Here is a 57,671-nt window from a genome sequence, read left to right on the forward strand (position 1 = left end):
CGATCCTGCAACCCCTGCAACCGGAACGCAGCGATCCTGCAACCCCTGCAACCGGAGCGCAGCGATCCTGCAACCCCTGCAACCAGAGCGCAGCGCCCCTGCAACCCCTGCAACTTGTAACTTGCAACCTTTATTACCTTGCATTATGATCTTACGTTTCCTCTTGCTCGCAATTTTGTTGGGAACGGCTACTTGGGCCGACGCGCAGTCTGCGCCAGTAAAGGCGTCGCGGAGCAGTGAGGAAATGACGATAATAGCGAGGGCTAGCAGTCTGCGAAAGGACGATCCTGCGGAGGCGATCCGGTTACTAAATAGCGTAATCCAGGAACAGCCGAAGGCGGACGAACTGAAGAAAGTGTTCTTGTTGTTGGGAGATATCTATGCAGATATTGGCCAGGGCGCCTTGGCGCTGGGGCGGTACGATCGGGCGATGGAAGTGATGTCCTCCCAGGACGCAACGGGGCGAGCGGGCGTGTTTTTGAAGCGGGGAACGGTCCAGTTGGCCCTGGCGGATTATGCTGGAGCACGCGTCAGTTTTGATCAATGCCTGAAGCTAGCCCCTAAAAGCAGTACACTGAGCAATGCTTGTCGGGAGGGATTGGCTGATCTGGAGGCGCGGTCCGACAATTTTGTTGAGAGCCAGAGTTATTACCAACAGGTCCAGACGGCTGCTCCGGACAGCATTACCCAAGTAAGGGTGAATGCTAAAAGAGCCGATGTTTACCTGCAGCAGAACGATCTTTCCAATGCGGCGAATAGTTTGGATCAGGCGCTGACGCAGGTGCCGAGGAACCGACAATTGAGCAAGGAGGAGTCCAAAGACCTGATTGCTGCGAATAGCAACGTCCGGAGCGCGGTACTCAAAGATGCACCGAGGCTCGATAATAACATTGTGGAAGCTTTGCCCTCTGCGCCACTTTCGTTGGTTACCAGCGACAACTTCACCCGATTCAAAGTACTGCGGGAAGTAGGCAAGCTACGGGAAGCAGAAGATAAGCTGGAGGAAGTTCTCAATACCGTAACACCAGAAACACCGCCCGAAATTGCGACAGCGGTTTACGCCGAAGGGACCGACTTTTTCCTCGATCGTAACCGACCGGACCGCGCGGCCGACATCTACCGCAACTACACCATTGCCAACGATCAGCTACTGGCCCAACGCCGGGATGAACTTGATCAACAAGTGGCCGTATTACGGGAACAGCAGACCATCGACCTGGGCCTGAAGGACCTGCGATCGGCAGAAGTTGAGCGTCAGTTACTCAACGATCAGGTCAGCCTGCAACGGTGGCTGATCTACCTCTTGGGTGCGCTGCTGCTCGGAGCACTCTTGTCCGTTGTATTGATCTTACGCAGCGTTCGCAAACGGCAACGGGCCAACCAGGCGTTGCTGCTGCGTAACCTGCAGACGAGGATGAACCCCCACTTCATTTTCAATAGCCTGAACAGCATCAATAATTACATTGCTCGCCAGGATGAACGTAGCGCCAACCGCTACCTCGGTCGCTTTGCCAAGCTGATGCGCAATGTGCTGGATCAATCGGGGAAAGACTTCGTTTCGCTCACCGAAGAGCTCGAGCAACTCAGCCTTTACCTGGAGCTGGAAAAGGAACGTTTTACGGGGAAGTTTGACTACGCACTACCGGCCTCTACTGGTTTTGAGGATATTAGGTTACCGCCGATGATTCTGCAACCATTTGTAGAAAACGCTATCTGGCACGGTCTCCGCTACCGGGAGGAAGGCGGGCAACTAACGGTGACAGTAGTGCGGAACAATAGAAAAGTCCTGGTAGCCATCACGGATAATGGCATCGGTCGTAGCCGTTCTGCAGCTTTGAAAACTAAAAACCAGCTCAATCACCAAAGCACCGGTCTGGAAACCACCCTGCAACGCCTGGAATTAATCAATGCGTATTACGGGGAAGACTTTAGTGTGCAAATTGGCGATGCTTTTCCTGAGGAGGATCACGTGGGGACGAGAGTGGAGCTCACATTAGTTCAATAGTTTATAGTCGGCCCGGCTCTGTGGATTATTGAACTATGAACTACTGAACCATGAACCATTAAATTATGAAAACAGTCATAATCGATGACGAAAAGCCAAGTCGGGAGGCCCTACAACATTACCTGACTAAGTATTGCCCGGAGGTCACGGTGGTCGGGGAAGCGGATAGCGTAGAAAGCGGCCTGGAAGCCATCCGCCTTCACCAGCCCGAGCTGATCTTCCTGGACATTGAAATGCCTTTCGGTAACGGCTTCGATTTACTGGAACGACTTCCTGCGGAGCAGGAGCCGGAAGTAGTGTTCGTTACCGCCTACGAACAGTATGCCCTCAGGGCATTGAGGCTAAGCGCCGCTCATTATCTGCTGAAACCAGTGGACATTGATGACCTCATCGATGCCGTGGCGAAGGTTAACTCAAGGCTTGGCCTGCGGGAGCAGGGGCAGGTAAATAAAGCCCTGTTGGCAAACCTCAAAAGCGGCGCCAGTGAAGTGCCCAAACGATTGGCGCTGCCGCTGATCGATGGCCTGGAGATCATTACGCCCCAAGAGATCCGATACCTGGAAGCGGCGGATAATTTCACCTCCTTTGTGTTAACGGACGGACGAAAACTACTGATTTGCCGTAAGCTGAAGTTTTACGATGCACTATTGGCTCCAGCTGGCTTTTGCCGCATCCACCGTTCTACGGTGGTTAACCTAAGTCAGGTCAGGCGCTACCATCGGGGCAAGGGTGGGGCGGTAACCCTTGAAGACGGCACCGAATTGGTGGTCGCTGCTGCCAGGAAACAGGCTTTACTGGAGGCTTTGGCTTAGATTGGTTTGGGTTGCCCGGCCTTATTGATTTTTTTAAAAGACCGTTGAGTATAATTTGGTGACAACCGTAATATAGCCTGAAGGCTTTAAAACATCACGGCCTGAAGGCCGGGCAACCTTATCTCATTACCGCCAGGCAACCTTACCAATTTTTTTGTTCCCCGCCAGCCAACAGGTGTTCTTTCCTGGTACGAAGGAGGCGGCGTACCAGCTTTCGGTGCTCAGGTCCCGCCAGCTATTTCCTGCGTCGCGGCTGACGGAAATTCCGGGTATGCCGACCGCAATAATGGCCTGGCCCTTTCCATTGGGGAAGTACTTAACGGAAGACCGGTAGCCCGGGCTGGCACCATTAGCCGTGAGTTGCCAGCTTTTACCACCGTCGGTGGTCGTGGCTTTGTTTTGCAGGTTATCGGTTTGTTGGTTCCAATCGCCGCCAAAGACAATGCCCCGGGAGGTGTCCCAAAAATCGACGGAATAGATGCCAGTCATTTGTCCGCCTTCTTTGATGGGGCTTTGGGTTATGGTCCAGGTTTTGCCCTTGTCCGGGCTGTGTAGGATTCTTGCTTTCGCCCCACCGGTTACGACCCAGGCATGGTCTCCCTTTAGCGCAATATTCGAATTGGAGGCGGCGAACGCTGCCTCGCCTTCGGCTGCTGATGGTAACTGAGCGCAAGGAAGTTTCTGCCAGCTGTTTCCGCCGTCCCGGGTGATGATGATGGAGATGCAACCATCCGTGGGGTCTCCCATGGCAATTCCCTCTTTGGGATTCCAAAATTGCATAGCATCATAAAAGGCAGCGGCGTGGTCTTCCTGGTACACCAAGCGCCAATTGCGTCCTTTATCAATTGATTTGAACAACAATGCGGGGGACTCGATGGAAAGCACAAAGACTGCAGAAGGGGTAACCGAAATGGAACGGAAGTGAAGTGGCTTCCCCTGGTAACTTAGGGTGTCGGTCTCCCAACTTTGCCCACCATTATCGGTGTGGCCGATAAGCCCGTTGGAGCCCGCCCACCATACGGTTTTTTCGTCAACTACCTGAATGGCTCTTATGGAGGAGGCGAAGATAAATTCATCAATTTTCTCGATGTTCAGGCTGGGGGACATCTCCACGATAGGTACGGTGCTTTTGCAGGCAGTGAGGTAGAACGATAGTGCCAGGAGAAGGTATTTCATTTCAGTATGCTCTTTTGGTTTTTGGTTGCGAGAGTAAATGTATTCCAATTGTACCGTACAAAGTGAAAAGGAGCAGGCTAAAGCTTTACATTGACCTTATTGAAAACCTTTACCTTACGCCAAAATCCATTACAATGAAATGTCCTTACATTTTCCTTCTTGTTCTATTTGTTGGAGTACTCCATGCGCAGGAACTGGAAGATAAGTTTGCGGTTGTCACACCAGTACAAACCCAACTTGACGCCTACAACACCGGAAATCTCGAGTTATTTCTTTCCGCCTATAGTGATACCATTAAGATATATAATTTCCCAAATGAATTGCGCTCATCGGGCAAAGAGTCCATGCGAAAAGGCTACGGCGGGATGTTTGAACGCTTGCAGGATTTGCAGTGCCGCCTGGTCAGTCGTACCGTTATGGGAGACAAGGTGGTTGACCACGAAAGTGTAATTTTTAGTAAGGAGGATCCGCCGAGTGAAGTAATTGCCATCTATCGGGTGGAGGACGGCTTAATTCAGGAGGTTTGGTTTATGCGTTAGGGCTTGAATAGATCCGCCTGGGCGAAAAGGAAAGCGTCTTTAGTTGGTCCTTTTTTCTCAAGTAAAGCAAGCTTAGCTTTAGCATCGACCAAGGTAGGAATATGGCCTTCTTTGATCCACCACAGGACGGTATGAGGATGGCCGAGTTGATGAAACCATTGCTTTCGGCTTTTTAAGAAATAGGAATGAACGGTCTTATAGGTGAAATCCTGGAGTGCTTCAACATTATCCCAGACAGACATATTAACGATGAGCATCTCGTCTTCCCAGGGATATTCGAATTCGTGTGCGTTATCATCCCGGTATCGCCATATGAAACCCGGGCTTGATTCCGCGAGTAGATTGACTGGTGCCAGAAAGTCACGAAACTCTTTCATGAGCTTGCTTTCCAGAGGCGCCTTCATTTGTGCAATGTTGATTTGTGCAATATTCATTGACGGAAGGTAGTGAACCTAAGCAGAGACCTTGCTTTAATACCCCTTTTACGCACCTGCGAACGCGCCCTTAAAAGTGCTTTGGCTAAGTATTTAGTTGTTTGAAAACCAGATTTAAGGCTTTCGTAAACTTTTTTATTCAGTCATAGAAATTCTGTTTCAGAGGCTCCGAAGTATCTCCACTGCCCGCTCCCCATCGGAGGCCGCCACAAATAAATGATCGTGGTAGTAACCGGCCACCACATTGCAACTGATGTGGTGACTGCCAAGTGCGGTGGCAAAAGCTGCGGTAAAACCGACGGCTTCCAGGGCAGAGGTAACCTTCATGGTAATCCAACTTGCTTCGTAGCCGTAGTCTAGTCCATGCGCAACAGCCACTTGCTTAGAAAGGATTAGTGTAAGCCCTTCGCTTTCCCGGAAGCTCATAACTATATCCTTGGCTGAAACCGTGGGTGGTTCGGCTACAGATACATACACGTAAGTTCCCGGTTGTAACTCCGGGTTCGCATACTTTAGAAGTTTGGCAAGGTCGTTGATCGGCATAAGCCTTCTTATTTTTTAGCGTACAACTGAGTTAGCAAACGGTAGCGTACGTCTTTGGCGGCAGGGGCTACTTTGCGTTTATGTATTCGTGTTTGGGCGAAAAATACAGGCCTTTCCATTAAAGTACGAATAATCAGGCGGGGCCGCAGGTGCAAAGACCCCTGAACGCGCCTGAGGCGCGTTCCCCAAAGGTAGCAAAGGACTTGGGGGCGTGCTACCCGCTAAACCTTCCCGCCCGCCGCATCAGAACTACAGCAAGGAGGCCAATGGCCAGCACCGGAATCCACCCGGCCACCGGTCCGGTGAGGACCATCGTTTTCATTAATCGCCGGCAAAATTCAAGGAGAAGAATGTAGGTGATGAAGCAGCCAACACTTAGCAGAAGCGGAAGTCCAAAACCGCCCTTACGGACGATGGCGCCGGTAGCACCGCCAACTAAAACGAAAAGGAAGCAAACTGCCGCCAGGCCTAGTTTGGCGTGTTTTTCATAAAGGTAACGGCTATGAAGTTCCTGATTTATTCGCCGCTTTTGGAGAAGCTGTTTTGTTTCGGCTGCTTGCCTTCGCGTTGTTGCCCGGGCTTTACGAAGGGAGCTTTCGCTTATGCTAAGCGGTGGCGAATTGGGTTGGACTTCAGGTGCAGCGTCGCTTTTTTGCTTCATTACGTCAGCCAGGTCGCTAAGCCCCTGGCCAGCGGCCAGGGTTTGTTGTTGGATGACTGCCTCAATTGAATCGGCAGCAGCCTGCAGCTCAAAAGTGGTGAGGAGTGCGTGGTGATCCCCGCCAGATAGGTGATCTCCTTCCTTCAGGTCAAACTGGCTGAGGTCGAAGGAAAGAGTGTAGGTCCGAAAACTGGTTCGAACGAAGGACGTAGCTCCTCCGGCCCCTTGTTGATCTTCCTGGTAATGCTCTCCCTGATGGAGGGTAAGGAATAGCTGGTTCTCATTATTGCCTTTGGTGAAAAACCTGCCTTCTGCGGCACTTATTTGGTTGATCTGCCCGTCCCGCTTTTGTTGGTCGTATAGGATGACGTTGTGCAGGTGGCCGTCGTCCGGGCTGCGCCCGGAGGCGTAAACCACGAAGCGGTCCAGGTCTTCGTTGAAGACGCCGGTCTCCAGGCTCAGGCCGGGTTTCTTTTGGTAGACATCGGCCAGGCGCTGATAGAAATGGAGGTTAGCAGCAGGGATCAGGTAATCGGACGTAAGGTAGGAGGCCCCGACGAAGAGTAGGCCCAGGAAGGCTAGTGGGCGTAGTAACCGCGCCAGGCTTACGCCAGCCGATTGAAACGCCGACCATTCGTACCGCTCAGCCATACCACCGACCACCATCACGCTTGCAATTAACGCCGCCAATGGGATGGCCAGCGGAATAAGGCCCGCGCTGCGGTAAAAAATGAGTTCCAGGATCACACTAAAGCCAAGGCCTTTGTCGGCGATCTTGTCCAGGAAAGCCCACAGGAACTGCATGGTTAATACGAACCAGGCCATGGCGAAGGCCAGTAGAAAGGGACCAGCGAAGGATTTGAGTAGTAGGCGATCGAGTTGTGGCATCAGGGTGTTTAAGGGCTTGCTAGTGATGACCGCTTTCTACCCTGATTAGTGGCTTAAAGAGAAGTTAAAGTACCTTCTTTTGCTCCTTCGTCCTGTTTCCTTGCACCTGCGTCCTCGCCTAATTAGTTTATGGTTCTTTTGACGGCAACTAATTCTAACGATCTACCGATTTGCTCCACCCAATTTTTTCAAAGCTTCGAAACCAGACTTAAACCAAATGACAATGCTGTCCACGTTCACCAGTTTGGCATCCTTCATGGCCCGGGAAGTGATGTAGAGGCTGACGGGGAACAGGATTATACAGGGGAGCCAACCCGCAAAAGCGGCATCGACCACGAAGCTTTCCGCCAGCTTGCGGCAGAAGATGGTGAGGATAATAAAAATAACGAAAAAGATGATACTGACCAGTATGGGGTAACCGAAACCACCTTTGCGGACAATGGCTCCCATTGGCGCTCCAATGAAAATGAAAATGATGCAGACCAGGGCCATGCTGTACTTCATATGGAGGTCATAAATGTGTTTGACCCTGGTTTCCTTGATACCGGGAAGTATGCGCTGGGCAGCCTGCGCCTGGCTGGTGATGGACCGTACCGCAGAGCGAGCGCGGTTGAGCACCCGGTCTTCGATGTTCGTGTCTAAACTGTCCAGGAGGCCATACACGCCATTCCAGTTTTTTATACCCGTAACCAGGGAATTTGATAAGGCCTTTTGGTGTACCTGCCGACGGCGGTCACTCTGGGGTATTTGCACCAAATCTGATCCCTGCTTGTCCGTTTCCTGCGGAGCAGTGGTTACCTGCGGTTTGTTTAAGGGAGCTACAGGCCGGGAGGGAGGAGTACCTGCATTTCGGCGATTGGTCGTCGCGACTGGATCTGTTTCTTCGGAGGATTGTGATGCCCTGTCTACCGTGGTCGAATCACTAAACTCTTCCGGCCTGCCATCATAATTATCGTTTTCCACAACGCGTGCCTCCCGGTAGGTGATGGTATCCTTTTTGAGGAGTGGGAGGTAGTTGATCAAATGGTTACTGATCGATTGCTTGCGGATGGAAATGTCGGCATCAATAGAGTCTACCCCGATCTGCAGTTGCCACGTGGCGAGCATACTCCGGTTGGTACTAAATAGCTTAGTGTTGGTCTTCTGAAGGTTGAATTCGCTCAGGTCAAAAACCTTGGTATAGGATTTGAAGCTGGTGCGGATGAAGGGTCTGGAGTTGGCGCTATTGCCCGAAGCACGTTGCTCGGAATATTGAACACCATCGTACAACTTCATGACAAAAAAACGACCATCGTTTGCGGAATACATTTCTCCGGTATTGGCGGTGATCTGACCTAGTTCTCCGGTGGCGGCCTTGGTGTGGTCGTAGATCAAAACGTCACTGATGTCGCGGCCGTTGTCATCCCGTCCGCCAAGGCGAATGGCGTATTGGTTGAAGTCTTCGTTGAATACCCCGGGTTCCATATTGAGGGTGGGCTTCTTCTGCTGGATATCGTACATCCTGGCACCGAACTGCAGGTTAGCAGCGGGGATGACGTAGTCCGCACAGAAAAAGCTAACGGCGGAAGAGATGGCCCCAAAAAAAATCAGCAGGCGCATTACCCGGAGGAGGCTGGTTCCTGCAGATTTGAAGCTTGACAACTCGTAATGTTCTGCCATACCACCGAGGACCATCACCGAGGAGATCAGTAAGGCCAGCGGGAGCGCCAGTGGGACCAGGCCTACGCATTTGTAGGCCATCAGTTCGATGACGGTGAAAAAGCCGAGTCCTTTTCCGGCGATGTCGTCGAGGTACAGCCACAGTACTTGCATCATGAGGACAAATACGGCGATCGCAAAGGTTACCACGAAGGGGCCTATGAACGATTTTACCATTAATTTGTCTAGTCGTTTTAGCACGTTGTGGGCTTAGCTTAGTTTTTAAACACGTACTTCTACGTAAGTACAAATTGGTCAACCCGTACTTCTACGTAAGTACACGCCGGAACGGAGCGCATTTTATCAACACGCTCCACCCCGCAAAAGTACATCAGGCAACGGTCAAAGTTTCGCCACGCCTAAATCCTTACGATTTCTTTACCACCTGCGAGAGCAGCCAGGCGTAGTCCCTGGCTACTTCTTTGATGGCGTTGAAGCGCCCGGACGCTCCTCCGTGCCCAGCCTCCATATTGGTGTGCATCAGCAACTGGTGATCGTCCGTTTTAAGTTCCCGTAATTTGGCAACCCATTTGGCGGGCTCCCAGTATTGTACCTGGCTATCGTGCAGGCCGGTGGTTACCAGCATTTTAGGGTAATTCTTAGCTTCTACCTGGTCATAGGGGCTATAGCTCAGAATGTAATCGTAGTATTCTTTTACGTTTGGGTTGCCCCATTCATCGTATTCTCCTGTAGTAAGCGGGATGGTGTCGTCGAGCATGGTGGTGACTACGTCCACAAAGGGGACGGCGGCAACAATGCCCGCCCAAAGGTCGGGCCGCATATTTGCGATAGCGCCCATCAGCAAGCCACCGGCGCTACCACCCATAGCGAAGAGACCGGAGGTCGTAGTATAGTGGTTAGCAACAAGCCATTCACCAGCATCAATGAAATCGGTAAACGTTTTTTTCTTGTTCAACAGCTTTCCGTCTTCGTACCAGTGCCGACCCATTTCCTCGCCGCCACGGATGTGGGCAATCACATAAATAAAGCCACGGTCCAACAGCGCCAGCCGTGCCATGCTAAAATAGGGATCCATGCTGTGCCCGTAGCTACCGTAGGCGTAGAGGAGTAGGGGAGCGCTGCCGTCTTTTTTGGTGCCTTTTCGGTAAACGATGCTTAGCGGAACTTTGGTCCCGTCGCGGGATTCGGAGAAGCGGCGTTCACTTGTGTAGTTGGCGGCGTCAAAATCTCCAAGTACTGGTTGCTGTTTGAGGAGGACCTTTTCCCTGGTGACCATGTCGTAGTCGTAGGTGCTGGCGGGCGTGGTCATGCTCTGGTACCCGAAACGTAAGGTTTGGGTATCAAACTCCGGGTTCTGACTGGTGTAAGCCATGTAGGCCTCGTCGCTGAACTCCAGGTAGTGTTCTTTCCAGTTGGTAAGGTCAGGGGAAGCCCCCCCGGTTAAACCTGCAGCTTTGGCATCCGTTGAAACCTGCTGGCTACCGTGGAAATCAATGATCCGTAATTGATTAAGGCCATTTTTACGCTCACTCAGGACCAGAAAGTTTTTGAACAAGTCCACATCTTCGAGCAAAACGTCGGTACGGTGTGGGATCAGCGTAGACCAGTTGTCTTTGGTGGTCGCATCTTCTGACGTTACCATCAGCTGGAAATTCCTGGCGTCCTTATTGGTAAGGACGTAAAACCGATCATCGATGTGTGCGATGCTGTACTCCAGGTCACGTTCACGTGCCTGAAACATCCGAAGTTCATTCAGGGGCTTATCTGCCAGTAGCAGGTGGTATTCATTGCTAACCGTTTGGGCAGAGCCCATGATGATGTATTTCCGCGATTTACTGCGGTAAACGAAGGCCCGGAAGGTTTCGTCGGCTTCTTCATAGACCACCACATCATCCTGTGGCGCGGTGCCAAGTTTGTGTCGCATGATCTTGTATGGCCGCAGAGCTTCGTCCTTTACGGAATAAAACAGGTACAGCCCGTCGGCACTCCAGACCGAACCACCCGTAGTATTCGGAATTTGATCCGGAAGGTTTTGTCCCGTCAGCAAGTCCTTGATGTGGATTGTGTAGATCCTGCGGCTGATGGTATCCTCTCCGTAAGCGAGGTAGCGGTTATCGTCGCTCACGCTTAATCCGCCAACGTTATAAAAATCGTGGGGCTGGGCCATTTCGTTGACGTTGAGCATCAGTTGCTCTTCCGTCTCACCGATTTTCGTCCGCACATATCGTGGGTACTGATCACCGATTTCATGCTTTGTTTGGTAAGTATACCCTCGGAAATCGTAAGGTACACTTACGTCGTCTTCCTTAATACGTCCCTTTATTTCTGCAAATAATTCGTCCTTCAGGGCTTGCTGGTCAGCCGTCGCAGCGTCGAAATAGGCGTTTTCTGCTTCCAGGTAAGCGATGACCTCAGGGTCTTCCCGCTGGTTCAACCAATAATAATTATCGATCCTGTCGTGGCCGTGAGCAGATAGGGTTTTCGGTACTTTTTTGGCAATTGGTGGGGTCATGATAGAAATTCTTTTGCGGGGCGGGGCGCGAAGATAAGGTTTTCAATGGCAGGTTTTTTGGGCGCGGCCGCAGGTGCCAGGGGAAGAACGGAGGAACAAAGCAAAAAACCTTGCCAACAGTAAATTTGCTTGCTGCTTAAACCACTCAGTGCACCTGCGACCGCGCCATGACTATATTAACTTATATTGTTCTTCAAATTTGATGTCTATCATGCGCATGGGATCCCTCGTTTTTACCTTCCTTATGTCCCTGACTTTCGGATTGAATGCCCAACCAGTTGCCGAACACCTCCGTTGTGAGTATCTGAAAAATCCTATAGGAATTGACGTCTCGACTCCCCGTTTCAGTTGGTGGATGACTGACGAGACACCCGGAGCACGACAAACTGCCTACGAGATCCGGGCAGCTGAAACAGCCGAAGAACTAACTAAAATCAGACGAATTACCTGGTCAAGCGGTAAGGTCGAAAGCGCTCAGTCAAACCAAATTGAGTATGCTGGCCCGAAGCTTGCTTCCGGCGAACGGCGCTATTGGCAGGTAAGGATTTGGAACCAAAAAAACGAAGTCTCTGCCTGGAGTGCGCCTGCCTTTTGGGAGACGGGGCTGTTGCAAACCAGCGATTGGAGCGCGGAATGGATCACGCTGGCCAACGAGCCTTCCTCCAAAACCTCCTTGCCCAGCCACTATTATCGCAAGGAATTTACTGTCAGTAAAAAGATCCGATCTGCCCGGCTGTACGCCACCTCGCATGGCCTTTACGAATGCTACCTCAACGGTGAAAAGGTAGGAGATCAACTGTTTACGCCCGGATTTACGAGCTATCACAAACGACTGCAATACCAGACTTATGACGTGACGGAGATGCTGGCGGAGAAGAATACCCTGGCCGCCAACGTGGCCGACGGCTGGTTCCGTGGCTACCTGGGCTGGGATGGCAAACGAGGCTACTACGGGGATCGGCTGGCCTTGCTGGCACAACTCGTAATCACTTATACCAACGGTTCTACGGAGATTATCGGGACCGACAACAGCTGGGGTGCGACGACCGGCGCCTTCCGCAGCTCCGACATCTACAACGGCGAACGCTACGACGCGCGCAACGAAATGCCCGGCTGGCAGCAGACTGGTTTTATCGATACAGCCTGGACAGTCGTAGCCACTCAGGATATTCCTAAAAAGCAGTTGGTCGCCGCTAACAGCGTTCCCGTCAGGGCAATTTCAGAAATTACGCCGAAAGAAATCATCATTACACCGAAAGGCGAACGGGTGTACGACCTGGGGCAAAACATCGTCGGGCGAGCACGGATTCGGCTACGGGGTGCCGCTGGTGACTCTGTCGTCCTGCGCTTCGCCGAAGTACTGGACAAAGAAGGAAACTTCTTTACCACCAACCTGCGCGCCGCAGAAGCTACGGACGTGTACGTACTGAAGGGTGGGGGAGAGGAGGTCTTCGAACCACGTTTCACGTTCCACGGTTTTCGCTTTATCCAGGTGATTGGTTTTGAGCCGACCTTAGAGGAGTTGACCGGTATCGTGATCCACTCCAACATGCCGTCAACCGGGGAATTTTCCTGTTCCGACCCGCTGATCAATCAGCTACAAAGCAATATTCAATGGGGCCAAAAAGACAACTTCCTGGACATACCGACCGATTGCCCACAGCGAGACGAAAGGGTTGGCTGGACGGGCGATGCGCAGGTATTCAGCATGACGGCTGCTTACAATTTCGACGTAGCCGCCTTTTACACGAAGTGGCTCAAAGACCTCGCCGCCGACCAGCGACCTAACGGGATGGTCACCCACGTTGTGCCCGACATGTGGGACGGTAAAGGCGGTGCTACCGCCTGGGGCGACGCTGCCGTGGTGGTGCCGTGGACGGTTTACCAGAGCTACGGCGATACGCGTATCCTGAAAGAGCAGTACGAGAGCATTAAAGGGTGGGTGGAGTTTATGAGTGACCGGGCCGGGGAGGATCATCTGTGGAACAACCCCAAAGACTGGCACTGGGGCGATTGGTTGGCCTTTCATTCGGATAAGCCGGACTACGCGGGCTCCGTTACGGAAAAAGACCTGATTGCTACGGCCTATTACTATTACTCTACCAATAAACTAAGTAAAGTAGCTGCCATTTTGGGCAAGCGGCAGGAAAGCGCCGATTATGCTTATTTAGCCAACAACATAAAACGAGCCTTCCAACATGAGTATTTTACGGCTAGTGGACGGATGGTATCTCCTACCCAGACCGCCTACGCTTTGGCGTTCGCTTTTGATTTGGTAAACCCATTGATTTTTGACCAGGCCGCTGCTTACTTCGCCGCCGATGTGGAACGCTTCGGTCACCTGACAACGGGATTTGTGGGAACACCCTTACTGTGTTCCAGCCTGTCCAAAATTGGTCGGGACGACTTAGCTTATCAGCTACTCAACCGTAAGGAATACCCTTCCTGGTTGTACCCCGTGACTCAGGGCGCCACCACGATCTGGGAGCGGTGGGATACGCAGAAGCCCGACGGTTCGATCATCGAAGGGATGAACAGTTTTAACCACTATGCTTACGGGGCGATCGGGGAATGGCTATATACCCATGTAGCTGGTTTGAGGACCGACCCGGCCAAGCCCGGTTACCGACACTTCTTTTTAGACCCACATCCCGGAGGCGGTTTAACCAAAGCTTCAGCAAAGATAGATACACCATACGGACCTGCTGTTTCGGGCTGGGAGATAGTGGACGATAACTTAGTTTACGAAGTAATTATTCCCGCGAATACGAAGGCGACGGTGGTATTACCGGGTACACTTTCCTCCTCCCTGAAGGTTGAGATGGCAGGATCTTCGGCGCCGATTATCGGCAAGTTGAAAGAGGATGGTAAAGTCTTGCTGAGTGCTGGACGGTATGTATTTACTTATCCGTTTTTTCTGCCTAAACGATAGATGGTCCACCAACGGAAACAATTGGAAAACAGCATTTGGTCACCAGTCTCACTTCGTGCTGCGTAAACCATCCTTTCTACGAAGACGTGTCAAACCTAGTATAGATTGCTATGAAAGCCCTATTTTTAGAACTTTAAGTATGAAGTGAGTCCCTAACCACTTCAGTTTTAGTCTTTCCTATACAGGCACTTGACAACACTCCTATGCACTTTGAGCTTTACTCCCTTTCCCCGGGTTTTGCTGATTCCACCTGCTATTTCAGAATGGCAACGGAAAATGCTTTTCTCTATAGCCCATTCCATCCCGACCGCCGCTCCGCGCTGGCGGCAATGGAAAGGTTGGTACTTCAGCTTCGCGCGGCTTCAACGAGCAAAGTAGAGCTCTCAACTACTGACGTTCCTATCAAGTTGGACCTTTTCGGAAAAGCAATACCTGCGGTCGGCAGCAACCAGCAACTAAAGGAAACGGTAGAACAACAGACCGTACTGACCGAATGGCATCAGGCAGCCAAGGCCACCACTTTCCCGGTTTCTTTTTTGGAACTCGGGGAAGAAATACCTGGTCTGGAATCCATTGAAGACCTTGACCTTTCGGAAACGGACCGGAATTATGAGTGGGTAGAAACCGGAAGCAGTATCCTGCGTGTAGACAAAAACAAACTACTCAGCTTTCTCCCTGCCGTGGGTGTTCAGGCAAACCTGAACCGAAAACCCTGTGATTCCATTTTTAATGCGCTTCAGCCTTTTGTTTCTGCCGATTTACCCTTATTCCATGGTAGAGCAAAAGACGTCGATGAAGTACATACTTTACTCAAGAACCGATCCATCCTATTGCTATACGGTGAAGCACGGGTTGGCAAAACCAGCCTGTTGCAGTGTGGGCTGGCCAACAGAGTGGAGCGGGACGCTGAACGGTTACTAGTCGTCAGAAAAGGCAACGAAGACCTACTGTCCAGTACCGCAATGGTTTTACGCGAGGCATTGGCCGAAACTACGGAAGGCGAATTGGAAAGTAACGACCCTCTGAAGCTTGCGCAATTACTCGAAGGGCAATCAGATCGCAGAAATATCCTGGTGTTCGACCAGCTGGAGCACTTATTCGAAACCTCAATTTATGATGAGGAGAGGCTGTCCTTCTTTCAGTTCCTCCGCGATTTGGTAAAACCCGAATCGCCGCTTATCCGGGTAGTCCTGGTGTTGCGGGAAAAATTTCTGGCGTCTATTGCAGATTATGAACCGGAACTGCCCTCTTTGTTGGACAATCGCTTCAGGTTACTTCCCCTAAAGCAAGGGTCAATGATCGACGCTTCCGTCAACCTTTTAGACGTCCTCAATACGCAGGATAAGCTGGCGGTGAATGATTCAGAGGGCGTTGCAAAGAAAATCTGTGGCCAACTCGCCAATGAAAAGGGAGACGTACCGATGCACTGCCTGCAGATATATATGCACCAGCTGCACCAGAAAAGCTGCAAAGAAACTGAACCCGGACAGCCCGTTCCAATGGATCCAGACCTGGTCGACCGCTTGGGACCGGCAGATGTTCTTATTGACGATTACCTGAGCGAAAGGATTTCTTCACTGGAAGCCCAGCTTCCTGGTGCTGATGAGCCACCTAATCCTGCGCTAAACCGGGAGTTAAAAGAGTTGAAGGACAGCAAAGTACACTGTGGCTGTAAAGATAAAAATACGTTGGTGGCTGCTGCTGCCGTAGCTGTTCCTCCACCCGTTAACAGCAGCTATTGGTGGTGGCTGGCGCCTTTCCTTTTGCTCCCCTTTGTCCTGCTGGCCTGGTGGTGGTGGACCCGGCAACAGCCGCTTCCCACAGCGTGCCAGGAGGCCATTATTGAAAACAGCTGTGAAGCCTACGTTAATTACCTCTGCACCTATGGAGATTCGACCACCTGTTCGGCTGGTATGCGGGCTACGCTCGCTGCCAATAACTGTCGGGTATGGGAGGATTATCAGCAACTCCAAATATTGGATAATTGCGAAGCCTACCAGGATTTTTACCTGAAATACCGGAATGGAGACATCTGTATGGACCGAATCCGGGAAAAATTGCTGGATTTGGAATGCCCCATGATCCGGGACACTGTTCAGCTGACGGTTCGGGATACCATCATAAAAACACAACTTATTTCTGGGCCAAAAACTTACGGGAACCTTCCCGGAATAGGCACGCCCGCAGCTGGTCCTGAAGGGCCTGCCTGTAAGACGATTGGTACTACCAATTTTAAACGTATCGGCCCTTTGTGGGTAATGACGGACGCCCTCGCCGGAGGGCCGTATCGCTGGGAAGATGCGCTTGATGCGTGTGTCTCAAAAGGCTGGCGACTGCCCTGCGTCGGTGAAATCGATTACCTGATTGAGAAGATATACCGCGATGACCCTGACTTAGCCTACACTATGCTGGCGGGATCGGGGGAGTGTAACCTGGTTAACCCCCTGGAAGCTGAGACCGGTAGAATCGAATTTTGGACGGCCACGGAAGCCAACGACGCTTCTGCCTGGACTTACTACTTTGACGTCGGCGCTAAAACGGTCGAGCGCCAATCCGCAACGCCAAAATCTGCCCGATTGCCTTGTTTGTGTGTTCAAAAAGATCCGGTGCAACGGGGCTCTGGTATTCCACCTTGTTACCAAAAACAGATTGATCGGCGACCGAGCCAGTAAGGTCAACCTGTGGCTGAGTTCATAAGTCTTCTCAGTAGCAGTCGAATAAGACGTTATCAATTAAATGTCGCATATTCCTGTGCCGTTGAAGCGACGCAAACCACACTGCGTACCCCCCGGAAATCAAAGTCAAAACAATATGCCCATTAAAAGAAAAGTGATTCTTGCCTCAATGGTAATACTTGGCCTGATCAGTATTGGTGCCTATTTAGCGGATCAACCGAGTAGCCAACCGAATGCTCATTCCGGTATGGGCTATCTGATGTTAATGGCCCTCGGGGTTGGGCTGGAAGCTTTTCTTCTACTGGTGGCCGGTTTGGTGTCCTACTTTCGTAAAGGGGCTGTGGGTACTGGATTGATCAAAGCCAGCGAGGTGCCGGAACATAAACAGTGGGGTAATGCCTTTTTCCTGGCCATCGGCCTGGTACTGTTAATTGGTAGTTCTATTTGTATCGGGGGAGGTACTATTTTTTACGGTTAAAATTTGCGGAATGAAAGACCGAAATTCCCGGAGTATTGGCGCTACTTATACTTTTACAGCGTTTTTCGCTAAATAAATTTAATATGTCACTCACCAAAAAGATTGTGCTGATTGCTTTGGGCGTAAGCCTGCTAATTGGCCTCATCGCCTACCTGGCAGATGGGGGAGGAAATACCTTTCGTACGGGGGAATACATCCTTTACACTTCTGCCATTTCTTTTATGGAAGTGGCTTTGTTGTTCCTGATCGGCTTAGTTGTCTTGATCGCAAAAATTGATGGACCTGCTCTCCGGTTGAAGGGGGAAGATGACGTGCTGGATTCGCCAAAGAATCAACGAATGAACCACAAAGAGGTCGCCAGATCTTTCTTCCTGGCGGGAGGCCTCATTCTGTTGATCGGAACCTCACTATGTTTTGGTGGTTTTTTTGGATCATTCTGAGGGCGGGGCCGCAGGTGCAATTAGTGGGATAGAGGAGCATAGTACCGTCCCCCCGGTTAGCTCCCCGCAAATGGACTGCCGAAAATCCCCACCGCCAGTTCTGCCCAAACCAACAGGAATATCAGCAGGGCCAGGCCGCCCAGTAATAGCCGGTGCAATTTATTGGTGAATGCAGCCGATATAAACTCCCCAACCAATACCAAACCGAGAAGCAGAACACCGGCAACGATAAAGTCTGCTCCAGACCAGTTCACCTCGTCGGTAAATTGCATAGCAAGGAAAGGAACGAGTAGCAAAAGGCTAACGGCCAGGCCTCGGTAAAGGAGCCTTTGTTTTGGATAGGTCATCACCTGACTTTTTATTGATAAAGAACTTTGAAAGACAAAGTTAGCGCTGCGAACGCTTATTTACAAACGTTTGTTCCATACTGACACTTTATAAAGAGAATAGCGGGAATATCGCCCTACTCGGATACACTGAAGTAGCCCCAGCTACAAACGTCGCAAGTCTAAGACTTCGGGTGCCCATTGGTCGGTGATGATCTTCGGCTGAAACTCCGGTCACTTACCTGGTCAGTCGGTTGGGCGAGATCGGATTCGTTGCGTTGCTAACCGCCCTGCTTAGGGGTGCCGATGGCCGGCGGGCGGAGAATGCGGGAAGAATAATTGCCCGGTTGAGAGAAGTTTTAAGCCGTGACTACTCTTGTTTTTCTACTGCGCTATCTTTCTTTTCCTTTTTTGCCTGACGTTTAAAATAGCCCCTGAAAAACCAATTATGTTTTAATGCCTCCATGTTGGTAACAAGCTTTTCCGTTCCCAGGTCTAAATTGGCCAGTGTTGACTTCAGGTGTCCAGCAGCCACGGAGTCTTTTACCAGCGTGCTAACTATTCCTTCTTCCTCCGTCAGGTCCCGTATCAGTACGTCCATTTTTTGGCTGGAGGCTCGCAGGGCACCTGAAGTGAGTTCCAGATCTTTAAAAATGGCCTCCGTCCGAACCCTGATCAAGGTGTCTAAATTACTGCTCAACCGATTCACTTCTTCTTCCAGTCCATCATCCTGGAGTAAATAGCCAAGATTCCCTTCCCCCTGCGAAACACTGGCCAGTAGTTGGTTTAAGTGCTGACTGGTTTTGCGGAAATTTTGCGAGCTTTCCCGTAGGCCTTCGCTGCTGTTCAGCAGATTCATCGCCAGCGACTCGTCGTTCAGTAGCAGGCCCATAGTACCCTGGCCAATATTCATTTTCTTGCTTATTTCCAGAAGGTTATCGGTGATTGCCGCTATTTTTTCGTTCGTCCGGGATAACTCACTGAGCATTCCGGCGATCTCCGTTTTTGGTTGGCTGATCAGTACATCGCCTGGTTCAATAAACGCCGCTTGCCCAATTCCCGGGTGTATGGTTACGATCATGTTACCAACGAGCCCATCGGTGACAATGTCTACGGCGGCGTTCTTTCGCAGGAAGTTTCCGGCTTGGGCATCTAGTTCTAACTGGACCCTAAGGGTGGTGTCGTTCTCAATGGTAATGGTTTTGACTTCCCCGATACCAATGCCGGAGAAGCGCACATTATTACCGGCTTGCAGGCCTTTAACGTCCTTGAAGTCGACGTAGGTAGTGATCGTATTTCCGAAAAAGTCAAGGCCGTCACTCACCCGCAATAAAGCATAGATGAACAAGGCACAGGCCACCGTAACGAAAATACCTAGTTTGAGTGGATTCGCTTTAACCATGATTTCTTTTATTAATGTCTTTAAAAAAGGCGCTTACTTTCGGATCTTTCGATTCATCTAGCTCCTGATAAGTTCCTTCGGCGTAATTGATCCCGTCTGTGAGAATAATCACTCGGTTAGAGATTACGCGGGCACAATCCATGTCGTGGGTGATGATGATGGAAGCGGTACCGAGTTCATCCTGGAGCTTAAGCATCAGCTGAATGATTTCGTTGGCGGTGATGGGGTCCAGGCCGGTGGTCGGCTCGTCGTAAAGAATGATCTTAGGTTTAAGGATGAGCGTACGCGCCAGGGCAACCCGTCGCTTCATCCCGCCCGAGAGCTCGGCGGGCATAAGGTCGATGGCATCTTCCAGGCCTACACTTTTCAGAGAAGCCAAAATGAGTTGATCTTCGTCGGCACTGGCTTTGCGCTCGGGGTGTCTGCGCAGGGGAAACCTTAGGTTTTCCCTCACCGTCATGGAATCGTAGAGCGCACTTCCCTGAAAGAGAAAACCGACTTCCGTCCGGATCTCATCTAAGGCTTTTTGATCCAGGTCGATAATCCGTTTCCCCAGAATTTCGATTTCCCCATCATCCGGATTCAGCAGCCGGACCAGGCATTTGATCAGTACGGATTTTCCCGAGCCAGACTTTCCAAGAATAACCAAATTCTCTCCCGGGAAGAGCTGAAGATCAAATCCTTTTAGTACCAGATTATTACCGAAAGCCTTGGTCAGGTTCCGTATTTCTATCAGGGGCGTTCCCTTCTTTTTATTTAACTGTTTGCTGGTCATATCTCATAGAATATATCCGCAATGAGGACGGCCAGGAAGTCAACCAGGAAAAGCAAAAGGCTCGAAACCACTACGGCGGAATTGGCTGCGGTGCCTACTCCTGCGGTCCCTTTACTGGAATAGTAGCCTTTATAGCACCCAACCAAACCGATGACGAGGCCGAAGAAGAAAGTCTTCACCGTTGCGGGAATGATGTCTCCGACAGCCATGGCACCGAAAGACCGGCTAAAATATAAGGACATGCTCACCTGCCCCCGGGTCGATTCAATGAAATAGGAACCCAATAAGCCTACGGCGTCCGCCGAAATCGTGAGAAGTGGTACCATCAGGATACAGGCCCATACCCTGGTGACCACCAAATATTTAAACGGGTTCGTACCGGAAACTTCCATAGCATCGATTTGCTCAGTTACCTTCATCGAACCTAACTCCGCGCCAATACCCGAGCCTATTTTTCCGGCACAAATCAATGCGGTTACTACCGGGCCAATCTCGCGGACAAAGGCAATACCCACCATGTCTGGCATATAGGCTACCGCCCCGAAGTCAATCATGGTTGGACGCAGCTGCAGCGTCAGGACTAACCCCATAATAAAACCAGTAGCCAACACCAGGAACAGGGACTTGTAACCAATAGCAAAACACTGGTGGACCAGTTCTTTTCCCTCAAAGGGGCGACTTAGCGCAGCTCGGAAAAACCTCGCAGCGAACGAAGACAGCGCACCAATTTCTTCGAATACATCAATTACAGCCGAGCGAATATTTCCCATACAAGGTTGGTTTTACAAAACCAAATTAGGGCAGTAGCCCTAATTTAATGGTGACTTCAATCATTGTTTTCGCTGATCGTTAGCTCCTGATATGCGTAGAGGAGGGAGCAAATTTGTGTAAGTACTGGATGCATCCAGTACCACCTTCCATTTTCCTAAATTAATCAACCATGCTTTCCAAATTATCCTTCTTCCTCTTTGTTCTGCTTGCGGCGGGAAGCCTTAACGGGCAATTCATGAATAGCGGTGATTTTCTCATGGGATCCACCGTCGGCTTCTCTGCCACCAGCTCCAAGATCAGCCAGTCTTCCTCTGTTGGAACCGGAGAAAAAACACCAAGGTCCTTACAAATCAATTTGAGTCCTAACATCGGCTACTTCCTGATGGATGACTTTGCGCTTGGTATCGGAATGGATTACACACATAGCTACCAACGGGATGCAGACAATAACCGCCGGACCGACAGTGATTTTCTTTTTGGTCCCTTCGTACGGTATTATGTCCCGGTAAAAGAACGGATGGCTTTCTTTGGCGTACTGGGTTTTGGTTTTGGAAACTCCTCCAACGAGAACCTTTTACTGGCGGGAAACCAAAGCGTGAGCAGCAATATTTTTGCTGTCGGTGTGGGCCCGGGCTTTACCATTTTGTCCAGCAACTCCATTGGCATCGAAACCATTTTTAAGTACAACTTTGCCCGCAGCAAATTCGATACGGAGTTGGCTGGTGTAAAAACTTCTACAACTACCAACACCAATCAGTTTGATATTTCTCTCGGGGTACAACTGTATTTTGGAGGACTGATCCGTGCGCAAAAATAAAGCGGTGCTATGCACGGTCACTCCAGGTCATAGTTTTAAAAACCACCTGAAGTGACCGAGTGCATTATAAAAGCTAAATGCTATTTAGCACCCTCATCAATTTTTCTTGAACCTCTGCTGCCGGGGCTTCTAAATCAGGGTTTTCAACGGCCCCCATCGCCGCAGAAGGATCAATGATGGCAATTTCAACAGCTCCATTCTCTAATTCACGAAGTGTTACATTACATGGTAACATCGTACTTATAGTTGGTTCTATGCTAATTACTTTGTCAGCATAAACAGGACTACATGCACCTAAAATAAGGTGAGGCAAATAGTCTTTATTTAATTTTTTCTTCATAGTGGCCTGCAGGTCAATTTCTGTAAGCACGCCAAAGCCTTCTTTTTTTAGTGCTGCTTCTACCTTTGGGCGAATAGCCGCAACGGTGGTGCTGCTAATTGTTCTTGAGTTGTAATACTTCATTGCTTGTTTTTTTAGATTGTTTTAAAAAATTGAAAAGATTTCCGGTTTTGTGTGTCTATACGTTGAATGGTATTTCTTTTTCCGTATGGCCCAATAAGCCGGCCTTCTTCAGTAGCCTGATAATCAGTACAGGGATCAAGCCCAGCAGAACGGGGACAACTATTGTAAGCCAATCGGTAATAAGCGCTAAGCCCAGTACCTCGCGAACGTTCGATAGTGCGTAAGCGACCCCGGTTAAGAGTACGCACAACAGAATCGCCAGCCATACATACTTGTTCCTGGTAATAACGTTGCTGAAAAATGCAGCCTCTTTATCGGGCATGCTGAAGACGTGCCACAACTGAGCGCTGAGTAAACTATAAAAGATCAGGTTGTTGCTCTGCCTGGATGAGTACCCCAGCATATCCTGAGTAAAGTATGCTCCAGACAGTACCACAACGCAGATCACCAGCGCGTAGACGCCGATTTCAGACCACGCTTTCCGGTCCAGAAAACCTTCCTTTCGGGTGCGGGGTGGACGGTGCATTACGTTTTCATTGGTTTCCGTAAAACCGAGCGCCAAGGCGGGAAAGACATCGGTAACCATATTGAGGAACAAAATCTGCAAGGGGAGTAGTGGAGCGGCAAAATCAACCATAAAGGAGGCCCCGATGATCAGTAACTCACTCAGATTACAAGAGAGCAGGTAGACGACGAAGAGGCGGACATTGTCGAATATCCCCCGTCCCATTCGGATGGCCTCCACGATGGCGGCGAAAGAGTTGTCTTGCAGAATGAGGTCAGCTGCTTCTTTGGCCGCGTCCGTACCGCCCTCGCCCATGGCGATACCGATATCGGCCCGGCGGATGGCCGGCGCGTCGTTCACCCCGTCACCCGCCATGCCGACTACGAACCCTGCTTGCTGAAACCTGGAAAGCAGGATGAGCTTTTGCTCTGGCGTTACCCTGGCGTAAATGTTGCCCTTCGGTGCTTCGTTAACCGTACCTTGTACCTGCGGCCCCGCCACCACTGTAGTCTGCGGCCCCGCTAAATCCGCCCCCGTAATTACCTCAGTTTCATCATCTTCATCGATCAGTCCTGTCCGCAAACCAATATTCCGGGCGGTAGCGGGGTGATCCCCCGTCGCCATGACGACCCTGATGCCCGCTGCCTGACAATCATCGATCGCGCGCCGGATGCCGTCCCGGGGAGGATCCCAAAAAGAAATCAGTCCTAGGAGGGTTAAATCCCGGGCAAAGTTATCTTCTTCGACGGCTCCCTCACGGAAAGCAAATGCGAGAACTTTCAAGCCTTTCTCCGCCAATGCCTTCGCCTCCGCCAGCCAGTCCTCAGAATTTAATGCTCCACTCCTTCCGTCGGTGGTAAGTGCTTGACCGCAACGAGCCAGAACCGTCCCCGGTGCCCCTTTTACGCACGTTAGTTCGGGGAGCCTGGCACCAACGCTTTTGTGTAGGGTAGCCATCATGGAAGACTCGCTGGAAAAGGGTATTTCCCGCCACCGGGGCCAACTGCCCCGAACGCTTTTGGGGTGTTTGCCCAAGGCGACAGCGAACCTCAGCAGCGCAATTTCCAGCGGATCACCAACGGTATCAGTTTCACCCTTACCGGTGACCTCAGCGTTATTACAAAGTACGGAGACATTCAGCAGCCACCCAATTGATTGATTTTTATCCAAATCGGTCAATTGTTCCACCGACGTATAGCTGGGAAGCACTCGCCCTGAAGGATCAGACCAGGGGGAGGAGACTCCGCTCACCTCCAGGCGGTTTTCGGTCAGGGTGCCCGTCTTGTCAATCATTAATACCTGCGTTTGGCCCAGAGTTTCTGCCGCGCTCAGGGTTTTAACCACCACCCTGCGGCGGGCCAGACGTACCATCCCGATGGCCAGGGTAAGGGTAGCCACCACCGGGAGACCTTCAGGAATAGCGGCCACCGCAAGGGCAATCGCCGTTTTAACCACAAGGTAAAAATCATTGCCTTCGTATAAGCCCAATACCAGGATCGCAGCAGCAATAGCCAGCGTAAGCCAAATCAGGCGATGGCTCAGGCGGGCAAGCTTTTTGTCGAAGGGGCTGTCAGCTGATTGGCTCTGACTGGTGATGCTGACGAGCCGGCCCAGCTGCGTGTCGTCCCCCGTCGCGGTGATCAGCGCCAGGCCATTTCCTCTATTTACGATGGTACCCTGGCTGACGATGTTTCGGCGGTCATCAACGGAGGGGTCATCACTTGCCTCTTTAGCTACCTTACTCACCGAAGCACTCTCTCCGGTAAGGATCGATTCGTTAATAGATAAGTTGGTCTGTTGCACTAAACGGGCATCGGCCGGCACGAGCACTCCCGCTTCGAGGCTAATCAGGTCTCCCGGAACCAAGTCTTTGGCATCAATCTCCAGCAGCTGCTCATCCCGGTAAACGGCTGCCCGGTGGCTGCCCAGATTACGCAGTGCCTCCATGGTTCGTCGGGCACTCCACTCCATGATGAAGCCAATAATTGCATTGAGTAGGATGACGGCTAGTATGGCCCAACTTTCTTCCCGTTCCCCGTACCAATAAGAAACACCTGCAGCAACGGCCAGTACGCCTACCAGCGGGCTCCAGAACTGACTAAGGAGAATCATCCAAAGGGAAGTTTCTTTAACGACGCTTATGCGGTTCAGGCCATACAGGCGCAGCCGCATACTGGCTTCCTTTTGGGTGAGTCCGGTTTTATTGCTGACGTAGGATTGCGCTTGGGGCACCTCGCCATTCAGGTGAGGTGTCGGGCGAACTGCCGGTTCGCCCCGGATCGGAAGGTTTTCACTTAACGGCCTGCTGGAGGGTTTCAAAATAGCTTCAAATTATGCCTTTTTAATGAATGATTCTAAGTCGGCATTGCTTCGGAAAATTGCTTGAGTGCCTCTACTGCTTCGCATCCGTACATTACCGCAGGCCCCCCACCTATCAGCACGGCCACTCCGATCGTTTCCATGATTTCATCTTGTGTTGCACCAGTTTTCAGGGATTCATGTACATGAAAGGTGATACAGTCAGTACACCGTCCTCAAGGGAGATATTGAAATCTTCCTTTTCCATTCCTGGGGTGGCCAGCTCGATGGCCAGGCTGTTTTCCGTCTCCGAAATGTTGGCGGCGGGGAGGTCTTTTCCGTTACGGAAAGCATCGAAAAAGTGGTCGTTCAAATCCCAGTTGTCCAGCAAGTGGCGGAAAGGGGCGAAGGCGGGTGTGTAGGGGGAGGCGGGTTTTACCGCTCCTTTGATCCCCTAGTTGTTGTTTGACATAATCAGGTGATTTATGGGTTAGTAAATATTTAGGATAAAATTACATTCGGTGGCTTTGGATAGCGATGACGGTAGTCAGTGCCCGGGATGACTTTGTTCAGTTTATGGTAATTTTTGAGGGCGCGGCCGCTGGGTGCAATGAAGACTTCAGAGGAGCAGGCTATGAGCGTAGGTTCGTAGCACGACCGTTAATGGGGCCGGAAGGATCCCCGGGGGCTCTCTGTGCCGGCTTTAACTGAAAACACCGGCCAAAATCATTGGGCTCCCTTGCCCGAACGGGCCGCAAGCCCAACCATTGCCTGAATAATAAAATTGAACGCCGAGTCCGGAATACTGAACCCTTGTTCCTACCTTAACCACTACATCCACCTCATCGAACAACCATGCGCTATCTTCTTCCCCTGCTCCTGTTAACCCTCCTTTGCTCCTGCGGCCCCGCCCAAAATGGCGCCACGGATAAAGAACGTCCAAAGCCAAATATCCTCTTTATTATGTCGGATGATCACGCCCAACGCGCCATCTCCGCCTATACCGACGAACTGATCCAGACACCCAACCTGGACCGTATTGCTAACGAGGGGATGCTCTTCCGGAACAGTTTCGTCACCAACTCAATCTGCGCACCAAGCCGCGCTGCGATCATGACGGGGAAATACAGCCACCTCAATGGTAAGATTGATAACCTGAGCCCATTTAATCCCAACCAATGGACGTTCACCGAAGAACTCCACGACGCGGGCTATCGTACTTCCCTGATCGGTAAACACCACCTGCAGGCGCTTCCACGCGGCTTTGATGAATTTCACGGACTGATCGGCCAGGGCAGCTACTACTCGCCCGTTTTTGTCCATAATGGTGACACCCTGGACGCCGTAGAGGGCTATACTTCCACGGTCATCACCGATTACGCCCTGGCGGAGTTGAAACACAGTGCAGCAGATACTTCCGGCCAACCCTTTTGCATGCTCTACTGGCACAAAGCCCCGCACCGCAACTGGATGCCGGATACTTCGGATCTACCCGGCCTGCTGGACAAAAAGTACCCCATACCGGCCAATCTCCGGGACGAATACAAAGGCCGCCGCGCCGCCGAGCACGCGGATATGCGCATCGCCGACATGTTTACCAGTCATGACCTGAAGGTAACGGGCGACTACCAAAACCCTGACCCGGGGACCGGTGGTGCTGGCTTTATCACCAACCCTAATTTTGACCAGGTTAAAAACTTCGCCTACCAAATGAGCCGCCTGACCCCCGCCCAGCAAAAAGCCTGGGAACCCTTCCTGAAAAGGGTAGGGGAAGAATGGCTGGACGTAAAGGGAACCGACCGGGAGTTGGAGTGGCGCTACCAACGCTACATGCAGGATTACCTCGCCAGTGTGAAGTCTGTTGACGACAACGTCGGTCGCGTGCTGGACTACCTGGACGAAAGCGGACTGGACGAAAACACCATCGTTATCTATACCTCCGATCAGGGGTTCTATCTCGGCGAGCATGGCTGGTACGACAAGCGCTTCATGTACGAAGAAAGCCACCGGACACCACTGATGATCCGCTTCCCGGCGGCGGTAGCCGCCGGCTCCAGTACCGGTGAACTGGTGCTCAACATCGACCTCGGGTCAACGTTGCTGGACTACGCCGGGGTGACGCCTCCGGCCGACGTTCAGGGCCAATCGCTTCGCCCCATCCTGGAAGGCCGTAACCCGGAAGACTGGCGGGAGGACATCTACTACCGCTACTACCAACAAATGAACAGCTACCACCGTGTGGCCCGCCACGAAGGCGTCCGCGGTGATCGCTATAAACTGATCCACTTCACCGAACCCGGCTTCGAAGGTTACGAACTTTATGATCTGGAAGAGGATCCTTCGGAAATGCATAACCGGATCGACGATCCGGAGTTAGAGGCGGTAAAAACTAAGCTGATGGAACGATTGGGGGAGCAGCGGGTGGCGCTTAAGGTGGTGGATTAACGAAAACGAGGGTTTTCCTTGATCTTCTGGATCTGCGGTCACCTCTCGCTATACAGGACGACCTTCCGGGCCTGTTTTACCCCGAAATAACCTGGCAAGTCAGCCGGCCCACACAAACCTGTTTCCCTTCCTCATTAGTGATCTCCGCCGCCCAAACCTGAACACGCCGTCCGATCCGAACCGGGGTGATACGCCCGAAGACCTTGCCTCCTTCGGATACGCCACGGAGGTGGCTGGCGTTGATCTCAGTCCCGACGATATAGTCCTTGCCCGGATTCGGTACACAAAGCATCCCCGCAACGCTACCGAGAGTCTCGATCAGCACGCAGGAAACACCTCCGTGGAGCATCCGCATCGGTTGTACAGTTTTCTCGTTTACGAGCATTTCAGCGATCATGTAGTCGTCTCCAACTTCAATGAAATTGATGCCAAGGTGGGAGACGGCGGTGTTCTCGCTGCTGTTGTTGAGCCCTTCTAGGGTGGGGGAGGTCTTCCAGATCAATGAAATAGGTATTTTGGACTATTGGACTATTGGACTATTGGACTATTGTGGAGCCTAGGATTTGACACTAGCAAGTCGGGCAATTTCGACCACAACTTTGGCCGCAGCCTCCATCTCCTCCAGGCTGGCCCATTCGTACTTGGAATGAAAGGCGTGCTCTCCCGCAAAAATGTTCGGGCAGGGTAGGCCCATGAAGCTTAGGCGGGAGCCATCGGTTCCTCCACGGATACTGTCTGGTTTGGGGGTGATGCCGACGTTGCTGATGGCCTTTTCGGCCAGTTGCATCACGTGCGGGTTCTCGTCCAGTACGTGCTTCATGTTACGATATTGCTCGGTGAATGTCACCTTGATGGTACTCTTAGGGTAACGCTCGCCAACCTCCACCGCGATGTCTTTGAGTACCTGGCCATTTTCCAACAATTTACCGTTGTCGAAGTCGCGGATAATAAAGTCAATACGGGCAGATTCCGCTTTGGCTTCCATCTCGACGGGGTGAATAAAGCCTTCTTTACCTTCGGTGGTTTCCGGGCTGAGGCGGTCTTTTGGTAGTGCTGAGATGATGTCGGCAGCGATTTTGATGGCATTCTCCATATGCCCTTTGGCCATGCCCGGGTGGGCGCTGACGCCGGTGATGTCGATGCGGGCACCGTCGGCGCTGAAGGTTTCGTCTTGCAGTGAGCCGAACTCTTCTCCGTCGATGGTGTAGCCAAAATCAGCACCGAGTTTCTCCATGTCAACTGCGTTGACGCCCCGGCCGATCTCCTCGTCGGGCGTAAACAGAATACGTAGCTTTCCGTGAGCAATCGAAGGGGCCTTAACCATAGTGGCTACTGCCGTCATGATGGCAGCTACACCGGATTTATTGTCGGCACCCAACAGTGTAGTGCCTGAGGCAGTGATGATGGTTTGACCGATGCATTGATCCAGCCCGGCGTGGTCGGCCATCCGGATGACGATGCTTTCGTCGTCGGGCAAGACGAGGTCCTGGCCCTGGTAATTTTTGTGGACCAGCGGTTTCACATCCTTACCGCTGGCATCCGGACTGGTGTCCATGTGCGAGCAAAAACAGATGACGGGCGCGCCTTCGTGGCCCGGCGTTGCTGGCAGGGTGGCGTATACATAGCCGTGCTCATCCAGGTGAGCGTCCGATAAGCCTAGTTCAAGTAATTCTTCTGCCAGAATTTTTCCCAGGTCCTTTTGCTTCATCGTACTCGGTTGGGTGAGGGAGTGCGCGTCGGATTGGGTGTCTATTTTTACGTAGCGGAGGAAGCGGTCTAGTAAGGTGGTCATTTGGTCTTATTGTTTCTATTGGTCTACTGGGGCTAAAGAACTAATAGACCAATAGACTATTTATTAAGGGCGCGGACGCAGGTGCAAGGTAATGTTTTTTGGCCCGCGTTGTTCGCCTGTATTTTTGCTGGAAAAGGAAGGAAGCAATTTCTCACGGATGGCAGCCCAGAGAGAGGTATGGAGGGGGCACAGAGTAGCTAATGTTTCCTGGTTTTAGCCTGGCGCTCTCGTCCTTATGATTGAATGGGTTTTGTAGTAGCGTCCTTAAAGAAAGTATAGCACTTAAGTAGCAAAGGACAGACGCCAACAAACTACTTTGTCGTTTAAAATAGACGTGTTTTTGCGTACCAACACGCTTGTGGGAACATGCTTTTAGATCGTTTTGCCTGAGGCTAAAAGTCTATATTTGTCGTTATCCTTTCCCCTTAAACTTGGAAATACCCTTACTGATGAAATGCATCAACTTAATGTTCCTGCTATTGCTGGGAACCAGCTTACTTTCTGCTCAATCGACTGCTGATAAGGAGAAAGCCATGGAGCTTGGTCGCCTGGCAATCACCAAAATGGAGAATGGGGATATCCAGGAGTCATTGGACCTGCTGAAGCAGGCTGCTGAGCTGGATCCCGAGAACACCATCTATCCCTACGAAACAGCTTACGCACATTATTTAGGCCAGGACCTCCAGGCGGCCATCAAAGTCGCAAAGAAGCTGGTGAAAAAGCCGGGTGCCGGCAAGCAGGTATTCAGCCTGCTCGGTAATTCCTATGATTTAGCAGGTAACCAAAAGAAGGCCGAAAAGTATTATAAAGCGGGCATCAATGCTTACCCCGAATCCGGCATATTCTACGTGGAGCTGGGCATTCTGGAAGGTCGCCGCGAGAACTGGGACCAGGCTGCAGCCTATTGGGAGCAGGGCATCCTAACGGAACCAAACTACTCTTCCAATTACTTCCATCTGGCAAATCTCTATGCCAGGACCAATGAGCACATCTGGACCGTTCTGTTCGGCGAAATTTTTATGAACCTGGAGCGAAGTACGGCTCGTACGGAGGCCATGAGCGAAACGATTTATATTGCTTACCGTAATGCCATTGATCTTCAGGGAGATTCGGCCAGGGTCAACTTTGCCCGAAATATGACATTGTCCGTAGATGACCTCATGGACTTCAAACTTCCGGCTCCAATGGCTTTTGGCCTGGGCATGACTTTTGGAACCACTGCGGTTACTGGCCAAACGGAAGTCAACAGCACCACGCTCAATGCTATCCGTACCAGCTTTCTGGAATTTTGGGCAGATAACGATCACGGTACCACCTATCCAAATGTTCTGATTGAGTACCAGCAAAAAGTTAAAGAGCTTGGTTACCTGGAAGCTTACAACAACTGGCTGTTTAGCCAGGGTGACCCCGTCGGTTGGGAGTTTTGGGTTGATGCGCACCACGACGAGTTTAACGACTTCCTTGAATGGTATACCGACAACCAGTTGGAAATACCAATGGATAGGGCTTTGGTACGACGCAGTTTCTAAGTGAATGAGTGAATTAGCAAATGGGGGAATAGCTACCGCCAGTACCATTCGTTGTCCTTCGGGTACTCACTGCAGCGAAAACAGAACGAAGTGTAGCGGGAGCGAGTAGCGAGGTTGTAACCAACGGGCGCTCATTCATCAATTCTCTTATTCATTCACCGACGACCAAGCGCAGCGTAGTGAGTGGAAACAGCGGCAGCCACTCACTAATTCTTCAACTCACCCACTCACCAACAAAAAACCCGGCCCCAACAAAGTTGGAACCGGGCCATTGCATCTCTTAGGAAGATAGTGCCGAAGGGGGGAGTCGAACCCCCACGCATTGCTGCACACGCCTCTGAAACGTGCGTGTCTACCAATTCCACCACTTCGGCAAGGTAGACATTAAGTGTTTTGGTGCTGGAGAACCAGGGTAAAACGCTTAAGTTGAAGACCGAAAACAACCGTTGTGTTTTCGTGGGCCGCAAAGGTAATGCGGCCACTCAAATTTCCAAGCAGTAAGGAAACTTTTTTTGCCAGGTTCAGTACTTTGCTTGCACAAGGCACTGCCCACTAGCGGGCAATTATTATGCCGCCTGGAACTTCTTGCTAAAAATGTAGCCAAAGGCCCATTTGAAGTAAGAAATTCCAGGTGACTTCAGTACCCCCGGGGGGAATCGAACCCCCACTCCTCTCGGAACTGGATTTTGAATCCAGCGCGTCTACCAATTCCGCCACAAGGGCATGGTACTAAAGTTTCAGTTTGAAAAGGCGTAAGCCCAACTAAAGATACTGGTCCGGAAGGATCTGTATCCGCTGCTTGCAACCTACCAGCGGAAGGATAAGTTGCAGGTTTTCTCTCTGAAGCGGGGCAAAGGTAATCATGTCTGGGAAATTGACAAGAATATTTTTTGAGTTGTCCGGTGAACGCGATTTGCAATCGCGATTGGACTCAAGGCGCTATGAGCCGAAGGGCAGCAGACCATCGAGTTTTGGAGTCGTCCCACAGTCTGGAGAACGAGGAGGCTTGAAAATTGGCTAATTCATAACAAGACATCCTCAAAGCTTAATGTCCTTACGGCTCATAGCGCCTTAAGTCCAGTAGCAATTACAAATTGCAGTCACCAGCGAACGTTACGCCACCGGCACTCCCTCCAAATCATACTCCGTAGCAGCATTAACCTTCACCTTAATCATATCACCGGTACGCAGGTAAATGTCTTTGGCGGGAATGAGTACTTCGTTGTCAACCTCCGGGCTGTCGAATTCGGTACGACCAACGTACACGTCGTTGTCCTTACGGTCAATGATGACCCGCAGGGTCTCGCCGACCCGGGCTTCGTTCAGCTCCAGGCTGATCTCCTGCTGGATGGCCATCAGGCGGTTAGCACGGTCTACTTTGACTTCGGCCGGTACGTCGTCCGGGTAATCGTGGGCAATGGTGTCTTCTTCGTGGCTGTACTGGAATACGCCAAGCCGCTCAAAACGCATCGTTTTGACGAATTCGCAAAGTTCTTCAAACTCCTCTTCGGTTTCTCCCGGGTGACCGACAAGGAAGGTAGTTCGGATGGCGATGCCCGGCACAGTCTTGCGGGCGTAAGCGATCACGTCTTCGGTTTCCTTGCGGGTGATCTGGCGGCGCATCCGCTTCAATACGGCATCACTGGCGTGCTGCAGCGGAATGTCGAGGTAGTTACACACCTTTGGTTGTGCGGCCATCACGTCGAAGATGTTGCGGGGAAACTTGCTCGGGTAGGCGTAGTGGAGGCGAATCCATTGCAGACCTTCGACGGCGCAGAGCGCGTCGAGCAGCTCGGGAAGCGCGCGTTTTTTATAAATGTCGAGACCATAATAGGTCAGCTCCTGGGCAATGAGCATGAGCTCCTTTACACCGTTGCGGACCAGGTGCTCGGCCGAAGCAACAAGTTCCTCGATGGGGCGGCTGACGTGGTCTCCGCGCATCAGCGGAATGGCACAAAAGGAGCACGTACGGTTACAGCCTTCGCTGATCTTGAGGTAGGCGTAGTGGGCAGGCGTGGTGATAAAACGTTCACCGATCAACTCGTGCTTATAGTCGGCTTCGAGGCGGTTCAGCAGGCCGGGAAGTTCCATAGTGCCAAAAAAGGCATCGACCTCGGGAATACCCTCTTCAAGGTTGTCCTTGTAGCGCTGGCTGAGACAGCCGGTTACGTACAGTTTGTCGATTTGACCCTTGTTCTTCTTATCTGCGTAGGTAAGGATGGTATTGATACTTTCCTCTTTCGCCAGGTCGATGAAGCCACAGGTATTGATAATGACGACGTTGGCATCCTCTTTACCATCGTGGTCTACCTCAAAATCATTAGCCATCAGCTGGGTGATGATGTTCTCCGAATCCACCAGATTCTTAGAACAGCCCATGGTGATGACGTTGACTTTGTCTTGCCGTAACGTTTTAGTTTTCATGCGTTTTCGCTTTCAGCGCGCAAAGGTACGGCTTTGGTAGAGGGCTTGTAGCCCGGCATTCTTGGAATTGCCTGATTTTTCACTCAGGCCGGGCGAAAAACCCTCCCGGAACCCAATGCTTGTTGTCTTTGTCTGGGCAACACCGAGCAAAATCGTTCCACTTCCTTGCTCGAATTGGGCTACAAGCCCTCTACCATTCCTTGCACCCGCGGCCGCGCCTGATTAGTATCGTCGTCACAAAGTCAGGCAGTCAGATCATAAGATATCTTTGGGCGGGGCCGCAGGTACAAAAACCAGTAGAAAAGCAAGGTTTTACGGCAATGGTCTTCGCCTTTTTACCAACTAACCAACAGACCAATAGCACCACAAGACCAATAGCAGCAACAAGCCAATAGCACTAAATAAGATCCTCCAGCCGGAATTCCACCAAAGTATATTCTCCATTCCGCTCGTATCTTATCTTGATCTTCCTGCCGGGTTTTCCCTCCAGTCGCCTGATGATGCCGGATAGGCTAAGGAAGCCCACGGAGGTATTGTTGACCGCAACGATCCGGTCACCGACCTTAATTCCGGCCCGGTCTGCCGGACTGCCGGGTACCTTGCTGGCCACGGTATACGTGCGGAGGTTAGGACCGCCAGCGATCAATGATATTCCTGATCGGTCGAATTGAAACTTTTGCTTCCACTTACGGCCTTCGGGCCGGAAAAAGACGCGCTTGCCCGTGTAATCGATGGCCACGTTGAAGCGCTTAAGTATCCGGTTGCCGATAATGCCTTCTCGTTTATTCAGGAAATCGAGGCCGATGGTGTCCAATGGCTGGAAATAGGTAACTACGCCATTCAATTCCTTGCCGGCCAGTTCCATTTTGCGGGACCGCCCGACGCTGCCTTCCAGGCTCCCCCCGAGGCCGTTGGCGATGTAGGCAGGTACTTTTTGTACCGGCAAGTCTGTCTCCGTTGAATCTCCGTAGGTGTGCATTAAAAGCGTAAGGCCTGCGCCGGAATCAAGCAGTAGTCTGCGAACAGAGGTCTCCTTCTGGTTTACCGCAATGGGGAGTTTCAGGTAGGCACGATTTCTGATGAATAAGGAAGGAACCTCAACATGCCTGTTAGAAGGCCTGTACTTGGCCGGTTCATGCAGGATCATGATGTTACGCCGGTAATCGAACTCCACCGTAAACCGCATCAGGAAGTCTGCCCCCAAAATACCCTGAATGGAGGTGCCCGTAATTCGCTCAAAGTCGAAGTAATTTTCCTCCAACACCAGCATGGACCGGTTGCGGGCCAGCAGGCGATCAGCAAGCCTGAGGTCGATACCGGTGGCGAGGTAGGCAGTCATGGAGTTTTCCACGTCGGCTCCACGTACCTGAAAAGTCCTGCGATAACTGATGTTGAGCATGTCAGTGATCTCCTTCTCCAACAGAATGGTGTTCTCCGCCCCGGTGTCAATGATGAAACGGAGGGGAAGGACGTTGTCGAGCAAAATCGAAATGACCATGAAATCGTTTTCGATATCAAAAGGTAACTCGATGCGCTTGTATTTGCCCAACACCTTGAGGTCTAGCCGCTGGCCAAACATTGCTCCTGAGCAAAAGGCGAACAACAGGCCCAGGATTAAGATCCGAAAATAAATCCCGTGAAAGGTTGGCATGTCGATTTTAAATATGGTAATAGCCTGCACTGCGGAAAGATAAATACAAATACAGAAGCAGCGCTTTTCGAACCTGTTCGTTAAAGCTACGTTAAATAGTGTGGAGCCATAAAAAAGGCGTCACTACCCTGATCTAATGGGCATTTTGGAAAAAATGTCGCTTCAGGGCTTGGTTCTAAGCATTCGATTGCACACATTTGCAGAATGTTTTAAACATGTTTACGGGGCCTGTCTCCAAAAAGATCTTCATTGATCAGGATAGCAGGGTCTTAGTTTTAGGTTTTACTCGAAAAGCATTTTACGATCATGCAAAGCTCTAAATCCAGTATGCCCAGCGCTGCTGGCTCAGTATGTGATATTGCTTTCCTCTCGGCAATTTCGTGGTTGCTGACCGATTCGGTCATTGGCTTCCGCGTTCAAATACAACAATATTTTTTCAACATCAAGTAGTAGTATGAAGCTTATTACCAACCACATCATGCGTGGTTGCCTTTTCGCCATGCTCGTTTTATTTACCGGTGCCCTCGTAGCACAGACAGCGGTAACAGGAACGATCACGGACGCGGAAAACGGCGACCCATTAATTGGTGCCAGCATTCTAGTTGCAGGCACTTCCACAGGTACAGTTACCGACTTCGACGGTAACTTTTCCCTCAACGTGCCGGCCAATGCCGAAGCACTCGTTATTTCTTACACTGGTTACTCCACGCAAACTATTCCGTTTACTGGCCAAACCACGCTCAATATTCAGCTTGCTTCGGGAGAACTCCTGGAGGAAGTCGTCGTTGTTGGTTACGGTACCGTTACCCAGAAACAGGTGACTAGTGCAGTAACGACCATTGAGTCAAAGGATTTCAACGCCGGTAACATCAATGATCCTACCCAGCTCATCCAGGGTAAGGTTGCTGGTCTGACCATCTCTAAGCCAGGTGGCAACGCTAACGGAGGTTCTACTATCCGTCTGCGTGGTCTGTCCAGCTTCGGTGGTAACTCCAGCCCCCTGATCATCATTGACGGTGTAGTTGGTGCCAACCTTAATACGGTTGACCCTGCTGACATCGAGTCGGTTAACGTATTGAAGGACGGTTCTGCCGCTGCCATTTACGGTATCCAGGCTTCTGCCGGTGTAATCATCGTTACCACCAAGAAAGGCCAGTCCGGCAAGGGCCAGCTGAACTACCGTGCTTACGTATCTGCCGAGTCTATCGCCGCAGCTCCGGAAGTAGCCGGTCGGGACGAATACCTCCGCCTCATCGGTGCCGCCGCTGACATCAACCGCGCGCAGAACCCAGGCCAGGATTTACCCACTTCTGCTGACGTTCGTGCCCAGAACGACTTTGGTGGCGAAACCGATTGGATCGATGCCGTTACTCGTACCGGTATTTCCAACGTTCATAACCTCAGCTACTCTGGTGGCACTGGTGGTACCACCTACCGTGCCTCGGTCAATTACCGTAATATTGAGGGTATTGGTTTCCAGAATGACGGATTCAACCAACTCAACGGTCGCCTTAGTGTTACCCAAAAAGCAGTAAATGATCGGCTTACGCTCAGCATCGATGTAACCGCTACGGATAAGAACCAGCAGTTCATGGACCCGAACGTATTCAAGTTCGCAACTACCTATAACCCAACCGCTCCCATTCGCGTGAGTGATCCGGGCTATAACGTGCCTCAGGCAGTAGTCGACAACAGCAATGACATCTACGGTGGTTTCTTCGAAATCGATAACTTCGACTACAACAACCCCTTCGCAATTGCTGCCACGTCAACTGCCAGCCGTAAGCAGAGTAACCTGTTGTACAGCATGCGTGCAGGATTTGACCTTACCGATGACATTAACATCCAGGCAGCTTATTCTCGTAACAGAGAGTCTGGCCTGAGTGGTAACTTCGCCAGCCAGTCTAGCCGCTTAATTGGTGGTGCTGCCGGATCACAGGACCGTAAAGGTTTTGCCAGTCGTAACACCAACAATGACAATAACGAACTCGTTGAGATCACCGGTACTTACGACCTGGACCTGGGAAGTAACAGCCTGGAACTCCTTGCCGGTTACTCCTGGCAGGAATACAACTTCCAGGGCTTCGGTGCCAGTGGTCGTGGTCTTCCTTCGGACGCTTTTGGTTTTGATAACCTGGGAACTCTGGCTGATATCGCCGGTGGCCAAATCGGCCTGTTCAGTTACCAGCAGGCTTACCGCGTGATCGGCTTCTTCGGTCGTGCCCGCCTCGGTATCGGTACTGCCTACAACATTACTGCTTCCGTTCGTCGTGACGGTACCAGCCGTAACGGTCCTGAGAATAAGTGGGACATCTTCCCCGCTATTTCTGCCAGTGCTGACCTCGTTGACGCCCTTGACCTGACCGGACCTAACTCGCTGAAACTACGCGCAGGTTACGGTATCACCGGTTCATTACCAAATGGTAACTATGGCTACCTGCAGACCTTCGGTACGCAAGGCCAGGTACCTTTCGGCGGAGGCTTTGTTACGACGCTCGGCCCAACCTCAAACGCTAACCCTAACCTCAGGTTTGAGAAAAAGGGAGAATTCAACGCAGGCCTTGACTTTGCCTTCCTGGATTACAAGTTGACGGGTACCCTTGATTTCTACACCCGTACTACCCGTGACCTGATCACGAACGTGCAGGTACCTAGCCCACCGTTCCTGTTTGGTAATGTGGAAGCTAACCTCAACAATGTTGATTTGATCAACACTGGTGTTGAATTGTCTCTTGGTTACCAGATTGGTGACGTAGGTGGTGAAGGCTTCGGCTGGGAACCTAGCCTGACTTTCTCTACTTTCAGCACGAAGCTGGAAGATAATGGTGAAGTACCAGACTTTAACTTCGGTGCCGGTGGTGTGGAGATCTTCCAGAGTTCTACCCCAGGTTCTCCCGGACAGAACGGCGATCCTATCTCTCAGGTAGTAGTAGGTGAAGAATTTGGAGGGATTTACACACGTCAACTCGACGTGGAAGCGTCTCAGGCTGCTGGCCAGTACGTTTTCATCGGTGATGAAAATGATAAGGTGTTGGTTGGAAACGGCCTGCCTGACTTCAGCATCGGTTTTGCCAATACCTTCAACTACGGTAACCTCGATTTCAACTTCTTCCTGCGTGGTGACTTCGGCCACTCGATTGCCAACATGCCGGCTAACTTTTACGGTCAGCACGGTAACGCGATTAGCCGCCCACTGGACAACCTGATCGTTACTGATCGTTTCCTGGAAGGCATCATCAGTGCCCCTAAGTTCTCCGATTACTTCGTAGAAAAGGCAAGCTTCCTCGCTCTGGACAACGTCCAGCTCGGTTACAATTTTGACCTTGGTGAAGGCACAGGCTTTGATAACATCCGCGTTTACGTAGCTGGTCAGAACCTGTTCTACATTACCGATTACTCCGGTGTTGACCCTAACGTTCGTTTCATCGATGACCAGAACGGTAACGGCTTCGCCGACAACGGTGAAAATGCACTGACGCCCGGTATCGACCGTCGGAGTACCTTCTTCCGTACGCGTACCCTTACTGCGGGTATCAGTGTAGGATTTTAATCAGTAGTAACTATCATTTCGAAAAATCGAAGCGTCATTGAAGTAGGGGGAAGTTTTTAATTCCCTTCCTCCTGCTTCAATTCACGCCAAAATCTGCATAAAATGCAAAAATTACTTAAATTCAGGGTATTCACAGTGCTGCTACTCAGCATGATGATGATCCCTTTCAATTCCTGTACGGATCTGGAACCGGAAGTGTTTTCCGACCTCACTCCGGCCAACTTCCCGGCTTCCCGTGCCGACCTGGTAACTTCCTACCTATCTTGCTACACCCGGCTTTATCCGATGATGAACCACGGTGGTTACATGTCCATCCAGGAAGTTTCTTCCGATGAGATCATGATTCCACAGCGTGGTTCTGACTGGTTCGATGGTGGCATTTGGCTGCGTACGCACCGCCACACTTTTGATCCAACCGACGGACAGTACAACGGTTCATGGACTTTCCTTTACCAGGGTGTCCTGCAGGCGAACTCTGTAATCGCAGCCATCAAAGGCTCCGATGCGCTTTCTGAAGCTGAGAAGGCTCCATTTGTCGCTGAGCTTCGCTCTCTCCGTGCTTATTTCTACTTCCTGCTGGCAGACTCTTTCGGTAGTGTGCCACTGGTAACTGAAGATTCTGACCCCGCTGACATTGAGCCAATGGCAACGCCTCGTGCTGATGTATTCAACTTTGCGGTTAGCGAGCTTAATGCTTCTGCTGCCGATCTTTCCCGTGAAACTGGCGGTGCTACTTACGGTAAGATCAACTACTGGGCCAACCGTGCTATCCTCAGCCGGGTACTGCTCAATGCTGAAGTTATGACTGGTACTGCTCAGTGGGCTGCTGCTGAAGCTGCTGCTGATGAAGTAATCAACAGCAACACTTACTCGCTGGAAGCTAACTACTTCACCAACTTCGATCCTGATAACGATAACGGTCTCACGGGTACTTCCGAAGGACTTTGGGTAATTCCTTACGATGCACCCGCCGTTGCCGGTGGTTTCAACCTCGTACAGATGACCCTGCACTACTCTAGTCAGGCAACCTTCAACACCCAGGATCAACCCTGGAACGGTTACTGTACGCTACAAGAGTTCTACGAAAGCTACGATGATAGTGATAAGCGTAAAGGCGTTTCTGGTAACCAACAGATTCGCGGTAACTTCCTTGCTGGTCCTCAGTTCGCTGCTGACGGTGTTACACCAGTAACCGACGGTACGGCTGATGATCCCGGTGGTCTCGAATTGGTGTTTACCCCAGAGGTGAACAACCTGGAGCCTAACGCCTTCCGTCAGGCAGGTGCGCGTGTCTTCAAGTATGGCTACGAAATCGGTACGCCAAACACTATGAGAAATGACTTCCCCATCATCCGTTACGCTGAAGTGCTGATGAACAAGGCGGAAGCCATGATGCGTCAGAACAAGGGTGGTTACTCCATGTTCGTGAACATGGTTCGTAGCCGTGCGGAACTTGGTGACCTGACCGATGGTGAGATCACTGCTGATGTCATGCTCGCTGAACGTGGCCGTGAATTCTTCTACGAAGGTACTCGTCGTCAGGACCTGATCCGCTTCGGCCAGTTCGGTGCAGGTTGGTTCGCGTTCTCCGGCTCTGATGCCACTAAGAACATCTTCCCGATCCCACAGCCGCAGCTGAATGCTAACCGGAATCTTACGCAGAACCCTGGTTACTAGTCAAGTTTTCTTGTTGTCGAGTTATCGGCTGATTTTCTAAGTCGATAAGTACAACAATTTGAACGCCTCTCTTCGGACTTCCGGGGGGAGGCGTTCGTGTTTGGGGTTTATGCCCAGCAGCAGTAGGCACATTGGGGCGACGGCGCGCGGGTATAGGGCAAAGGATTTTAGAAGCAGGGTTCAGAAATTGGTGATTGGTTTCAGCTGTTCCCACCCACTTAACGATTCGTTAGCCATTGGCCTCCAAGCGCCTTGTGGCTAGCTATGTTGGGTGGTTGTGCTCTGTAACGGTGTTCTTGATATAAGCCTCCTGAAACTGGAGTATACTAAGGGTCGAAAAACTGAGAACAACAATTTCTACTCCTTCCAATTTGGATAATTCCTTTTCATATCCCTACCTTGCACCCAATGCAAACAACAACCCAAAATAACTGGTGGTGGCTTTCAGATACTCTCCGAGCATCCTAAGCGGCCTTGTTTGTGTAAAACAAAGAAAATTTAAGCCCGTCGGATCGCTCCGACGGGCTTTTTTTGTGCCCGCTACGGAATGATCCGCACAACAACCTAACGTATGTCTACCATTATTGAAGCGCCGCCGGCCACCAAAATCAACGTTCGAACGAAGCGCCTGACGGCTGATCATCTGACGCCCGTCATGCTGTACCTGTCCGTCCGCGACCAGTTTACCGATCCGGTGCTGCTGGAATCCAACGAAAGCCGGGACAACGAGCATTACTACTCGATTGTGGGGCTGGAAACGTTGGCCTCCTTCACCGTAAATGAAGGCGTCATTACCAGGCAGCAGCTCGGCCAGTGGGGCCAGGAGGAAGCGGTCGAGCATGTCGATACGGTCTCCCGGCGGCTGCATGAGTTTCTGGGGAGTTTTGACATCAGTTATCCGGAAGAATTGCCGCTGGCCAAGCAGTTCAACGGCCTCATCGGGCACACGAATTTCGAAGGTGTCCAGTATTTTGACACGCTAAAATTCGACAACCCAAAGGTGCTCCGGGCACCTGACTTGCGCTATCACTTGTACCGCTACATTCTGGTGTTCCACCATTACCGGGATGAATTGCTGATCATCGAAAACCTGCCCGAGGGCGAAGAAAGTGGCATGGCTAAGGTAGAAGCCGCCATCAAACGCGGCGGCGGTGTGCACCCCTTTAAGCGGCAAGGCGAGGAAAGCAGTAACATGACGGATGAGGCTTACAAAGAGCTCGTCGCCCTGGGCAAACACCACTGTAGGGTAGGGGACGTGTTCCAGATCGTGCTGAGCCGGCAGTTTCAACAGTCCTTCCGGGGAGATGAGTTCCAGGTATATCGGGCGCTGCGGAGCATCAACCCGTCGCCCTACCTGTTTTACTTCGACTATGGCGACTACCGCATCATGGGCTCCAGCCCCGAGAGCCAGATGGTCATTGGCGGCGGCAAAGCCCGCCTCAACCCCATCGCAGGCACTTACCGCCGCACGGGAGACAAAATAAAAGACGATATCGCCACTCAAAAGCTTTTGGCAGACCCAAAAGAAAACGCCGAACACGTCATGCTCGTCGACCTGGCGCGCAACGATCTGAGCCGACACACCAAGCGGGTTAAGGTAAAGAGCCTTCGGGAGGTGCACTATTACAGCCACGTCATCCACTTAGTATCAACTGTCGAAGGGGAACTGGAAAATGAGGACCAGGCGGTCCGGATCTTCGGTGATACTTTCCCCGCTGGCACGCTTTCCGGCGCACCCAAGTACAAGGCCATCGAACTGATCAACAAATACGAGAACCAACAACGGGGCTTCTATGGTGGTGCCATCGGTTTCATAGACTTCAACGGAGGCATGAACCAGGCCATCCTGATCCGGTCTTTCTTCAGCCAGGACAATACCCTGTTTTACCAGGCTGGGGCCGGAGTAGTAGCGGCCAGTAACGAAGAAAGCGAGATGCGGGAAGTTTACCATAAGCTGGGCGCCTTAACGAAGGCGCTTGACAAAGCAGAAAACCTATGACAGATGCCAGATCCCGGAGGGATCAAATCGTTTTAACCCCGGACGAAGCCAGTGACGTAGTCACGGGCGCAGTCCGGGGATACCTGACTCCCGACCGCGCAGCGGTCTAACCATCTTTACCCCGGAGGATGCGAGTGCAAAGCACGAGCGTAGTACGGGGGGTGCGGGCGCAGCCCGCAGAATACAAACAAATGAAAATACTAATCCTAGACAATTACGACTCCTTCACCTACAACCTGGTGCAGTACATCGAAGAAGAAACCGGTCAGGGGATCGACGTCTTTCGCAACGATAAAATCAGCCTCGACGCCGTGGCGAAGTATGATCTCATCGTCCTGTCTCCAGGGCCAGGGGTGCCGGCGGAAGCCGGCATCATGCCAGCGCTGATCAAACGGTATGCCGGGGAGAAGGCGATATTAGGCGTTTGCCTGGGGCACCAGGCGATCGGAGAAGCATTCGGAGGAGAGCTGATCAATTTGGAGCAAGTCCATCACGGCATTGAAACCGAAATGGAACGAACTAAAACCGACGACATTTTATTTGCTGGAGTTCCGGAGAAGTTCAACGCCGGTCGTTATCATAGTTGGGTAATTGACCCGAAAACGATGCCCAAAGAACTGGAGGTCACGGCTACCGGAGAATATGGCGGTATAATGGCTATGCAACACCGGGAGTTCCCGATCTTTGGGGTTCAGTTTCACCCGGAGAGCATCATGACCGAGCATGGTCGGTTAATGATCCGGAATCTGTTGAAGTATGTTGCTGGGCTGGTAGTCCCGGAAGAACTTCCGGCCTAACGAGGGGTGTGGTGGCGATCCGGAGGATCCCACAGACCCCTCGTTTTCGTTGTTGCGGATTGCTCCAAAAACCTTTCTATGCACCTGCGGCAGCGCCCTGAAAAATGTACATATGTACTTGTACCCCTCGCTCAGAGAACTTAAAATGTACATATGTACTTATACCGCTCCAAGAAAACGTATAAATGTAGAAGTACGTCCTTAAAAACTAAGCTAAGTACCCCCAAACAAAAATCATGACAAAGAATCTCAACATAGACGTAGACGAACGCGGCTACTACGGCCGCTTCGGCGGTGCCTACATCCCCGAAATGTTGCACCCCAACATTGAGGAATTGCGACTGAAATACCGCAAAATGACGGCGGATCCTGAATTTAAAAAAGAATTTGATGCCCTGCTGAAAGACTACGTCGGCCGACCGAGTCCGCTATATTTCGCTAAGCGCCTGAGCGCCCATTACGGCACCAATATTTACCTGAAGCGCGAGGACCTGAACCACACCGGTGCGCATAAGATCAACAATACGATCGGCCAGATCCTGGTTGCCCAGCGACTGGGCAAAAAGCGCATCATCGCCGAAACCGGCGCTGGTCAACATGGCGTTGCCACCGCCACGGTGTGCGCCCTGGTTGGCGTAGAATGTATCGTTTATATGGGGGAGGTAGACATTGCCCGACAAGCACCGAACGTGGCGCGCATGCGGATGTTGGGCGCCGAGGTTCGCCCTGCGCTCAGTGGCTCCCGTACCCTGAAAGATGCTACCAATGAGGCCATCCGCGACTGGATCAACAATCCGGAGGATACCCATTACATCATTGGTTCGGTGGTCGGCCCGCATCCTTATCCAGACATGGTCGCCCGCTTCCAGTCCGTTATTTCCGAAGAGATGAAATGGCAGTTGCAGGAGAAAATTGGCCGGGATTACCCCGATGCGATCGTCGCCTGTGTTGGTGGCGGCAGCAACGCCGCTGGCGCCTTTTACCACTACCTGAACGATGATCGGGTGCGTCTCGTCGCCGTGGAAGCTGCCGGACTTGGCGTAGACAGCGGAGAATCCGCTGCCACCTCGGTGCTCGGCACCGAAGGCATCATCCACGGTGCCCGGACGCTGTTGATGCAAACCGATGACGGACAAGTAATCGAGCCCTATAGTATTTCTGCCGGACTCGATTACCCGGGGATCGGTCCACTGCACGCCTTTCTAATCGACTCCAAACGCGCCGAAGCCATCTCCGTTACCGACGATGATGCCCTCGCTGCGGCCCTCTTCACCGCGCGCACTGAAGGCATCATCCCCGCACTGGAAACCGCCCACGCATTTTCTGCCCTTGACCAGATGGATTACGGCCCGGATGACGTGATCGTCGTCTGCCTATCTGGGCGGGGAGATAAGGATTTGGCAGCTTTCACTACTTACCTTAACCAACTTGGTGAGTAGTTGAGTCAGTGACTCACCAACTCAATAACTGGCCAAAGCACAAACTGATATAATGAACAGACTAAGTAAGTTATTCAAAGAGAACACAAAAAACCTCCTAAACGTCTACTTCACCGCCGGCTACCCCAACCTGGACAGCACAGTCACCATCATCCAAAACCTCGCGGAAGCCGGGGCAAACCTGATTGAGGTTGGCATGCCTTATTCCGACCCAATGGCGGACGGGGAGACCATCCAGCAATCCAGTATGAAAGCCCTGCAAAATGGCATGACGCTGGATACCTTGTTTGCGCAGTTAACGGAAGCGCGACAGTACACCGAAATTCCACTGGTGCTGATGGGCTACTACAATCAGGTAATGCAATACGGTCCGGAAAAATTCGTCAAGACCGCGAAGGCGGCGGGCGTTGATGGACTCATTCTTCCGGACCTACCCGTTTTCGAGTACGAACAGGAATTCAGGGCCATCGCTGAGGCAAACGATATGCAGGTAACCTTCCTGATCACGCCACAGACCAGCGATGACCGGATTGCTAAAATCGGCCAACTCAGCACCGGCTTCATCTATGTGGTGTCAAGCAGCAGCATTACGGGCAAAAGCGGGGACATCACCGAGGGACAGAAGGCTTACTTCGCCCGCATCGATGCGCTGGACCTGCAACAACCTAAACTGATCGGTTTCGGCATCAGTGATGCTAAGAGCTTCCGGACGGCCTGCGAATACGCAAATGGTGCCATTATTGGGTCTGCTTTTATTCGGGCACTTAAGGACGTGGACGATGTTGGTGCTGCTACCAGAAGTTTCGTGGAGGGTATATTAGAGCCTGTGGGCTGAAAGCTCATGCTAGGTTGTTCTCACAGAGGGCAGCGCAGAGGGAGGCACGGAGGGAGCACAGAGGTGCATAACAAGCACTAAACCCCGTGCCAGAGATGTTGCCAGACGAGCGCCAGCGAGCAAAGCCGTCTCCCCTCTCCGGGGGAGAGGGGCCGGGGGAGAGGCGCACGAGCGCAGCGAGCACTCCCGTACGGCAGCTATTCTCCCCTTCACTAATTCTCCCCTTCACTAACGCTTCAACCCAACAACTTGACCCAACAACTAATAATAATCGGCGGCCCTACCGCCTCAGGAAAAACATCCCTTGCCATTGACCTGGCCCGTCATTTTGAGACGGAGATCATCAGTGGAGACAGCCGGCAGTTTTACCACGAAATGGAGATCGGGAACGCCCGGCCGACGCCGGCTGAATTAGCGGCGGCGAAGCATCATTTTGTCGCAGATCGTAGTGTGTTGGAACCGCTTTCGGCCGGACGTTTTGCAGCGGAAGCCCTGGCACGTCTTGAAACCGTTTTTAGTACGCAAGACCAGGCAGTGTTGGTGGGTGGAAGTGGACTTTACCTCAGGGCATTGTGCGAAGGCCTGGATGAATTCCCGGAGGTGACCGACCAGGCGCGAACGCAGGTGCAAAAACTATTAGAAGAGCAGGGTTTACCCGGCCTGCAAGCTGAGCTCGAACAACTGGATCCCGCTTACTTCGCTACCGTCGACCAGCAAAACGGCCGACGACTGGAACGGGCACTGAAGGTTTGCTATTCCGCAGGCCAGCCATATTCCTCTTTCCTGGGTAACCGGCCGAAACGCCCCTTCGACTGCGTTTACCTCCGTACCCATCCGCCCCGGGAGGTGCTCTACCAACGGATCAACCATCGGGTCGACCTGATGGTCGCCGCCGGGTTGGAGGCCGAAGCAAAAGCCCTCCTTCCGCATCGTGATCTGCCTTCTTTACAAACCGTAGGTTATCAGGAATGGTGGCCTTACTTCTCCGGTGAGTACTCCAGGGATCGGGCCATCGAACTGATCAAGCAAAACAGTCGCCGCTACGCCAAGCGACAGGTTACCTGGTTTGGTCGGGGAGAGCAATACGATGCCGTTTCGGATATGGGAGAGGCTTTGAAGGTTATTGCCACTAAGGCAGTAAGGCAGTAAGTTCCATACTAAGCAAAGAAATATGGGCACACGGTCCTTGCTTCCAAAACCTTAGTTTGCACCTGCGGCCCCGCATAATTTCTACCAAAAAATACACCTGCTCTTGCCCTCTTGCCATTGGCTTGTACTTTGCAACCCGACAACCCGACAACATGATAGTAAAACTAGCCACCAACGACCTTCGTACCCGCTACGGAACCTTTCAGGAAGCCCTCTACTACGACGGTCAGAAAGAATCTATCGCTCTTTACCGGGGCAAGCTGGAAGGTGCTGAAGAAGTACTCGTCCGGGTACACTCCTCCTGCATTTTTGGCCACTATTTCAACAGTATTGAATGCGACTGCCAGGAACAGCTGGATGGTTCGCAAAGAATGATCGACGCAGCTGACCAGGGAATTATTATACTACTCGATCAGGAAGGAAAAGGCAACGGACACTTTGCCTTGCTAAATAGCGTCAGCCATAAGCGTAAAGGTGAGAAACAAGCAGATGCCTACGAAGCGGTAGGTTTCAAGAAGGACGCCCGTAATTTCGCCGCAGCCGGCAAAATTCTCAAAGACCTGGGGGTGAAATCCGTTATTATGCTTACCGGGAACCCCGGTAAAGTAGCCACCCTGGAGGCGCAAGGAATCACCGTGGTTGGTACCAAAGCAATAGAGGCGTAAACTAATTATCGCACCGACTCGGGTAAGCACTCCTTCCATTAGCTTATGCTGGTGATGCGTTCACGACCACTCAAGGCCTCCGTGAATTGATTGTTATGCCTAAATCCGGCTTCCTCGTCCCTATTAATCGGTAGAGACCACTTCTTAGTGTATGTTTGCATTCATCTTCACCGCCACAAGGCGGTGGTTTGTACTAGTGGGGTGATCCACCAATCACTGTTCAACCCATCAATATGGTTCCTGCGCTGCTTCTTGGTCTTATTTTTTTAATACCCACCTGGTGGTTGTGGCAAAAGGGACAGCGTGCCTGGGCTTTCCTTCCGTTTTTTACTTTTCTGGTGGTGATCGGTTTTACGCTTGCCATTCAGCTGGACATCAGAAACCATCGTCAGACTCTATTTGATCTGGACGTACTCCTCTCGGAACTTAACCGACCTGACCTGTGGCTGGCATCTGATCTTACGAATCCGGAGGCGCGTCTGTTTCTGGCCAGCACCGGGAGTCAGGCACTTTACCGGGCCAGAGAGATTGCTCCTGAACGGCAATCAGACATAGATTCTACCCTCCACCTATTGGCCGAATGGGTGGCTAATCGTAATAACCTGCGCCAGTGGCGGCGGAACACCAATTGGGACCGGGAGGTCTATTTTTTAGCACACGCAGGTGCCACGCTTGGCCATTATCAACTGGCTACCGGGGAGCTCTCTTTTGAGCGCTCTTTTAAGAATGTGGGGGATCACCTGGGTAAAAGACTGGAACGTGGCCGCTATAAACATCTTCCCAGCCGGCCCGACGAAGATTTCTATCGCCCTGCGGATAATGCTGCGGCACTCTATGCATTGTCTCTTTATGACAGCGCTTACGGAATTAACTACGCGGCATCCAACTTCAATGACTGGGCAGCCTATCTCAGTCACGAACTGTACTTTGAGGAGTCACGCTTACCCTGTGCAGCCTTCAGCTCTACCAGCCGTTGTCAGCTGGATCCTTCTGCCGTTGCTACGGGACTTTACATCGCCTATCGGGCTGCTGCCAGGCCGGAAGCTGTAGACAGTGATATTCCGTGGCGGGAGTGGTTGCATTACTTTGGTAAAACCTCTCTTAGTCCCTTTTCTATGAGTATCCGACCAAACATGAGAGACAACCAGGCTACCCGTTTTTGCGACCAGGGAGCGTACCCTCTGCAATGTAACAGGTACGAGACAGCAGTAGGTCTTTGGGCCGCTGCAGAATATGGTGGAGGCTACTCTTATTTCCGGCTTTACTCAGCCTATGCACTGCGCCGCTGGTTTTTTGATGCACCCAACTATGCTGGCATGAGTGCAGGCAACCGGGTGAAAGCTTTAACGGGGGTAGCGCTGCGCGGCATGGCTACGGGTAAATAAGCCCGCCTGGGCCCTTGGGGCGACGACAGGGTAAATCAGCAATCACCAAATTATTCTCCACGGTCTTCCGGAACAGGCAGGGCCTTCGCTCTTGGCGCTCCCACCATGATTTGCTTGCGGTAGACATCCGTAAACCGCCGGTGACCCAGCAGGTAATAATGAAGGATGATGCTGTCGGCTACCCGGCCAATCTCGGTCCGGTCCGGACCAATGCTGGCAGCCTTGATCTGTTGCCTACGCTCCCTGCGACGATTTAGCCAGCGGCTAAAATTCCTATAAAAATCAAGGTGCGCCCTGAAGATAGAGGTGATGTGTGCAAAATTCCCCTGTGAAAGAAACAAGAGTGCGGCAACACCATCCAACGAGAGTCGAACGGGCAGCCACCACAACAAACGGGTAGTGGGCTCATTCTTATAAACCGTAGTCAGCGTGTTTCGGAAATTCAGGTAGGTCTTGCGTGGCGTATTATAGTTGAGGGTGCCACCGCCAACGTGGTAAACCACCGACCTTGGCTCTACCATTATCTTGTATCCTGCGCGTTTCATCCGCCAGCACAGGTCAATTTCCTCGGCATGGGCGAAATATTCCGGCTCGAAGCCGCCGAGTGCGTGGAACAAGTCTGCGCGGCAGAAGAAAGCAGCGCCCGTGGCCCAAAATATTTCAGCGCGGCCGTCGTACTGGCCTTCGTCCCGTTCGGTATGGGTAAAGAGACGCCCACGACAAAAGGGGTAGCCCAGGTAATCAAGGTACCCACCAGCTGCGCCAGCATATTCGAAATTATCGGGATTGGCTTCAGAAAGAATTTTGGGCTGAACAGCCCCAACCGTCGGGTCCTCAAACATCGGGATAATGGCCTCTAACCAGCCCCGCGTAACCCGAACATCACTATTGAGTAAGACGTAGACCTCGGCTTTTACCTGCATCATGGCCATATTATAGCCATTGGCAAAACCGTAGTTTTCTTGCAGGCAGATAAGTTCCACGTCCTGGTAGTTACTGCGCATCCATGCTACGGAGTCGTCCGTACTTAGATTGTCAGCAACGATGACCCGGGCGTAAGGTGGCAGATTTTTCACCACCAAGGGGAGGTATTGCTCGAGAAAACTCCGACCGTTGTAATTCAGAATGACTACCGCGGTATCGGGCCCTGAGGCATCCATTTGAAGGGGAACCAGGTCCGTTTTTTTACCGAGCACTGCGCAGGCGGCTATCTCGTCGGCAGCGAGTTGAGCCTTTAAGGCTTCGAGGCCATCGAGTTCGAGGTCATCACGAAGGTGATCAACAAAGGAAACGGTAATGGCTTCTCCGTAGAGGTCTTCGTTGAAGTCGAACAGGTTCAGTTCAATGGTTACACCGCGTCCATCATTGAGGATGGGGCGATCGCCGATGTAGAGCATTCCGTCGTATTCCCGGTGCTGCCACACGGCCCGTACGGCGTAAATGCCGTTGGCGGGAATCAGCTTGAGTCGATGGTAAGGCCGCAAATTAGCGGTGGGGTACCCTATGGTACGACCAATCTTCTGACCTTCAATTACTTCTCCACTTAGCTCAAAAGGTCGGCCCAGTAACGTATTTGCCTGCCTGATTTTTCCTTCGAGCAGCGCATTTCTGATTTTGGTGGAGCTGACCGTAATGTCGTTTACTTCCTGCGCATCGATTTCAATTACTTCATAGCCCAGTTCTTTCCCGTGGTGGCTTAGCAGGGTCAAATCGCCCATTCTGTCTTTGCCGTACCGGTGGTCGTAACCGATGACAATGCGTTCTGGCTGAAAGTATTTAACCAGGAAATTACGGATGTACTCATCTGGCGTTTGTTCGCTGAAGGCCCTGGTAAAAGGCACGATGACCAGGTGGTTAATACCGGCTGCGGCGCATTGTACTGCCTTTTCCTGAGTAGTGGTGAGTAGCCGGAGGCTGTCATCGTCTGGTTGCAACACCGTCCGCGGGTGCGGATCAAAGGTGATCACTATGCTTTCACCTCCCCGTCGTTCCGCCAGGCGGCGGATTCGTGCCAGCAATTGCTGGTGCCCGCGGTGTACGCCATCGAAGCTGCCAATCGTGATGACGGCGCGGCGAAAACGGGGCAGGTTGTCGAGCTGGAAGTGGGTTTTCATTCGGAATGGGCGAAGATAGGGAGCCTGGTTGGTTTTGCATTTATTCGGAGCGGCTTTTTTGGCGCGGCCGCAGGTGCACAGGGAAGTTTTCGGAGAGCAGGGGGAATGAGAACAGGCGGTAAGTAAGTGTGAAAGATTTGCTGCCCGTCGGCCTTTTCTATAGCCAGGTCTATGTCCCAGTAGAGCTGTTGGCACACAACTGTGCGTTTTATAGATACCTTGCAAACATTAGGAAGTTGGTGGGACACATCTTAATTTTGCTTCCTTCATCTATCAATATTTACTCGCCGTAAAAGACTAAAATGCAACTATCGTCATTTGAACGAAAAAAAGCGTGGGGAACGATAACTATATTTCTGATCATCGTTTCGATAATAAGCGCATTGGTTCATTATGCAATTGTGAAACTATACCCTTCCAGATTATACATTGGTGGTCTTATGTGGTGCCCGGCTGTGGCAGCGATTATCACGTTGAAAATCAGGGGTAAATCTATTTCTTCAATTGACTGGGGGTGGGGTGATTGGAAGTATATTAGGTTATCTTACGCTATTCCGGTGCTATATGTTTTTGTTACTTATTTTTTAATATGGATAGCAGGCTATGGCGATTTAGTTGATGGTGAAAAAGTGTTGGTCTGGGCCAATGAAATTGGATTAGTCGGAATTGGAACTTTAGACCCCGTTCCTGCAGTGATTATAGGTGTATTTCTATTGGGGACGGTTGGGGTAATACGTGCTATGGCAACAACCTTGGGGGAAGAAATTGGCTGGCGAGGATTTTTCATTCATAAATTAAGGGAGGTGTTGCCCTTTACGGGAACTGCTGCTTTTAGTGGAGTAGTTTGGGCTGCGTGGCATTGGCCGTTAATTGTTTATTATGGGGATAATATCGCCTTAGAGTTCGCTACCTTTTTTGTAGTGATAATATCCATGTCATTTATCATGGCATATTACGCCTTTAAGGCCAGGAGCCTGTGGCCCGCAGTGGTTTTTCATGCAGTAAGTAATGTGTATATTCAAAAAATATTTCCTCCGTTAACCACAAGTGTTGATGGAGCAGACCATTGGCATGGTGAGTACGGTATTATGTTCGCAGCTGTAACTTTTGTCTTTGGTGTTTACTTTTGGAGGAAAGCTGTAAGAGAAGGATTGTAAATGGCCAACATTAAACGATGATCGTTTAGGGACTTCCGAGGACAAGTACACGTATATGACAATACTTAGTGGAGATTGTTAACTTCACTAGCTTCCTGAAACTATGAGGTGCGCTTACAGTTATTCTTTTCACCGCCGGACCACCACCTTGTAAGAATCCATCCGCTGTCCGTCAGCAACGGAAAGGAGGTAAAGCCCTTCCGGAAGCCCACCAGCATTAATCTCCAACGTAGTACCATTCCTGACTAGGATCGCCTCCCGCACCGACCGTCCATCCGCGGTCATCAACCGAAATTGAAGATCACCATCGTAAGCCTGCTCCAGACGAACGTTTAATAGACCCCGAACCGGATTAGGAAACAAGGTCAGCTCTGCCCCGGTCAGCGGAGTAACCCGCGTGCCAGTGGTGCTATTCATGGCATTGAACGTAGGCATCATATCCTGAAACTCCCCCGTTCCGTTCGGGAAACGGCCGTGGGAAACGTCAGCTAGCTGATCGGCATAGGTGACACTGTCCACCAGGGCCGTGTCTGCGTCAACCAACAATAGTGTTTCACCTCCTGCAGCCAGCCTGAAGTTGGCGTGCAGCCCGTCCTGATCCCCGTCTTCGTCGGCCCAAATGATGAGGTAGTCGTTGCCGGCAATGGAAGTGCCGGTAGGGAAGGCCCACTTCGTCGCATTACCTGGGTCGTCCGAGAGATGGAAGCCATCTAGGGAAAGGGCGTCAGTCGTGTTATTGTACAGTTCGATCCAGTCGTCAAACTCTCCGTCCTGATCTGCCTGCGTAACTTCGTTGGAGGCCATGAATTCGTTGACGACGAGATCGCCGGCCAGCGGACTAGTCGGCAGCGTCGGGTCATCCGGATCGGTGATGCCTTCGGTATTCTCCCCGTTGAAGGTAGGTGACATGTTTTGGAATTCACCCGTGCCATTAGGGAAACGGCCGTGGGAGATATCGTCCTCCTGGTCTACGTAGGTGATGCTGTCAACGATGGCCCCATTGGCATCAACCAGCAGGAGGGTTTCTCCGCCGGCAGCCAGCCTGAAATCAGCGTGCAATCCGGCCTGGTCCAGGTCGCCATCAGCCCAAATGATGAGGAAACCATTACCGCCAATGGCACTGCCGTCGGGGAAGGTCCACTTAGTCAGGTCGTCGGCATCGTCGGTGAGGTGGAAACCATTCAGGGAAATGCTTTCGCCGGTGTTGTTGTACAGCTCGATCCAGTCGTCAAATTCACCGTCCTGGTCCGCCTGTGTAGTATCGTTGGAGGCCATGAATTCATTGATCACCAGATCGCCCGCCAGGGCGCTGGCGTTGTCGACCCGGTAGAGGAATACATCGTGTTCGGCACCTTTGGGTTCGTAGGTTACGGTCGCGGCAGCATTAGCCGTAATTGCTTCAATGTAGTATCGTCCGTAGGTGCCGGAGGTCAGCGGAGGAATGGTTCCGCCATATTGTCCGTCAGCTGCAGCCCCGTCATTGTGCTGGCCGTCATCGAACATCTCTGTTTTATCGAACGGCCCGGTTAGCCCCACGCCGTAGTGGAGCCAAACCGATGCAATGTTAACCGCCCCGTCGACGTGAGCCACCACGTCTACTTCATTGGTTGTCGTCGGAGTTTGCCACTGGATACCCTCTACAGCATAGGATACGTTCTCCACCGTCAGCGAACCCATATTACGCAGTTCCGGAGCGTTCATGATCGCGCTTCTTCGGGTTATTACCGCTTGCTTCAGCCCTCCAATCGCTGCCCGGAATTGAGCGTAGGTATAGAATTTTTTGGGGTCTTCGTCCACCATGTTGTCGATCAAGTCTGTCCATGCGTCAATCTTGGGATCTATATAGCCCGGCGTGAAATAATCGTTGAGGATAACCCTGACGTGCGCCAGGTAGCGCTGACGAATGGAAGGCACGGCCAACATCCGGTTCAGCAATGAGAAATTTGGATCGTTCTCATGGTAGAAGAGGTTCCAACTTATGGCCCTGGTCCCCAACACACTATTACCATCATATTCCATGGGTACAATCCTGCCGGTCTCTGCTTCGTAGTACACAAAATAGTCGCTACCGCCTTTGTTGATGTAACTGTCGTCATCACCAAAAACGATTTCGTGGGCTAAAAACCAACAGGTTTTGTCAATGTCCATCACCTTAGCAAGCTCCTGCTCTAAAGTCACCAAAGGCTCGTTATTGAGTACATCACACGCTTCAATTAAGCTGGCCCAGGGATCGGCTTGTTCTGTTCGTTTGAGGATATAATCCTGGTTGTAGTCAGAGCTGTCCGGGCCATTATAGTTCAGGGACGATCTCCCGACGCCAAACCTCCCACTTCCGGGGCCACCCTGGCCAATTCTTTCTGCGCGCCAGATGGTGCCATCATTGCTCAGGTACCACTCTTTGATGTAATCCGAGTCGAATTGCTGGATACTTTGATACGGGCCCCAGTTCACGCCATTGATCTCCAGACCGACGTAATTCGCTTTCAAACTCATGTAATAGTTGTGCCCGATGTTATTGTAGAGCACTTCCTTCATGGAAGTATTGTCCTCCCAGCCACAGTTCAGGTTGAAGGTGTTGTAACCATCAACGTCCTGGCCGTCAATGAGGTAATCAAGGGTGATGTTGAATGACTTCTTTTCGGAGTTGTTCCGCCGGTAGGACGTTTGGCCTTTAAAGCGTACGCCCACGCTGTCGTACCTGACGCCGTCTATCCAGCAGGTTGCCAGCAGGTCGGTACCCGATTCGTAGTTGTTTTCAAGCAGCGTCCAATAGTTCTGCTGGTTAAATTGAAGCTTGACCTCATGTACTTCGTTCTGGCTGTAGAATCCTGTTTCATTCTCACCACCGGCCATTAGCATTCGCCCGTCAGGCGAAATGGACCAGGACTCAGGCAGCTCCTGAGCGATTGACGGAAGGGTAAAAAGAATGGCGAGTGTGGAAAATAGGAAGTAGTATCTTGACATCATGATAGCTTGACGGGTAATATCGCGGATGGTTTAATGCATAGTACGGACTTTTTACTTGATTACACGGCCTTTCAAGCTATAGTGTACTGGTGCATACCAGAATAATCTGGCGCGGACGCAGGTGCAAAGAAGGGTGGAAGGGTACATTGCTTCTCTTACCTCTTCATTGCACCTGCGGCCCCGCATAATGAGCACCAGCGCCACCGAAAATATTCGGACATTCCTTACACCAATAATCCCCGCAGCCCCACTACGTCCTTAACCATAATGGTCTTTCCTTCGGTAGTCAACAGCCCTTCCCGCTTAAAATCGCTCAAAGCACGTATGACGCTTTCTTTGGTCGAACCCACCATCTGTGCCAACTCATCTCGCGATAGCTCCAGGGGTTTACTCTCATACTTCTCGTGCAGGTCACAAACGACCAGCGCGGTACGGCGCCGGACACTGTCGTAGGCCTGGTGGACCAGGCGTTCACTATGCTCCACTAACCTGCCTGCGAGAAGCCGCATCAATGCCTCGGTTACCGACCGATCGGTATTGATCAGGTCCATAAGGGTTTTGGAGGGAAGCATTTGGCAACTGACCTCCGTAATGGCCTTCGCGGTATAGTGGAACGGAGCCCGTTCCAGCACGGTTGGAATGCCGAATATTTCACCTGGCCCCAATTCCGCAATAACATAATCCCTGCCGTATTCGTGGGACCTGCTCAGGTGTACGTTGCCGCTGTTCACCCGGTAAATGAAGTGTGGGAACTCTCCCTCTCTTACGATGGACTGGCCATGCGGCACTGTCCGCTCTCTGCCGGAATCTGAAAAGGCTTTAGCCAATGCCGCCGCACCTCCATCCGGGTCACTGAGGTGTACTTGTTTTTCGGATGTAGAGGAGCCAGCCCCACTGCGTAAGGCTGCTTTTTTTAATCTGGTACGGATGACCTGCAATAACTCATCCTTATAAAAGGGTTTGGTGATATAATCATCAGCACCGAGGTTCATGCCCCGCCTGATGTCTTCAGTCTCGGTCTTTGCCGTGATGAAAATAAAGGGTATGCCGGCAGTCCTTTCGTTTTCAGAAAGCAAATTAAGCACACCGAAGCCATCCAGTTCGGGCATCATGATGTCGCACAAGATCATGTCCGGTGGATCTTGGATACAGGCTTTTACGCCTTCCAGTCCGTTTTCGGCAGTGGTAGCGTGATAGCCGAAAAGTTCAAGAATTTCCGCCAGGTTCTCTCTGACTTCTTCATTGTCTTCAATGATGAGCAATCGTTGCTTATCCATGTATTTTAGTTAGGTTGGTTTGCAGGTAAAACAATGGTGAATTCGGAGCCTTTCCCCATTTCGCTGGAAAAGTCAATGTGCCCGTCAAGGATGTTTACGTAATGGGACACAATGTTTAGGCCAAGTCCCGTTCCCTTAATGTTTTCCACGTTTCTGGCCCGGAAAAAACGGTCGAATAAATGTGGGTGGTCTTCTAACGGGATGCCAATGCCCTGGTCAATTACACTGATCTTGCATTCATCCTTACTCACCCAGCTTTTAATCGTAATGTCCATTCCTTCGGGTGAATATTTCGCTGCGTTGGAGATGAGGTTAACCAGAATGTGGCGGAGGAGCTTTGGATCACTAATGATTCTGAGTGGTTCTTCAGGGTGGTCAATAATAACCTGCTGACCAGTTTTCATTTGCCCTTCACTGCTCTCAACGCTGGTAGAAATGAGTGCCCGAAGGTCAACCAGGCGTTTTCTGACACCTACTTTACCTTGTTCCAGCTGGGAAAGAGAAAGGAAATCATTAAGTACCTCCGTAAGCTGATTAACCGCATCTTTAATTCTGTTGATGTGCCGCTCTCTCTTAGGTTGTTGTTCTTCCGTCTCATACAACTCGATAAGTTCGGCGGAACTAAGTACCGTGCTTAAGGGCGTTTTAAATTCATGGCTGGCCATGCTCAGGAACCGACTTTTTAACTCGTTCAGTTCCCGTTCTTTTCCAAGCGCATGTTTTAGTTCAATTTCTCTTTCCTCAAGAGCGGCAGTCCGTTGTCTTACTTTGTTCTCAAGCTCTTCGTTGAGCTGTTCCACGCGCCTTTGGGCTTCGTGAAATTGAGAGACATCGTGCAGGATACCCGTGTAAATAACTTTGTCTTCCAGCTTGACTTCACTTACGGCAAGTCGTATGGGGAATTCTTTGCCATCTTTACGGCGGCCCATTACTTCTCTGCCAATGCCGATGATGTGGGGTTTCTGGGTGGTATGATAACGGTCCAGGTACTCATCATGGTGTTTGCGGTCATGCGCTGCCATCAGCATATTAATCTTCTGGCCTATCACTTCTTCAGCTTTGTATCCGAATAACTCACAGGCTGCCCGGTTGAGGTTTTCAACAACACCGTCGGTGCCAATGGTAATAATACCATCCGTAGCCATCTCGAACAGGGCCCGCAATCTGCGGGAATCTTCCTGACTCATGACCTGATTTTTATCGTCCATTATCTTTTGCTACTTGTGATAAGTCCTAAAGATAGTTGACCAGTAATAAAAAGTGCCTCCGGAGAAGCCGGAGGCACGTAAGTAAACCCCTTAGATGACCGAAGCTATGCGGCCTTTTTTTCTACTGCCTTCTTCTTTTGCATTGTCATTATCGTCGTCTCCTTTTCCTCCGGTAAAAAACTTACCCCCAGCATGGCGCTGAGAAAAAGAGGTAGTGCCAGGACGGCGATTAAAGGCTGTCCGGCAAACATGCCGCCAATAATCAGGGCCATCATCAGGAAGAAACGAATAAGGACTTTGTCGAAAGTAAGGGCGAAGAAGCGCATGTCTTTGTGTTTTGTTGTACCACAAATTTCGGACACTAACAGTGGCTTTGGACTGACGAAAATCAGGTTTTCAGATGATATTTATCATGTTTTGGCGCGACGGCAAAAGAAAACGCCTCCGGCCTACATAGGGTAGGTCGGAGGCGTTGAGACCGATGAGGTCACCGGTGATAA

General features: G+C 51.4%; 44 protein-coding genes and 2 tRNA genes. 21 read left to right on the top strand and 25 right to left on the bottom strand.

What is annotated here, in order from left to right:
- Positions 1 to 145 precede the first annotated feature (145 nt).
- Both B036_RS32300 and B036_RS0117715 read left to right on the top strand, forming a co-directional pair.
- On the top strand, positions 146 to 2,005 hold the full coding sequence (locus B036_RS32300; protein ID WP_020570072.1) for a tetratricopeptide repeat-containing sensor histidine kinase: 1,860 nt from the start codon (positions 146 to 148) through the stop codon (positions 2,003 to 2,005).
- A 65-nt stretch (positions 2,006 to 2,070) separates the two neighbouring features.
- A complete protein-coding gene (locus B036_RS0117715) occupies positions 2,071 to 2,817 on the top strand; it encodes a LytR/AlgR family response regulator transcription factor (RefSeq protein ID WP_020570073.1) in 747 nt (248 codons plus the stop codon).
- A 126-nt stretch (positions 2,818 to 2,943) separates the two neighbouring features.
- Here B036_RS0117715 and B036_RS0117720 read toward each other — a convergent pair whose 3' ends face one another.
- Positions 2,944 to 3,993, bottom strand: a complete 1,050-nt coding sequence (locus B036_RS0117720) for a WD40/YVTN/BNR-like repeat-containing protein (RefSeq protein WP_020570074.1) — start codon at positions 3,991 to 3,993, stop codon at positions 2,944 to 2,946.
- A 134-nt stretch (positions 3,994 to 4,127) separates the two neighbouring features.
- Here B036_RS0117720 and B036_RS0117725 point away from each other — a divergent pair, with 134 nt between their 5' ends.
- Positions 4,128 to 4,532, top strand: coding sequence for a nuclear transport factor 2 family protein (locus B036_RS0117725; protein WP_020570075.1), 405 nt, complete (start codon positions 4,128 to 4,130; stop codon positions 4,530 to 4,532).
- Here B036_RS0117725 and B036_RS0117730 read toward each other — a convergent pair.
- From B036_RS0117730 to B036_RS0117750, 5 genes are all read right to left on the bottom strand, one after another.
- The gene (locus B036_RS0117730; protein WP_020570076.1) at positions 4,529 to 4,966 is read right to left on the bottom strand and encodes a DUF3291 domain-containing protein; all 438 of its coding nucleotides are present in this window, start codon (positions 4,964 to 4,966) and stop codon (positions 4,529 to 4,531) included. The genes B036_RS0117725 and B036_RS0117730 overlap by 4 nt on opposite strands.
- A gap of 159 nt (positions 4,967 to 5,125) precedes the next feature.
- Positions 5,126 to 5,509 (bottom strand): ACT domain-containing protein, encoded by a 384-nt coding sequence (locus B036_RS0117735; protein ID WP_020570077.1) that lies wholly within the window; start codon positions 5,507 to 5,509, stop codon positions 5,126 to 5,128.
- A 214-nt stretch (positions 5,510 to 5,723) separates the two neighbouring features.
- Positions 5,724 to 7,058, bottom strand: a complete 1,335-nt coding sequence (locus tag B036_RS0117740) for an LptF/LptG family permease (protein ID WP_020570078.1) — start codon at positions 7,056 to 7,058, stop codon at positions 5,724 to 5,726.
- A 162-nt stretch (positions 7,059 to 7,220) separates the two neighbouring features.
- Entirely contained in the window at positions 7,221 to 8,933 is a 1,713-nt protein-coding gene (locus B036_RS0117745) for an LptF/LptG family permease (RefSeq protein ID WP_020570079.1), read from the bottom strand.
- 190 nt (positions 8,934 to 9,123) lie between these two features.
- Positions 9,124 to 11,229 carry a S9 family peptidase gene (locus B036_RS0117750; RefSeq protein WP_020570080.1) on the bottom strand — a complete coding sequence of 702 codons (2,106 nt, stop codon included), beginning with the start codon at positions 11,227 to 11,229 and terminating at the stop codon, positions 9,124 to 9,126.
- Positions 11,230 to 11,440: 211 nt separating this feature from the next.
- On the opposite strand from B036_RS0117750, the gene B036_RS0117755 reads away from it, so the two are divergent.
- From B036_RS0117755 to B036_RS0117770, 4 genes are all read left to right on the top strand, one after another.
- Entirely contained in the window at positions 11,441 to 14,161 is a 2,721-nt protein-coding gene (locus tag B036_RS0117755; protein ID WP_211217410.1) for a glycoside hydrolase family 78 protein, read from the top strand.
- 263 nt (positions 14,162 to 14,424) lie between these two features.
- The gene (locus B036_RS0117760) at positions 14,425 to 16,833 is read left to right on the top strand and encodes an ATP-binding protein (RefSeq protein WP_169435074.1); all 2,409 of its coding nucleotides are present in this window, start codon (positions 14,425 to 14,427) and stop codon (positions 16,831 to 16,833) included.
- A gap of 139 nt (positions 16,834 to 16,972) precedes the next feature.
- The gene (locus B036_RS0117765) at positions 16,973 to 17,314 is read left to right on the top strand and encodes a hypothetical protein (protein ID WP_026232088.1); all 342 of its coding nucleotides are present in this window, start codon (positions 16,973 to 16,975) and stop codon (positions 17,312 to 17,314) included.
- Positions 17,315 to 17,397: 83 nt separating this feature from the next.
- The gene (locus B036_RS0117770; RefSeq protein ID WP_020570084.1) at positions 17,398 to 17,754 is read left to right on the top strand and encodes a hypothetical protein; all 357 of its coding nucleotides are present in this window, start codon (positions 17,398 to 17,400) and stop codon (positions 17,752 to 17,754) included.
- A gap of 56 nt (positions 17,755 to 17,810) precedes the next feature.
- On the opposite strand, the gene B036_RS0117775 is transcribed toward B036_RS0117770, so the two are convergent.
- The 4 genes from B036_RS0117775 to B036_RS0117790 form a co-directional block, all read right to left on the bottom strand.
- Positions 17,811 to 18,101, bottom strand: coding sequence for a hypothetical protein (locus B036_RS0117775; RefSeq protein WP_020570085.1), 291 nt, complete (start codon positions 18,099 to 18,101; stop codon positions 17,811 to 17,813).
- Positions 18,102 to 18,450: 349 nt separating this feature from the next.
- Positions 18,451 to 19,482, bottom strand: a complete 1,032-nt coding sequence (locus B036_RS0117780) for an MlaD family protein (protein WP_020570086.1) — start codon at positions 19,480 to 19,482, stop codon at positions 18,451 to 18,453.
- Complete coding sequence (locus tag B036_RS0117785; protein WP_020570087.1) at positions 19,475 to 20,257, bottom strand: ABC transporter ATP-binding protein; 783 nt, start codon at positions 20,255 to 20,257, stop codon at positions 19,475 to 19,477. The genes B036_RS0117780 and B036_RS0117785 overlap by 8 nt, the downstream gene beginning before the upstream one ends.
- Positions 20,254 to 21,027, bottom strand: coding sequence for an MlaE family ABC transporter permease (locus tag B036_RS0117790; RefSeq protein WP_020570088.1), 774 nt, complete (start codon positions 21,025 to 21,027; stop codon positions 20,254 to 20,256). Before B036_RS0117790 ends, B036_RS0117785 begins: the two co-directional genes overlap by 4 nt.
- Before the next feature lie 170 nt (positions 21,028 to 21,197).
- Here B036_RS0117790 and B036_RS0117795 point away from each other — a divergent pair, with 170 nt between their 5' ends.
- Positions 21,198 to 21,845, top strand: coding sequence for a hypothetical protein (locus tag B036_RS0117795; RefSeq protein ID WP_020570089.1), 648 nt, complete (start codon positions 21,198 to 21,200; stop codon positions 21,843 to 21,845).
- Positions 21,846 to 21,918: 73 nt separating this feature from the next.
- On the opposite strand, the gene B036_RS0117800 is transcribed toward B036_RS0117795, so the two are convergent.
- From B036_RS0117800 to B036_RS29900, 4 genes are read right to left on the bottom strand one after another with little or no spacing between them, the layout of a single operon-like run.
- Positions 21,919 to 22,308, bottom strand: a complete 390-nt coding sequence (locus tag B036_RS0117800; RefSeq protein WP_020570090.1) for a DUF302 domain-containing protein — start codon at positions 22,306 to 22,308, stop codon at positions 21,919 to 21,921.
- Positions 22,309 to 22,363: 55 nt separating this feature from the next.
- A complete protein-coding gene (locus tag B036_RS34465) occupies positions 22,364 to 25,132 on the bottom strand; it encodes a cation-translocating P-type ATPase (RefSeq protein WP_020570091.1) in 2,769 nt (922 codons plus the stop codon).
- Positions 25,133 to 25,167: 35 nt separating this feature from the next.
- Entirely contained in the window at positions 25,168 to 25,329 is a 162-nt protein-coding gene (locus tag B036_RS34590; RefSeq protein WP_083926248.1) for a carboxymuconolactone decarboxylase family protein, read from the bottom strand.
- On the bottom strand, positions 25,302 to 25,484 hold the full coding sequence (locus tag B036_RS29900) for an Hsp20/alpha crystallin family protein (RefSeq protein ID WP_157472203.1): 183 nt from the start codon (positions 25,482 to 25,484) through the stop codon (positions 25,302 to 25,304). Before B036_RS29900 ends, B036_RS34590 begins: the two co-directional genes overlap by 28 nt.
- Positions 25,485 to 25,966: 482 nt before the next feature.
- Between B036_RS29900 and B036_RS0117820 the strand changes: the two genes are divergently transcribed.
- Positions 25,967 to 27,556, top strand: a complete 1,590-nt coding sequence (locus B036_RS0117820; protein WP_020570094.1) for a sulfatase family protein — start codon at positions 25,967 to 25,969, stop codon at positions 27,554 to 27,556.
- A gap of 76 nt (positions 27,557 to 27,632) precedes the next feature.
- Here B036_RS0117820 and B036_RS0117825 read toward each other — a convergent pair whose 3' ends face one another.
- Entirely contained in the window at positions 27,633 to 28,058 is a 426-nt protein-coding gene (locus B036_RS0117825; protein WP_020570095.1) for a hotdog fold thioesterase, read from the bottom strand.
- A 54-nt stretch (positions 28,059 to 28,112) separates the two neighbouring features.
- The gene (gene pepT, locus B036_RS0117830) at positions 28,113 to 29,348 is read right to left on the bottom strand and encodes a peptidase T (protein ID WP_020570096.1); all 1,236 of its coding nucleotides are present in this window, start codon (positions 29,346 to 29,348) and stop codon (positions 28,113 to 28,115) included.
- 449 nt (positions 29,349 to 29,797) lie between these two features.
- Between pepT and B036_RS0117835 the strand changes: the two genes are divergently transcribed.
- Positions 29,798 to 30,877 (top strand): tetratricopeptide repeat protein, encoded by a 1,080-nt coding sequence (locus tag B036_RS0117835; protein ID WP_020570097.1) that lies wholly within the window; start codon positions 29,798 to 29,800, stop codon positions 30,875 to 30,877.
- Positions 30,878 to 31,169: 292 nt separating this feature from the next.
- Here B036_RS0117835 and B036_RS0117840 read toward each other — a convergent pair.
- From B036_RS0117840 to B036_RS0117865, 4 genes are all read right to left on the bottom strand, one after another.
- A tRNA-Leu gene (locus B036_RS0117840) sits at positions 31,170 to 31,251 on the bottom strand.
- Positions 31,252 to 31,518: 267 nt separating this feature from the next.
- Positions 31,519 to 31,600 (bottom strand) — tRNA-Leu (locus B036_RS0117850).
- A 390-nt stretch (positions 31,601 to 31,990) separates the two neighbouring features.
- Positions 31,991 to 33,301, bottom strand: coding sequence for a 30S ribosomal protein S12 methylthiotransferase RimO (gene rimO / locus B036_RS0117860; protein ID WP_020570100.1), 1,311 nt, complete (start codon positions 33,299 to 33,301; stop codon positions 31,991 to 31,993).
- A 397-nt stretch (positions 33,302 to 33,698) separates the two neighbouring features.
- The gene (locus B036_RS0117865) at positions 33,699 to 34,952 is read right to left on the bottom strand and encodes a PDZ domain-containing protein (RefSeq protein ID WP_020570101.1); all 1,254 of its coding nucleotides are present in this window, start codon (positions 34,950 to 34,952) and stop codon (positions 33,699 to 33,701) included.
- Positions 34,953 to 35,258: 306 nt separating this feature from the next.
- On the opposite strand from B036_RS0117865, the gene B036_RS33645 reads away from it, so the two are divergent.
- From B036_RS33645 to B036_RS0117910, 10 genes are all read left to right on the top strand, one after another.
- Entirely contained in the window at positions 35,259 to 35,402 is a 144-nt protein-coding gene (locus B036_RS33645) for a hypothetical protein (RefSeq protein ID WP_157472204.1), read from the top strand.
- 4 nt (positions 35,403 to 35,406) lie between these two features.
- Positions 35,407 to 38,502: a SusC/RagA family TonB-linked outer membrane protein gene (locus tag B036_RS29905; protein ID WP_020570102.1), complete on the top strand. Its 3,096-nt coding sequence runs from the start codon at positions 35,407 to 35,409 to the stop codon at positions 38,500 to 38,502.
- A gap of 102 nt (positions 38,503 to 38,604) precedes the next feature.
- The gene (locus tag B036_RS0117875) at positions 38,605 to 40,179 is read left to right on the top strand and encodes a RagB/SusD family nutrient uptake outer membrane protein (protein ID WP_020570103.1); all 1,575 of its coding nucleotides are present in this window, start codon (positions 38,605 to 38,607) and stop codon (positions 40,177 to 40,179) included.
- A 571-nt stretch (positions 40,180 to 40,750) separates the two neighbouring features.
- Positions 40,751 to 42,178, top strand: coding sequence for an anthranilate synthase component I family protein (locus B036_RS0117880; RefSeq protein ID WP_020570104.1), 1,428 nt, complete (start codon positions 40,751 to 40,753; stop codon positions 42,176 to 42,178).
- 191 nt (positions 42,179 to 42,369) lie between these two features.
- A complete protein-coding gene (locus B036_RS0117885; protein ID WP_044103063.1) occupies positions 42,370 to 42,975 on the top strand; it encodes an anthranilate synthase component II in 606 nt (201 codons plus the stop codon).
- 236 nt (positions 42,976 to 43,211) lie between these two features.
- Positions 43,212 to 44,414 carry a tryptophan synthase subunit beta gene (trpB, locus tag B036_RS0117890; RefSeq protein ID WP_020570106.1) on the top strand — a complete coding sequence of 401 codons (1,203 nt, stop codon included), beginning with the start codon at positions 43,212 to 43,214 and terminating at the stop codon, positions 44,412 to 44,414.
- A gap of 52 nt (positions 44,415 to 44,466) precedes the next feature.
- Positions 44,467 to 45,249, top strand: coding sequence for a tryptophan synthase subunit alpha (gene trpA / locus B036_RS0117895; RefSeq protein WP_020570107.1), 783 nt, complete (start codon positions 44,467 to 44,469; stop codon positions 45,247 to 45,249).
- 249 nt (positions 45,250 to 45,498) lie between these two features.
- Positions 45,499 to 46,398: a tRNA (adenosine(37)-N6)-dimethylallyltransferase MiaA gene (gene miaA / locus B036_RS29910; protein WP_020570108.1), complete on the top strand. Its 900-nt coding sequence runs from the start codon at positions 45,499 to 45,501 to the stop codon at positions 46,396 to 46,398.
- Between the two features lie 152 nt (positions 46,399 to 46,550).
- The gene (locus B036_RS0117905) at positions 46,551 to 47,063 is read left to right on the top strand and encodes a GTP cyclohydrolase II (RefSeq protein ID WP_020570109.1); all 513 of its coding nucleotides are present in this window, start codon (positions 46,551 to 46,553) and stop codon (positions 47,061 to 47,063) included.
- Between the two features lie 233 nt (positions 47,064 to 47,296).
- A complete protein-coding gene (locus tag B036_RS0117910) occupies positions 47,297 to 48,448 on the top strand; it encodes a hypothetical protein (protein WP_026232092.1) in 1,152 nt (383 codons plus the stop codon).
- Positions 48,449 to 48,498: 50 nt separating this feature from the next.
- Here B036_RS0117910 and B036_RS34160 read toward each other — a convergent pair whose 3' ends face one another.
- Entirely contained in the window at positions 48,499 to 50,562 is a 2,064-nt protein-coding gene (locus B036_RS34160; protein ID WP_020570111.1) for a bifunctional riboflavin kinase/FAD synthetase, read from the bottom strand.
- Between the two features lie 302 nt (positions 50,563 to 50,864).
- Here B036_RS34160 and B036_RS0117920 point away from each other — a divergent pair, with 302 nt between their 5' ends.
- Positions 50,865 to 51,719, top strand: a complete 855-nt coding sequence (locus B036_RS0117920; RefSeq protein WP_020570112.1) for a CPBP family intramembrane glutamic endopeptidase — start codon at positions 50,865 to 50,867, stop codon at positions 51,717 to 51,719.
- 129 nt (positions 51,720 to 51,848) lie between these two features.
- Here B036_RS0117920 and B036_RS29915 read toward each other — a convergent pair whose 3' ends face one another.
- The 4 genes from B036_RS29915 to B036_RS0117940 all read right to left on the bottom strand — a co-directional run bounded on the left by B036_RS29915 (position 51,849) and on the right by B036_RS0117940 (position 57,497).
- Positions 51,849 to 54,686 (bottom strand): CotH kinase family protein, encoded by a 2,838-nt coding sequence (locus tag B036_RS29915; protein ID WP_245557485.1) that lies wholly within the window; start codon positions 54,684 to 54,686, stop codon positions 51,849 to 51,851.
- 224 nt (positions 54,687 to 54,910) lie between these two features.
- On the bottom strand, positions 54,911 to 55,963 hold the full coding sequence (locus tag B036_RS0117930; RefSeq protein WP_020570114.1) for a response regulator: 1,053 nt from the start codon (positions 55,961 to 55,963) through the stop codon (positions 54,911 to 54,913).
- Between the two features lie 5 nt (positions 55,964 to 55,968).
- Positions 55,969 to 57,171 (bottom strand): PAS domain-containing sensor histidine kinase, encoded by a 1,203-nt coding sequence (locus B036_RS0117935; RefSeq protein WP_020570115.1) that lies wholly within the window; start codon positions 57,169 to 57,171, stop codon positions 55,969 to 55,971.
- 104 nt (positions 57,172 to 57,275) lie between these two features.
- Entirely contained in the window at positions 57,276 to 57,497 is a 222-nt protein-coding gene (locus B036_RS0117940) for a hypothetical protein (protein WP_020570116.1), read from the bottom strand.
- Between the last annotated feature and the right edge of the window lie 174 nt (positions 57,498 to 57,671).

This window comes from Neolewinella persica DSM 23188, assembly GCF_000373105.1.
GTDB classification, from domain to species: Bacteria; Bacteroidota; Bacteroidia; order Chitinophagales; family Saprospiraceae; genus Neolewinella; species Neolewinella persica.

Excerpts from the sequence above, each read along its gene's own strand:
- B036_RS0117755 (WP_211217410.1), top strand. The coding sequence starts at position 11,441 with ATGCGCATGGGATCCCTCGTTTTTACCTTCCTTATGTCCCTGACTTTC.
- B036_RS0117775 (WP_020570085.1), bottom strand. The coding sequence starts at position 18,101 with ATGACCTATCCAAAACAAAGGCTCCTTTACCGAGGCCTGGCCGTTAGC.
- B036_RS0117720 (WP_020570074.1), bottom strand. The coding sequence starts at position 3,993 with ATGAAATACCTTCTCCTGGCACTATCGTTCTACCTCACTGCCTGCAAA.
- B036_RS0117920 (WP_020570112.1), top strand. The coding sequence starts at position 50,865 with ATGCAACTATCGTCATTTGAACGAAAAAAAGCGTGGGGAACGATAACT.
- B036_RS0117735 (WP_020570077.1), bottom strand. The coding sequence starts at position 5,509 with ATGCCGATCAACGACCTTGCCAAACTTCTAAAGTATGCGAACCCGGAG.
- B036_RS0117765 (WP_026232088.1), top strand. The coding sequence starts at position 16,973 with ATGCCCATTAAAAGAAAAGTGATTCTTGCCTCAATGGTAATACTTGGC.
- B036_RS0117730 (WP_020570076.1), bottom strand. The coding sequence starts at position 4,966 with ATGAATATTGCACAAATCAACATTGCACAAATGAAGGCGCCTCTGGAA.
- trpB (WP_020570106.1), top strand. The coding sequence starts at position 43,212 with ATGACAAAGAATCTCAACATAGACGTAGACGAACGCGGCTACTACGGC.
- B036_RS0117910 (WP_026232092.1), top strand. The coding sequence starts at position 47,297 with ATGGTTCCTGCGCTGCTTCTTGGTCTTATTTTTTTAATACCCACCTGG.
- B036_RS0117835 (WP_020570097.1), top strand. The coding sequence starts at position 29,798 with ATGAAATGCATCAACTTAATGTTCCTGCTATTGCTGGGAACCAGCTTA.
- B036_RS0117795 (WP_020570089.1), top strand. The coding sequence starts at position 21,198 with ATGCTTTCCAAATTATCCTTCTTCCTCTTTGTTCTGCTTGCGGCGGGA.
- B036_RS32300 (WP_020570072.1), top strand. The coding sequence starts at position 146 with ATGATCTTACGTTTCCTCTTGCTCGCAATTTTGTTGGGAACGGCTACT.
- B036_RS0117790 (WP_020570088.1), bottom strand. The coding sequence starts at position 21,027 with ATGGGAAATATTCGCTCGGCTGTAATTGATGTATTCGAAGAAATTGGT.
- B036_RS0117725 (WP_020570075.1), top strand. The coding sequence starts at position 4,128 with ATGAAATGTCCTTACATTTTCCTTCTTGTTCTATTTGTTGGAGTACTC.
- trpA (WP_020570107.1), top strand. The coding sequence starts at position 44,467 with ATGAACAGACTAAGTAAGTTATTCAAAGAGAACACAAAAAACCTCCTA.
- B036_RS29915 (WP_245557485.1), bottom strand. The coding sequence starts at position 54,686 with ATGATGTCAAGATACTACTTCCTATTTTCCACACTCGCCATTCTTTTT.
- pepT (WP_020570096.1), bottom strand. The coding sequence starts at position 29,348 with ATGACCACCTTACTAGACCGCTTCCTCCGCTACGTAAAAATAGACACC.
- B036_RS33645 (WP_157472204.1), top strand. The coding sequence starts at position 35,259 with ATGCAAAGCTCTAAATCCAGTATGCCCAGCGCTGCTGGCTCAGTATGT.
- B036_RS0117715 (WP_020570073.1), top strand. The coding sequence starts at position 2,071 with ATGAAAACAGTCATAATCGATGACGAAAAGCCAAGTCGGGAGGCCCTA.
- B036_RS0117940 (WP_020570116.1), bottom strand. The coding sequence starts at position 57,497 with ATGCGCTTCTTCGCCCTTACTTTCGACAAAGTCCTTATTCGTTTCTTC.
- B036_RS0117745 (WP_020570079.1), bottom strand. The coding sequence starts at position 8,933 with ATGGTAAAATCGTTCATAGGCCCCTTCGTGGTAACCTTTGCGATCGCC.
- B036_RS0117740 (WP_020570078.1), bottom strand. The coding sequence starts at position 7,058 with ATGCCACAACTCGATCGCCTACTACTCAAATCCTTCGCTGGTCCCTTT.
- B036_RS34160 (WP_020570111.1), bottom strand. The coding sequence starts at position 50,562 with ATGAAAACCCACTTCCAGCTCGACAACCTGCCCCGTTTTCGCCGCGCC.
- B036_RS0117800 (WP_020570090.1), bottom strand. The coding sequence starts at position 22,308 with ATGAAGTATTACAACTCAAGAACAATTAGCAGCACCACCGTTGCGGCT.
- B036_RS0117865 (WP_020570101.1), bottom strand. The coding sequence starts at position 34,952 with ATGCCAACCTTTCACGGGATTTATTTTCGGATCTTAATCCTGGGCCTG.
- B036_RS0117760 (WP_169435074.1), top strand. The coding sequence starts at position 14,425 with ATGGCAACGGAAAATGCTTTTCTCTATAGCCCATTCCATCCCGACCGC.
- B036_RS0117780 (WP_020570086.1), bottom strand. The coding sequence starts at position 19,482 with ATGGTTAAAGCGAATCCACTCAAACTAGGTATTTTCGTTACGGTGGCC.
- B036_RS0117785 (WP_020570087.1), bottom strand. The coding sequence starts at position 20,257 with ATGACCAGCAAACAGTTAAATAAAAAGAAGGGAACGCCCCTGATAGAA.
- B036_RS0117885 (WP_044103063.1), top strand. The coding sequence starts at position 42,370 with ATGAAAATACTAATCCTAGACAATTACGACTCCTTCACCTACAACCTG.
- B036_RS0117935 (WP_020570115.1), bottom strand. The coding sequence starts at position 57,171 with ATGGACGATAAAAATCAGGTCATGAGTCAGGAAGATTCCCGCAGATTG.
- B036_RS0117905 (WP_020570109.1), top strand. The coding sequence starts at position 46,551 with ATGATAGTAAAACTAGCCACCAACGACCTTCGTACCCGCTACGGAACC.
- B036_RS0117880 (WP_020570104.1), top strand. The coding sequence starts at position 40,751 with ATGTCTACCATTATTGAAGCGCCGCCGGCCACCAAAATCAACGTTCGA.
- rimO (WP_020570100.1), bottom strand. The coding sequence starts at position 33,301 with ATGAAAACTAAAACGTTACGGCAAGACAAAGTCAACGTCATCACCATG.
- B036_RS0117875 (WP_020570103.1), top strand. The coding sequence starts at position 38,605 with ATGCAAAAATTACTTAAATTCAGGGTATTCACAGTGCTGCTACTCAGC.
- B036_RS0117820 (WP_020570094.1), top strand. The coding sequence starts at position 25,967 with ATGCGCTATCTTCTTCCCCTGCTCCTGTTAACCCTCCTTTGCTCCTGC.
- B036_RS0117770 (WP_020570084.1), top strand. The coding sequence starts at position 17,398 with ATGTCACTCACCAAAAAGATTGTGCTGATTGCTTTGGGCGTAAGCCTG.
- B036_RS0117750 (WP_020570080.1), bottom strand. The coding sequence starts at position 11,229 with ATGACCCCACCAATTGCCAAAAAAGTACCGAAAACCCTATCTGCTCAC.
- B036_RS0117930 (WP_020570114.1), bottom strand. The coding sequence starts at position 55,963 with ATGGATAAGCAACGATTGCTCATCATTGAAGACAATGAAGAAGTCAGA.
- B036_RS29905 (WP_020570102.1), top strand. The coding sequence starts at position 35,407 with ATGAAGCTTATTACCAACCACATCATGCGTGGTTGCCTTTTCGCCATG.